Source organism: Roseovarius litoreus (assembly GCF_900142765.1).
Lineage (GTDB): Bacteria > Pseudomonadota > Alphaproteobacteria > Rhodobacterales > Rhodobacteraceae > Roseovarius > Roseovarius litoreus.
The window spans coordinates 55,178-103,423 of record NZ_FRCB01000011.1; the positions used below are offsets into that span (position 1 = coordinate 55,178).

The following is a 48,246-nucleotide window of genomic DNA, read 5'->3' on the forward strand; positions in this document are numbered from 1 at the left end:
TTCGAGGCGCTCACCAGGGAAGATAGCTACCTGCAGGCCTATACGGTCCGCCAGGCGCTCAAATCCCGCGGCGTGCAGGTCAGCGACGATATCGGGGCCTTCGTGCGCGAGGACTATGAGGCCCGGGGCGGCGCTGTCGCAGCCGATCTGCTGGAAGAGCATTCGGTGCTCGAGGATGCGGCGCTGGTCGAGACCATCCTGCTCGAGAAGCTCGGTGCCGCCGCCGAGGAGGCCCGTATGAGGCTGGGCTTTGCCTGGGCCGATGCGATGGTCCGCTATGATTACGCGACCATGGCCGACTACGGCCGCGTCTATCCCGGCCCGATCGAGCCGGATGAGGCTGCCCAGAAGCGCATCGATGAGATCACCGCCGAGCTTGAGCAACTGCAACTCGAGATGGAAGATGAGGGGCTCGACGACGGTGCCTACAACGCCCTTTACGACCGCGTCGACGCTCTGGAAGAGGAAGCCCGCGACCTGCAGGAGGCCTATAGCGCCGAGGACCTCGCCCGTGCAGGCGTGATCGCGTCCTGGTCCAACGGGCAGGTGACGCTCCATGTGGGCCTCTTGCGCCCGGAGGACATCGTGAAAGAAGAGGGCGCGCGCGCCGCCTCAGCCAATACGAACGGGGAGGAAGCCCCGGACGCTGGCGAGATCAGCTACCCTGCCTCGCTGGCCGAGGACCTCAAGACCGAGCGGGCCATGGCGCTCGGGGCCGCGATGGCGCTGCATCCCGAGGCCACGCTCGATCTGACGCTTTTCAAGCTGGTCAGTGATGTTCTGGCCAGCGGCATGAGTGTCACGCAGGCCATCAAGGTCGAGGCCCGCAAGGAATACCGCAGCCATGCCAAGATGGACGAGATCGACGAGACCTCGCTCGATCAGGTGGCGGCGGCGCATGATGCGCTGGACCTCTCCTGGCTCGATGACGCGCGTTCGCCTGCCGATCAGTTCGCGGCGTTTCGCGCGCTGAAGCCGGGCGAGAAGGCCAAGCTCGTCGCCTATGCGACCGCCAGCACGACGCAGTCCTGCTTCGCACGGGACCGCCAGCGCGACAGCCTGATGCATGCGTTCGAGATCGAGATCATGCCCGATATCCGCGCCCACTGGACGCCGAACGCGGCGCTGTTCAATCGCTTCAAGAAGGCCTGGCTCCTCAAAATCCTAGGTGAGGATCTGGGTCTCGCCCAGGAGGCTGTGACGCTAGCCTCGTCGAGCAAGAAGGAGATCGTCGCCTTCTGCGACAAGCTTTTCGCCGAGCCCTTCGCCACGCTCACGGACGCGCAGCGCGCTGCCGTGGCCGCCTGGTGCCCGCCGATGATGCAGACCGCCGGTGTCGCCTTTGACGAGGCGGAGTCCGCTTCGGAAACCCCCGAGCCTGACGGCGAGGTCGCGCAAGCGGCCTGAGCCATCACGCGACCCGCGTGTGGATCTTGCACCCGCGCGGGTCGATCCTCTCATACCCAACGGAAAGACATCCCCATGGCTATTCTCAAGTTCTCTGCCTCAGCCGTTGCGGCGCAGATCGCCCATGCGCGCGCCTGCAAAACCTTCCTGCCCAACTGGAACGGGCCCGTGGACAGGCCGGCCCTGATCCTGATCGTCGGCAATGGTGTGCATCTGCGCTCAAACGGCATCGATGGCACGACCACCCGTATCGTCACCACCGAACAGGCCGATCCCTCCTTCGCCTTCGCCGACGGCATGAACCCGTTTCGGGATACCGACTGGATGGCGCAGCGCCGCATGGCGTTTCGCGATCTGACCGGCCAGTTCTATACCGACATCCTGGATGACGTGCAGGTTCTCATCGACCGGGGGCGGGGGGCGATCCGGCTCGCCACCGATGGCCACAGCATCCGCGTCTTCGTGCGCCGGGCCTCGGATTATCTCATCGGCGGGACCTACGAGGTGCCGTCAGGCCTCGGCGGCACCTTCCGGGTCATCCTCAAGGATGCCTGCGACACCTTCGCGATCGTGCAGAACTGCGGCAATTGCGAGGATTTCGACGCCATGCAGCCCTACCGCGTGCCGCTCGATGCGCTGATGGAAATCGATGACCGGAGGGTGGCGTAACCCGCCCTTTCTCAAACAAGCATCGCCAATACCCTGCCGGGCCTGCGGCCCTCTCGGGACATTGGCGACAACAATTTTCCCAAACGAGAGAAAGGACTCTGAAATGGGTTGGCTTTTCTACACCGACGGCCGCGTCCAGACCTACGCGGATGAGAAAGCGGAGATTGCCCGGCTGTGCACCTTCGAGGGCGAAAGGCGCAAGACGGAACTGGTCAAAGCCTGCAAGGTGGGTTCGACTTGGTACGCGGCGGCAAAGGTCACAAATATCGATGGCTCGCCGGTCGAGGACACGACCTATGTGACCGATGCGGATGGCTCCATCACGTTCGGGGCTGTCTTCCTCACCCGATACGATGACGGCTGCTGGGGCTACAAGGATATGGAGGAAAGCGCGGGCCCGAACGAGTCTCGTGCTCCCCTTGGGCTGATCGAGCTCCTCTCCGACCTGAAAGACCCGGACAGCTACGCCCAGGACTGGCGTCAGCGCTGCCGGGACTGGGCGTCGATCCCGGACTACGAGGAAGGCGACAAGATCAGGCTCGCGGCCCCTGTGACGCTCACCGATGGCAGCACCTGCCAGATTGTCACCGCGACGCACTACAAGCGGGGGCGGCAAAAACGCCGCTGCTACCGCATCGAGGAAACCGGTGGGCTCGTACGCCTGTCGAAGGCCTCGCTTGCGGGCTCGGAGCTGCTCAGCTCCGCAAAAGGCGAGGCCAGTCCTGTGCTGGCGGAGTTCCTGGCGGGGCAGGGTGGTTGAGTTGCCCGCTGAGACAACACCACGGGACCACGCGCGCACATACTGCCGACTTGAAATCGTATCTCAAATGAGATACATGAATCCCATCAACTGGAGGATCATCCATGCCTGCCCAAACATCCATGCTTCATGTTCGTGTTGACGACCAGCTGAAAGCACAGGCTTCGGACGCACTTGCGGGCGTCGGTCTGACGCTCTCCGACGCGGTGCGTATTCTTCTGACCCGCGTGGCCGCAGAAGGCGGCTTGCCTGCCGGATTGACCGCTGATCCGGATGCCTATGACGCCTGGTTCCGGGCGAAGGTACAGGAAGCGCTGGACGATCCAAGACCCACAACGCCCCATGCCAAGGCGATGCAAGACGCCCAGTCATTGATTGACGGCAAGCGCCTTGCCAAATCTTGAATGGAAAGCCACGGCCATCGCCGACTTGTTGGCAATCATTGACTACATCTCTGACGACAACCCGGATGCCGCCCAAGTTCTCAAAGACGAGATTGAACACAAGACGTCCCTCCTTCCAGAACACCCTCAAATGTACCGCACGGGCCGTGTTGATGGGACCCGGGAGATGGTTGTTCGGCCAAACTACATCGTGGTTTATACTGAAAGCCCTGAGATGGTGACCATTTTGCGCGTACTTCATGCTGCGCAGCAGTGGCCATGATCGGCGTACAGGCCCTCCGCTAAGAAGTTGCCCGCTCTACGCCTTCAAAGTGTAGAGCGGGCTTTTTGTCCTTTGGAACTCAGACCCTGATCCAAAGGAAAATCCCCATGTCCAGGCCCAAACCGGCAAATCCGGCTCTCTCAATCTCCCACCCTGACCTCGCCTCTGCCCTCGCGCAGATCGGCGCGGAGGTCGACCTCCAACCCCTGCGCAGCTCAGCGCTCGCGCGCATCATGCGCGAGACGTTTCATGGCAGCGATGCCGGCGGTGCCTGGGACTGGCGCATGGCCTATGACCTGATGCAAGCCGCTGCCGTCCAAATGCTGCTGCGTGGGGACGGCGCGGCAGGTGACATCGCCGCTGCAAGGCTGCTTGCCTCGCGGCTCCTGACGGAAACCCGCCGCTCCGAGCAGCAGATCCGGCTGCAGCAGTTTTCCACGCCGCTGCCATTTGCGGCGCTGGTCTTGCAGGCCACGGCGATCCGCAAGGGCGAGACCGTTCTGGAGCCCTCGGCTGGCACCGGTGCACTGGCCGCTTTCGCCGCCCGGGCTGGTGCCACGCTTTTGCTCAACGAGATCGACCCCTTTCGCCAGCGCCTCCTGCGCGCGGTTTTCGGCGGCGAGGTCACAGGCCATGACGGCGAGCATATCGATGATCTGCTGCAAACGCCGGTTCTACCCGACGTCGTGGTGATGAATCCGCCCTTCGCCTCCTCGGTCGACCGCTCCCGGGACAAACACATCGCCGCCAAGCATCTCATCGCGGCTGCAAAGCGTCTGGCACCCGGCGGGCGGCTTGTGGCGATCATGCCGCCGGGATTCACGCCCGAACGCGATGCCGCGCATTGGTCCCGCGCCTGCGGTCTCCTGACGCCGCGCTTGGCGTTGACGATGCCGGGGCAGGTCTACCGCAAGCTCGGCACCTCTGTCGAAACCCAGCTGATGGTCTTCGACAAGGTGCAGGAGGACGGCGAAATGATCCGCGTCCCTGTGCGGGATCTGGATGAAGCCCTTCCTTTTGTCGACGCCGTGGCCGCAACCCGGCCCGAGATGCGCCCCGCCCAACGGGCTGAAGCGACCCCTCATGCTCGGCCGACCGTTCCATCATCTGCCCCGCGCAAGACCGCGGCTGCGCCTGTCGCCGCCTCCAAACCACGGGCCAATGCCGTCCGCCCGCTCAGCTTCACAAGCTTCGATGTCCCGCGCGACAACACGCCCATCTCGGACATCTATGCGCGCTACTGGCCGCAGCGGATCGAGATCGCGGGTGCGCAGGAACATCCCACGCCGCTCGTTGAAAGCATCGCCATGGCCTCGGTTGCCCCGCCCATGCCCTCAAACACGGGCAGTGATGACTTGCGGCTGCCCGCACGGCTGATCGAGGAGGGAGATCTCTCCGAGGCGCAGCTGGAAACCATCATCATGGCGCATGATGCCCATGGGCGCGACCTGCCCGGTCGGTTTAGCATCGATGACGACCCGGATGCACGGGCCTATCGCCTCGGCTATTTCCTCGGCGACGGCACCGGTTGCGGCAAGGGGCGCGAATGCGCGGGGCTCATCCTTGTGAACTGGCTGGCCGGACGCAGAAAGGCCATCTGGGTCTCCAAATCCGCCACGCTCATTGAGGACGCCATCCGCGACTGGACCGATCTCGGCGGGTCACCAGCCGACATTCAGCCGCTGTCGAAATGGAAACCAGACCAGCCCGTCCCGATGGGCGACGGTATCCTCTTCGTCACCTACGCCACGCTGCGGTCCGCGGGCAAATGCGGCACCACGCGACTGAGCCAGATCCTCGCTTGGATGGGTGAAGACTTTGACGGCGTTCTTGCCTTCGATGAGGCCCATGCCATGCAGAACGCGGCAGGGTCTGAGCAGGGCAGGGGGGTCAAACCCTCCCAGCAGGGCCTTGCTGGCCTACGGCTGCAACTGGCAGCACCCCGCGCCCGCGTCTTCTACATCTCGGCCACGGGTGCTACGAGCGTGCACAACCTGGCCTATGCCGCGCGGCTTGGGCTCTGGGGGCAAGGCCCCGAATACCCCTTCCCGAGCCGCGAGAGCTTCGTTTCTGCGATGGAAGCCGGCGGTGTCGCCGCCATGGAGGTGGTTGCCCGCGATCTCAAGACGCTCGGGCTCTACACGGCCCGCGCCCTCAGCTTTGATGGGGTGGAGTATGATGTGCTCGAACACGCGCTCACTCCGGCCCAGATCGAGATCTACGATGCCTATGCGGGAGCCTTCCGCACGATCCACCACAATCTCGAGGCTGCACTGACCGCGACTGGCGTCAATGACGCCTCTGGGGAGACCAATGCCTCGGCCGCACGCGCCTCGGCCAAGTCCCGCTTCGAGAGCACGAAGCAGCGCTTCTTCAACCATCTCCTGATGGGCATGAAAGCCCCGACCATCATCCGCGCGATCAAGGACGATCTGGCAGCGGGCAAGGCTTGCGTCATCCAGGTTGTCTCTACAGGCGAAAGCCTGTTGAAGCGTCGGCTTGAGACGATGGACCCGGAGGATGAACTCGTCGAGGGTACCTTGACGCCGCGCGACTACGTGCTGGGCTACCTCGAACAGGCCTTCCCAATCCATGCTCAAAAGCTCGTGGAGATCGACGGCAATATGGTGGTGGAACCTTTACGGGATGAGACCGGGGCGCTCGTTGTCTCGCGCGAGGCGCTCGCCCTGCGCGATGCGGCCATGATGGAGTTGATGACGCTCGCCCCGATCCCCTCGGCGCTGGATCAGATCCTCTGGGCCTTTGGCGACGAGGCCGTGGCAGAAGTCACAGGGCGGTCCATCCGGCCCCTCAAGGCCGAGGATGGTCATCTCTTCATCGAAAAGCGCGCCGCCAGCAGCAATTCATCCGAAACCCAAGCCTTCATGGACGGTGAGAAGGATATCCTTATCTTCTCCGATGCGGGCGGTACGGGCCGGTCCTATCATGCGGCGCAAACGGCGAAGAACCAGAAACGGCGGCGGCACTACCTGCTGGAGCCCGGCTGGCGCGCCGATGCGGCCATCCAGGGGCTCGGCCGCACGCATCGCTCTGCCCAGGTCAGCGCGCCCTTCTTCCGGGTCTGCACCTCGGATGTGCATGGCGAAAAGCGTTTCACCTCGACTATAGCCAAGCGCCTCGACCAGCTGGGGGCCTTGACCAAGGGTCAGCGCGAGACCGGCTCGCAAGGCATGTTCCGCGAGGAGGACAATCTCGAAAGCCCGATCGCGCGAGCGGCGCTGCGTGGGTATTTCGCCGATCTTGCCACCGGGCGCGCCGAGGCGATGAGCTACGAGAGCTTCACCGACTGGACGGCCCTGCGGCTGATCGACAAGGACGGGGTGCTCCTTGAGGAGCTGCCGCCGATCCAGCGGTTTCTCAACCGGGTGCTTGCCCTTCCCATCCACATGCAGAACGCGCTCTTTGCCGAGTTCATGCGCCGGATCGCTGATCAGACCGAACGGGCGCGCGCGGCGGGCACGCTCGATCTCGGCGTGGAAACCCTACGTGGCGAAAAGATCGAGCAGGTCTCCACCGAGGATCTCTGGACCTGCCCGAAATCCGGCGCCGTGACGCGGATTATCGGACTTGAGGTGACGGACCCAGTGTATGTCCTGGGCGCCGAAGAGGCCATATCGCGCAATCCCGACAAGCTGCCGATGGTGAATCGCGCCTCCGGTCGCGCGGCGCTCATCTCGGCGCGGCCCATGCAGATGTATGACGAGGACATTGTCACGCTGATGCGCAAGGCGGTGCGGCCAAACGGGTCGAGCTATCTCGAAGAGGCACGGTTTGAGTCCTCGGCTTGGGAAGAGATCGACAGGCCCGAATTTGCGCAGATTTGGGATGCCGAGGCTGCGTCCCTGCCAAAAACCACCACGACCAAGCTCTACCTGCTGACCGGGCTGCTGCTGCCGATCTGGAAGGACATTCCGACCACCAATGAGCGGATCTACCGTGTCACGCCAGACGGGGCGACGGCCATGATCGGGCGGACGCTGAGTGAGGAAGGGGCGGCCTCGCTGCGCGCCCGCTTCCTCGTCTCCAATCCGCAAACGCCACAGGAGATGTTGACCGCCGCCCTCGGCACCACCGCACCTGTCGATCTGGGCCGGGGTCTGACCCTGACCCGTCGCCGGGTCGCAGGCGAGATGCGCCTTGAGTTGGGCGGTGCGGATCGGGGCATGATCGATGGCCTCAAGGCGCTCGGCTGCTTCACCGAGATCATCGCCTTCCAGTTGCGTGTGTTCCTGCCGCATGGGGACGGGATCGACACGGGAAGCATTCTGGCCCGGATCGTGGGGCAGCGAGTCGCCAAGGTGGCAGAACAAGCCGCCTGAAAAGTCAAAGCGGGCTTTGGGTCGGGCGTCGCGGATCGGGGTTTGCCCGGGCTGCGCTTTCCGGGCGCGCGCTGACCAATGCCACACCCGGCCCCCCAATTTCAGACAAGAGGACAGACCCATGACCAATCCCCAGATCGACTATGCCGCAATGGCGGCTCAGTGGCGTGCAGAGCGCGAAACCACCTTGAAGGCATCCCGAACGGAGCTGCTCGCGCAATTGCGCACGCTTGGCATCAGCGAGGTCACTGCCGAATACGAGGGCTACGGCGACTCCGGCAATGTCGAGGATGTGACGGTGCAGCCTGCAGAGATCCAACTGCCGGCGGCGCTTGCCGCTGAGGTTGGCGACTTCGCCTGGTCGCTCGCCTATCACCATCACCCGGGGTTCGAAAATAACGAAGGCGGCTACGGCACGCTGACCTGGGACATCGCAGCCGACAGGATCACCCTCGATCACGCGGACCGCTATGTCGAATGCTCGCACAGCTATGTCGAGGGTCTTTGAGATGGCCCATCCGCTTCATCATGCCGAAAGCTCTGCCCGGAAATTCGGCGGGGTGCCGTCTGACTATCAGGCTGTGCACGATTGGTTTGACGCCTCGAAAGAGCACCTCGCGCTCTTCACGCACCGAGCTATGCGCCATCATGCCCAAGGCCTGTTCGAGGCCGAACGTGTCTTCGGCTTGACCCTGACCAATAGCGCAGGTCGGGACATTCCCGTGCGCTGGATCGGGGAGCAGCATGTCCGCGAAGACTGTCAGGGCCGGATCCCGAGCATGGCGGACTGGCTGCGACGGATCCAGCCCGAGCCATGGATGGCCAATGGCCATATCGACTCGCACGCCGGCTCCGAGCCCTGCGGCGACCCAAGGGTTGCCTGGGCCTCCGAGGTCGCCGCCGGAAGAACGGTTCTTGGTCTGAAGGATTGGATGGCGGCGCACGCGACGCAAGCCACGCAAGGTGCCTGACAGCACTCGGCCGTTTGCCAACAAATGCTGCATGGAAGCCCGGTTGGAAGATCGGGCTTCTTGCGTCGTTTCCCCACCACTCTTCTCGAGGAGGACCCCATGACACTCGAAGACATCAAGGCCGCCGTCGATGCCGGCCAGACCGTGCATTGGGCCAATACCGGCTACGTTGTCCACAAGGACCTGCTCGGTCAGTACCTCGTCACCTATGTGCCGAATGGTAGCTGCATCGGCCTGACCGACCGGAGCGGGCAACGGTTGAACGGAAAAGAAACGGATTTCTTCGTCGCGCAATCGAAGGACGCCGCAGAAAATCCGGGCAACCAATCAAGACCAGACGGGCAGGGGAGGGGCGTAGCACCCGGAGGCGCGGGGGCATTCCCACTCGGACAGCAGCTCTGACCCGTGGGCGGGGCTGAAAGGAAAGCAGGCTTTCTGATTTGTGATCCCTCAAGGGGTCGAGAAAGCAATCCCGGATGCGTTGGCAAGAACGTCAGGCACCGGCCAATCCAAAAGGAACCATCCCATGTTCGCAGGAACCCTCACCCGCAATGTCGAGACCGCAGCCGTTCAGTACACCGGCATGATCCACTCGACGCGCTTTGACATCGCCATCCAGTTGGAGGCGCGGGCCAAGATGTCTGAACGCAGCCCGGATTTTGACGTGACGGCAGTCAACAAATCAGGCCGCAAGGTGCGCATCGGCACAGCCTGGAACGAGACCGGCAATACCAGCGGCAACCCCTACATCTCGATGCAGATCGATGTCGGCTTGGGTCCGTTCCGGGTCAACGCGGTGCAGACGAAAGAGGCGCGCGCGGCCCAGAGCGGCGCGTTCGAGATCATCCCGCTGGTCTCAAACGGCCTGATGAAATCCGGCTCGATCTCGGGCGAGCTCACCGCCATGGACGCTGACAACGCCTTCACCGGCTACATCGCCAACATGATGTTCGATCTGGAGTTCATGCTGATCGAGAACAGCTATAAATCCGAGGAGACCCACCCCGATTACCGCATCGAGGTCAGCTCGCCCCGGGGTACACCGATCCGCGTCGGTTCGGCGTGGATGGCCAAAAGCAGCCGGACGGGCAATGACTACCTGTCGCTGCTGATCAACACGCCCGATGGCGACCTGCGCGTGAACGCCGTGCAGAACGAAGAACAGCGCGGCGGGCAGACCTTCTCGATCATCCCGTTCATCGACAGCGGTGAGCAGCCGCAGGACGCAGGCGCGGGGCTCTCCTTAGTCGCCTAATCGGCGCGCGGGGGGAGACGATCTGAACCGAAAGGGGAGCCGTGGGATCACGGTTCCCCTTTTTCTGTACTGGTGTGGTTGAATGAACCCGGCCTACATTGCAGACGTTCGTGTCGCCCGCAGCTAATGCTACCGAAGAGCCCAGAGTGACCAATGCTGCGCGTTCCACCAATGTCAGTTTCGGCGGTGATCGGCGAAACTGTGCATTTTTAGAGGCACCGCGAGAAACTCTATAAAACGTTCGCGATGCGCGGCATCACGGAAACCCCGCGCGCATGTAAGCGATTATTTTCCAGATCTCTTCTTCGCTCAGCGTTTCCCTGAAGGCTGGCATGTCTGTACCGAAGCGCTCACCGCCCTCGGAAATCGTCCAAAGAAGGTATTCATCGCCAGACATCGGCATCTGGACAAACTGGCGCAGCAGTGCCGGAGAAGGTACAAGAGAACGACCCGCTTTGCCGTCTCCCAACCCTTCGGCGCCATGACAACTTGCACAATTGTTCGAATAGAGCGTCCGGCCTGCTGCGATCACCTGAGGTGTCGCGCGAACGTCACTGCGTGCGCCTCGATATGCGCCGGGGACACCTTGGTTCATATATGTCCAGTGGCGCTGCATCCGCTGCTGTTGTCCAGGGTTCATTTGTCCCCAACCCCAACCGTGCATAACTCCAGAGCCCATGTGACCAGATCCCATATGACCGTTGCCCCACCAGTCACCTCGCTGCTGCTGCGCGAAGGCCACAGTGGCAGTGATGACACACACCGCGGCCACACCCAAATAGCGTAATCTATGCTGCTTCATCGTCTTCTCCCTATTGTTTCTGATCGTTGATTTTCACCTCAGGCGGCGTCGTAACTCGTGAACACTTCAGTGCTACCGTCGCGCCGGATCAGGAATACGTTGTAGGCTTCACGCTTATCTTCTGGCCCCATTCCGGGTGATCCATAGGGCATGCCTGGAACGGCGAGACCGACCGCGTCTGGGCGTTCGTCCAGAAGGCGACGGATGTCTGCAGTCGGCACATGGCCCTCGATCATGTAGCCATCGATCTCGCCCGTGTGGCACGACATCATCTCTTGAGGGATACCATTATCCAATTTGTGTCGGACAAGCAGTGTACCAAAGCTGCGCTCCTCAGTTACACGAAAGCCTTCCGCTCGAAGAATATCAACCCAAACCCGGCAACAGCCGCAATTCGGGTCCTTGAGAACGTGGATGGACGGAGTCCCCTGCGCAATCGCGGCGAAGGGTGCAATGCTCGTAAGACTAACAGCGGCGGTGATGATTTGACGGCGGGTTAATTGCATATCAGTCATCCTTTTGTTCTGTACTGACCATGTCACCCTTTGGTGGCCGTATCCGAACCAATTTGTCGTGATCTTGCTCAAGCATGCTGATGATCAACGACCTCGCGGCGCTCGGCGAGCGCCTGGCGGATGATCTGGAACGAGGACGACAAAAACAGGCTCGCCATGATAGCGGCGACTATGAGGTCAGGCCAACCTGACGCCATGCCCCAGACGCCCAAAGCGGCGATCATGACCGCCACATTGCCGATAGCATCATTGCGAGAGCAAAGCCAGACCGAGCGGACGTTGGCATCGCCGTCCTTGTAGCTCACTATAAGGAAGACGCTTGCAAGGTTCGTTGCCAAAGCCAGAGCACCAATAATGCCCATGATCTCGGCTTCCGGCACACCGACGTAGAACACGCGGTATACAGTTGAACCGAACACCCAAGCGCCCATCAAGAAAAGGCTGATCCCCTTCGCCAAGGCCGCGTTTGTACGGGCGCGGATCGAAGCGCCAATCACGGCGAGTGAGATGCCGTAGGTCAATGCATCCCCTAGGAAGTCAAGAGCGTCCGCCTTCAGAGCTTCCGACTTAGCCAATTGACCCGCCGTCATTTCAACGGCGAACATGGTGGCGTTCAGGGCAATGACGATCCAAAGCCGCCGTTTGTAGACGTCTGACATACCGTCAAACTTTGCGTCATTTCCGCAGCAACCTGGCATGGGTAAACCTCTTTGATCTCACGTTTCCCATAGTCTAGTGTCTCTAGTGACTAGAGGTTCAAGGGGTTTCTTCATGTTTTCTATAGGTGAGCTGTCGAAACGCACAAAGGTCAAGGTTCCGACGATCCGTTACTACGAAGAAATGGGTCTGCTCTCTGCACCGGAGCGCACAGAAGGAAACCAACGGCGCTACACCAATGAGGGTTTAGAGCGGCTAAGCTTCATCCGTCACGCACGTGATCTAGGTTTTTCGATAGAAGCGATTTCTTCCCTGATCAAACTTCAGCAGCACCCCGACAGGTCTTGTGAAGCGGCTACTGATATCGCGTCGTCTCAGCTGGCGGAGGTGCGCGCAAAGATCAAGCGGCTTCGAGCGCTTGAAAAGGAACTGGCTCGTATCTCCAAGGGATGCGACGGACGCGGAATGGTCGAGGATTGCTATGTTTTAGCATCTCTCGCTGATCATAGCCGGTGTGATCGGGAGCACTGATCGCCCAAGAGCGAACATTCAACCGAACGGCGCAAACGACAGCAAAGTCCGCATCCTACCAGTTCACCAACCGCGCGGTGAAGGTCAGCTATCGCAGTTTTGCGCCGAGGTCTGTGGGCCCGCTTCGGCTGACTGCGGTCATTCATCATTGAAGCGGCGATGACCGCAAAGTCCCGCATCTTGTCCGTTCAGCTCGAGCGCAGCGAAGGTCCGGTCTACAACTTCCCCGCCACTCCATGGCTTTAAGGCTAGTCAGCGAACACCTGTCTTGCTGACGCCAGTCGCATCCAATCGCGGCTGCCGAACGCGACGAGAGCGAGATAAATATGCCCCGCATCTAAATCAGGTTTGAATACGATGGTCAGTCGGTGACCGGCGCCGCCATGGCGCACGAGCCATCCGTCCAGCTTGCCGCTGAGGCGAGCACCGGATTTTGGGTTTTCGGCAATCTTCTGGATAAGGGTATCGATTTCATCGAGCCTGCGACTTGCTGCAGCAACGTCACCGTCAGTCACCTCGACAATATGATCAACGATACCGATGAGGTCCCGTTCGAAGAACGGATGCCGAATAAATCGCATCAGGTCTTTTTGGCCATCGCGGCAAGATGGGCCCGGGCGCCTTTAGTGACGTCGGCGGCATCGCCGACGGGTTCCCATTGGTCGAGTGGCAGGGATAGTCGGCGTTCCAATTCTGCTTCGAGCAGAGACCGTTCACGATCTCGCTCTGCCTTGGCCTTCGCCAATTCACCCGAAACAGCCGCGCTCACATTCGGATACTCGCCAGCTTCGACCAGTTCTTTTGCAAATGTATATGCCGTGTCGGTGAAACTGACAGATTGCTTTTGAACGCTCATTGCGGACTCCTTGGTGCTCCAACAGACTACCGAATTTTGCCGCTTCTGGCAAGTAAGTCAGGCCGACCGAGCGAAATGCGTCAACAGCCTTGCGGCCTCCCCAGCTCGGCTTCGCGTGTCGCAGGGGAGAACGGCCCTTCGGTCCGTCGCGCATTCGGCCATGCGGCCTCACCGCGGCGCAGCACCCGGCATCCCGGTTTGCCCGCCTCGCGAGTACGTCCCTCCCCGGCCGCTCCGCCGGATTGCGCTCTGGTCTGTTTTGCGGGGCAAAACGATCCCGCCGCTCCATCCGTCTCCCGCGTCCGGTCGGGCCGTTTGCCTGCTCGGGTCGGGCAAACCTACCGTCAAAACACACACACATGAGTGCGGAAGCATATCCTCCGGATGGCCCCCAAATCAGCCCGCGTCAAGGATCGCAAAACTTTTCGGCGAGGACGGGGCCTGTGGCTTGGGGCGGTCCCGTGCGTGAGGGCGCGCATGTGTCAGTTGCTGCACAGGAAAACTTTTGCGCCCGGCAAGCCGGCGGCTGCGCCGTCCCTGACCCGGGCAGATTCGGAAACCAGGCATTCGGCCATGCCCCCACACTCACGTGGTGGCCTTGCAACTGAATACTGGAGACCAGACATGGCTTACGACACCGCAAACACCTACGAGACCATCGAACTTTTCGGACTGACCGAGAAGAACGCACAACTTCCGATCCCGGAAGATCACGTTCTGACCGACCGCATCATTCGCGAGAGCTTCGAGGCTCTGCTCGGTCAATTGCGAGGGACCGGGCTTGAAGCCGAAATCGAACCGCTGGCCCATGGGCTCGCGACGATCCTGCAGCGCCGCAAGGTGGCACTTGGCAAGGAGGTCGACCGCACCGCCGACAAGATCGGTGCGCTGGCAAAATCTCACGACGGATCGGAGATCGCCGAGACCGCGCTCGAAGAGGCGCAGGCCCGCTTTCTGCAGCTGCGCGAGATTGTCAGCGCCATCGAGGTGATGAGCGAGGCGGCGGCGGAATGCTACGAGATCGAGACGGGGCACGCCTTCATTCCGGCGGCCGGGTCGCGGGCAAGCGTCCAGGCGAAAGAGACCGGGGCGGTCTTCGAGGCGCGGCAGCTCCTGGAGCAGCACGACCGCGAAACCGCCGAGAAGTCGAAAGTCGAGGGGGTGCCCCTGATCGTCTCAGGCGCCACCGACTGGACCGATGTCGATGTGATCTTCAACACGCTCGACAAGGTTCGCGAGCGGATCAAGCAGAACCGCAATCAGGAGATTTTCCTCTGCCATAAGGGTGGCAAGCACGGGGCGGAGATGATTGCGGCTCGGTGGGCCCGGGCACGCGGGGTCGCGCAGGCGCGCTTCGATCCGCGCTGGTCCGCGCACGGGCGGGCGGCACCGTTCAAGTGCAACGACGAAATGCTGGACGACAAGTTCGCCGCGACGGGGGTTGTCCTCTTCGGCGGCAACGGGGTCGCGCTGAACCTCGGGCAGAAGGCGGAAGCGAAAGGCCTGACGGTCATGCGGGTTGCTGACCCGGCGAAGAAGACTGCGCAGGATTGAAGAGAGGGGGTCGCGCTTGGCGCGGCCCTTTCGTCATGTCTCATGGCGCGTGCGGTCGGTTACGCAAGATCGACAGGCTGCGGCGGCCGGCACCGTTATCCCTCTACCAAGTCCGTCAGAGTGCGGCCCATCCGCATCGGTACGGGTTGGGGATGGTGCGCACTTCACGCACATCGTCAGCATCGCAACACACGAAGGCTCGAAACGTCGCACTTGAGGCTGAAGACTTGCACGTCCTTCGGGGCGTGTTTCGGAACATCGCATCCACGCGGGCGGGCTCCGTCAGCACCCCTGCCAGGCTCGGCGGGACGCGAACGCGGATGGTGGCGTCGGTGTGATGGCAAGGGCCATCCGGATCACTCCTTTTTGCTCATAGATGTGGATCGCACGGGGTCGGCCCAATCGTGCCATGCGCTTCGCTCCGGCAAGCACAAATACGGCTTCCACGGCGGGCCGCGGACCCTCCGCATTTGCGCTTGCGACCGGGCCTCTTGCCCCCGTGCCGGGTGATCCCCATCGCAACAAGGAGTAACCCAAATGACCAACCACTACGTCGCCACCGTCCCCGTCAAGTTCACCGACACCGATGGCCAGGAGCGCACCCGTTTTCAGCGCGTGGGTGCGATGTTCCGCAACACCCGCAACGGGGATGGCTCGGAGTTCTTCAGCCTCAAGCTCGACTTCCCGGTCGCGGTCTCGGAGCTGGTGATGTTCCCGCCGAGCGCGAAAGACCCCCAGGACTAAATCCTCTGACGAGGATGGGCCGCCCCAGGACGATCTTGGGGCGGCCCGATCCCTGTTCCAGGGATGCCGTCACCGGCGCGGGTGATCGCCGGCAGCGACCCTTCTTGGTGCCGTTCGCGGCGCGTTCAACGGACGCACTCCCCCCGGAATGATCAGGCCGCGACAGACCGGCCAGTCAGCCTCAAGGGGGCCATCCGCAAAAACCTATCGGCCAGGGCCTCCCGGTTTTTGCGGCAGAGATTTGGCAAGCCAAATCTGGCCCTCCTTGACCCTGCCTGTCCGCCCTGTCGGTGGGGTTTGCGCCCGCCCGCGGTTCCGTCCGAACACATGCGTGTTCGGCCAGAGCCTCGGGCGGGGCTGGCGGACGAGACCCCTAGGGCAGGTTGGTTGCCCGGTGGTGAGGGCGGCAGAGCCGCGTCCCTGCGGGCCGCGGCGTGAAGCGGACACCAAGGCTGCGTGAGCCTGAATGCGACGTAAGTATATAATTGACAGTTCGGTATATTATCGTAAGGTAGGGGCAGCCTTGGTGGAAGGTGGCAGGAAATAGGGGGTCTTTCTTCGCATGTCTCGCTCAAAACGCCTCACAGATGCGGACCGCATGGAGATCGTTCGCGAAGCTGCGGAAGGCGTTTCCACTTCAGTGCTGGCGGAACGCTTTGGCGTGTCGGTGCGGGCGATCCAGTACACGCTCAAAGCCGATGCCGAGCGCCAGACGGATGCCGCGATCCCGGTCTCAGCAGTCAGTGTGAAGGTCACGGCCGCGGAGCTTGCGGCGCTCGACGAGGTGCTGGCGAAGGCCGGGATCGAGAGCCGGGCCGAAGGGCTGCGGCGGCTCATTCAGGCGGCAGGCGGGGTGTTCGTTCCGGACGCGCAGATGGCAGCAGAGATGGCGCGCTACCGCGCCTCGCTGCACGAGGTCGGGAATGGGGTCGGGCAAATCGCCAAGCAGATGACGCAGGCCAATCGGCGGGGGCAGGGGGCCGTGGGGGGCACGAGTGCCGAGTTCACCGAATTGCGCCTCGCGCAGATGCGCGGGCTGGCGCGGTTCATCCTGGATTCTGCTGACGAGATCGATCTGCTTCTGCGCTGCCGTCGGGACGCGATGCAGCTGCAGGCCACGGCCGCGCTGAGGGAGTTTGCCCATGCGGCTGAATGATGCCGTCCATGCCGTCACGGGCGAGGTCTTTCGGGATGGCTGGAGCCGCGTCCGGGGCTCAATGCAGGGGCTGCACGTGGCCAAGCAGACCCAGCTTGCGCGCGCGGCAGCAGGCCACCGGCCAGCGGTCTTCAAGGCGATCAGAGGCGGGGGTACGCATACCAAATCGCAGCTCGCAAACCAGCTCGATTACCTCACCACCAAGTCCACACATATCGTGGACAGTAGCGGGTTCCTGGATGGCAAAGCGAAGCTCGAGTCGGGTGACATCAAGGACCTCACCGAGCGCTTTGCCAAGCGGTGGGATGCGGGCTTCAAGCCCAAGCTCGGACAGACCACCCATATGCTCATGTCCTTTCCAATCGGCACGCGGGGCGAGGATGTGCGCGACATCGCGACGGCTGTGGCCGAGCGGTTCTTCCAGACTGATGAGGGGCATTTCGACTACATCATCGCGGTGCATGAGGACCGCGATCACCCGCATGCGCATCTGGTGCTGAACCGCCGCTCGCAGGAAGGCGAGTTTTTCTTCCTCGGGCGCAACCATCGCTTCAACTATGACGACTTCCGCCTCGCCATGGTCGAAGAGGCGGAGAAGTATGGTGTGCGCCTGGAGGCCACACGGCGGGTGGAGCGCGGCGTCGTGCATTACCCGGCCCGCACCAGCGAGGTTTATGCCGCGAAAGACGAGGGTCGCGCGCCCCGCGAGCGTGAACGCGTGGGGGCCGACCTGACGCGGACGCTGGCGGAGATCGCTAACACCAGAACCGTCTACCATTCGCTTGCCGTGGAGGCCTCCCGAGAGACCTCCGAGGTCCGCGGGGCCCGCGAAGACATTGCCGCAGCCCTCTTCCGCGCGGGCGAGGTGCTGGCGCGCGGCGGGCAGGTGGACCGAACAGGAGATGTGTATATGGCCGAGGATCAAAGCTTCGAGGATCTGAGAAGCCTCTATGCGGAAAAGCTCGCACGGGTGCAGGGCATGATCGCCGAGAAATCTGACGCGGAACGTCCCGTGCAGGAAAAGCGCCTCATCGAGATCCAGACGCAGGTCCAGCACATGCAGCCTCTCGGTTTGCGATCATCCACGCTGTCAGAGACCCCCTCGGAGGGCGGGATCTATTCCGAAGCCAATATCGACGCCAGCCAGCGCGAGCGTTTGGCAGAACCCGATCTGAGATCGCGCATTGACGCGGCACTACGGGGCACCGGGATCAGCACATCGGAAGTGGTGGCCCGGATCGAGACGGGCGCCTCAAATGCAGCGCTCGAGCATCAATGGATCGCCAATGATCTCTCCAAGGTGGCCGAGGCGCGCGATCTGAACCTCGAGCGCCGCGCCGATCTGGAACAAGCCCGCGACATTCTCAATGACGTGCATGTGGAACTTGGCACGCTGTTGGAGCGCGAGAACGTGCTGCGCCGGGATGGCGTCATGGAAGCGGAACCGATCAGCGAGCGGTTCCATTATCACCGGGACGCGGTCCGGGCGATGGAAGGGACAATCCGTCAGGAGATGCGCGCAGAGGGCCTGACCGCGCAGCAGATCGAGGACCGGGATTGGGAGGTTGTATCGCGAGCGGAGCGCCGGATCGAGACCGAGCAGCGCGCGTATCTCGAGGCACACCCGGAGCTGCTTCCACGCCCTGGCGATGTGATCGATCGGTCTGAGCCCTACAGGGAGACCGTCACCGATGCTGCCCGCGCCAGCGAGATCACCCGCGAGGTCGACCGGATCATGGAGGGACGCGACCTCCGCACGCCCGTTGCAGATGCTGTCGCAGATGACTTGCGCGCGCGCTATCCGGACATGCCGTCCCACCTTGCCCGCGGGCTTGGTGCGACCTACGCGGCCGTCGCCCGGATACGCGACACGGAGGTCATCAATCAGGTCCGCCGCGAAAACGAGTTGCGCGAGGGGCTTGGGGTTGGCACGCGCGACGACATCCTCCCAGCCCGCGATGAAACTGCGCCGCAGTCTGACCGTGCCGACCGCCTCGCAGACGAGATTGCGCGTGTTCTGGACCATGAGCGGGCGGGGGAGTTGTCAGCGCCCTTCGAGACCGAGGCGGAGCGGGACGCCTTCCGTGGCGAGATCGAGCGGGTGCTGGACGTTCGCCAACTCGAGCGGCTCACATCCGGCGATGCTGATGCGCTGGACAAGGTTCTCGAGGACCGCCTCGACCGGCTCTATGTCGCGAAGGTCTACTTGCAATCCGATGCCGCGACGGCCAACACGGAGGCCTTGCGCCAGGTGGTCGATGATCTTGCCGACACCGAATACGAAAAACACCGCGCGACGGACGTGGATGGCGAGGCCGAGCGGGGACAGGTCCATTGAGCGCCACCATGGGAAAACCGCGGATCGCAACAGGGGTCTTTTTGGTAACGCTGGTGACCGGGGCCATGGGCTATACCATCGCCTCGGCGGTGCTGACCTACCAGGATCTCGGCTTCGGGGCCGAGATCGACTTTGCTTATATCGCGCAGAACTACACGGCGATCCTCGACCGCCGCCCCGAGGACGCGCAACTTATTCACCTGATCATCGGCAGCTTTGCCGCCGCCGGCCTGATGCTGAGCCTCGCCCTCTCGGGGTCCGCCCTCACACGCTTTGGCCAGACCCATTGGCAGAGTGCGCGCGAGATGAAGGCCAACGGCTTCTTCGGGGCGCCAGGGACTGGGTTCATCCTCGGCAAGCTGGGGCCGCCGGGCTCCCGCGCCAATTACATATGCTCGAAGGTTTTCCCGCATGCGCTGATCGTGGCGCCCACGGGCCGCGGCAAGACCACGGGCTTCGTCATTCCGAACCTGCTGACCTGGCAGGGCTCCGCCGTGACGCTCGATGTGAAGGGCGAGTGTTTCGAGGCCACGGCCCGGCACCGCGCAGCCCAAGGCGACAAGGTCTATCGCTTTGCCCCCACCGATTGGGAGGGCAAGCGCACGCATCGCTACAACCCGCTCCTGCGCATCTATCAACTGAAAGATCCCGCGCGCCAGCAGATGGAATTGCAGCTTCTTGCGACGCTCTTCCTGCAAAGCGACAACGACCGGGTGCAGGGCCTCCTCAAAGGCGGGATCGATCTCTTCGTCGCGGCAGGGCTCTTGGCGTTCCAGCGCAAGCGCCCGACCTTGGGCGAAATCTACCGCATCGCGGCCTCGGGCGGGAACAAGCAGAAGGAGTATTCCGCGCGGGGGCATGAGGTCGATAACAGGGCCGCCAAGCTGATCTTCACGCGGCTCGCCTCGACCAACAACGACACGCTGACGTCCTACGTCTCGCTCCTGATGACCTCGGGGCTCGATCAATGGCAGAACCCGGCCATCGATGAGGCGACGGCGGTGTCGGACTTTGATTTCCGCACGATCCGCAAGAAACCCTTCTCGGTCTATCTTGTGGTCCAGCCGCTGACGGTGAAGCCGCTCGCGCCGCTGATCCGGCTGTTCTTTTCCGATCTCCTCTCCGCCATGCAGGAGAAAGACCCCGGACCTGACGAACCCTGGCCCGTGATGATCATGCTCGACGAGTTCAACCGCCTCGGCAAGATGCCCATTGTGGTCGAGAGTATCGAGACCTTGCGGACCTATCGCGGACATTTGGCCGTCGTCACCCAAACCATCCCCGCCCTCGATGAAATCTACGGCGAAAACACCCGCCGGGCGCTGCAGGGCAATGCCGGCGTGAAGCTCTACCTGACGCCTTCAGATGAAAAAACCGTCGAAGAGCTGAGCAAGGCGGTCGGCAAGACTACGAAGACCGTCATCACGCGCTCCCAGTCTATCGGCAAGAACCCCTTTGAAGGGCGCAGCCAATCTACACGGACAGAAGAAAGCTCTTTGTTGCCAGAAGATGAAGCGCGCCGTCTGCCGCTCGATGAAATCGTCATGGTGATCGATGCGCAAATGCCGGTCCGTGCAAAGCGGATCCAGTACTTCGATGACCGGCTGTTCAAGGCGATCCACGCGGCGCAGACGGGGGAGTTGCCGTTTCCGGAGCCGGGGGGAGGGGGGTCGCAGGGCACGCTGCCGCTGAGTGTTCAGGCGATGCCTTTGTTCCCGCGTTCGCACGGAGAAGCAGTAGATGAATCCCTATCTGAAAGCGCGGATCAGGTGCGAGGCGAGGCGCAACGGCCTCCGACGCGAGTTGACACCTCGCCAAAGAAGACTGCAGCCGTGGTTCAGGCGGTGACCGCGGAGGAGCAGCGGCAGATGGAGATGGATTTTGTGGGGCAGATCGTGGATGCGGAAGCTGCGAGCGTTGTTGATGAGGCGCAGATGCGCTCCGCCGTTGATGGCCTGGACGACATGGAAGAGATGCTGCGAGAGGAGGATGGTGAAAAGCTGGTTGCTCGATAGGGTGGTAGGCATCGCCTGTCTGTCAGGGAGGGCGGAAAGAGGTCATTCGCCGCACTCGGTCCCAATGTCCGCTTTTTGACTTTCATGCGATTGTAGAGGATCGAGCGCGCCCAACTTCTTCGGGAGAGGGCGCGCTCTGCATGGCGGGCCCGGCTTACTCTTTCGGCGAAAGCGCGCGGATGGCGTACATGCCGTCCTCGCCCTTCTCCAACATCATCATGACCTCGTCGCCGGCCTCGACGCCCTCAATCTCGGCGCCCTCCATCATGGGCAGGTCCATCGTCATCGCGGGCCAGCCGATCTCGGCGATGGGACCGTGGCTGATATTGGCCATGCCGTCACCGATGCTGTTCACCGTGGCGGCGGCATGAACGCCGGCCATGCCTTCGTGCCCGTCCATGCCCTCGTGAGAGGACATATCGCCGTGCGAAGACATATCGTGGCCCATGGTGTCATCGCTGGCCGAGGCAAACACCGGAACAGCCGTGGCAATGGTCAGGGAAAGCAGGAATTTACGCATGTTCAGTCTCCTTTATTGCGTAAGTTCAGACCGGTCATTCGCCGGGCTGGGGGGAGTGAAAGGGGCGGACGGGTTGCAGCATCTGCCGGTTGACCCGCCCGAGTGAAAATCGTTTCCAGATGACGAAGATCGAGGGGATCACGAAGAGCGTCAGGATGGTCGCCGTGGCCATCCCGCCGATCATCGGGGCCGCGATGCGCTGCATCACCTCTGACCCGGTAGCGTCGCCGTACATGATCGGGATGAGCCCGGCAAAGATCGTGGCCACGGTCATCAGCTTGGGTCGAAGCCGCAGAAGCGCCCCCTCGAAAACCGCGGTTTCGATGTCATCGCGGTTCACCTCGCGGTTCTGCTCTTTGGCGACCAACACGCGCCGGTCCCAGGCCAGGTTGAGGTAGAGCAGCATCACGATGGCTGTCTCGACCGCCACGCCCGCCAAGGCGATGAAGCCCACCAACACGGCAACCGATACGGCATACCCCAACGTGAAGATCAGCCACACGCCCCCGGCAAGCGCCACCGGTAGCGCCAGCAGGATGATCGCCACCTCGGTGACGCGGTTGAAGGCCAGAAACAGCATCAGCGTGATGATAAGCAAGGTCGCCGGCGCCACGAGGCCCAGCCTTTCCTGCACGCGCTCAATGTACTCGTACTGGCCCGACCAGGCGATGGAATAGCCCGGCGGAAGTTCGACCGTGTCCGCCACCACCTGCCGGGCCTCGGCCAAGTAGCTGCCCAGATCGCGCCCTGCGATGTCGATGAAGACGAAGCCCGTGCGCCGGGCATTTTCCGAGCGGATCATGCCGGGGCCATCCACGAGCTTGACCTCGGCCACGGCGCCCAGCGGGATATGCGCGCCCGAGGGCGTGACCATCGGCAGATCGGCCAGCCTGTCCGAGCTGTCGCGCCAGTCGCGCGGATAGCGCAGGTTGATCGGGAAGCGCTCCAACCCCTCGACCGATTCCGCGATGGTCTGTCCGCCGATGGCGGTCTGCACCACCTGCTGGACATCCTCGATCGACAGCGCGTAGCGCGCCGCCGCGGCGCGGTTGATGTCGATCTCGATGAACCGCCCGCCCACGGGCCGCTCAGCATAGGCCGACGCCGTGCCGGGGATATCGCCCACGGCCTTCTCGACCGCCACGGCGATCTCCTCGATCACGGTCAGATCCGCGCCGGACACCTTCACACCCACAGGGGTCTTGATGCCGGTCGCCAGCATGTCGATGCGGTTCTTGATGGGCTGGATCCACACATTCGTGACGCCGGGCACCTGCACGCGCGCATCAAGCTCGTTGCGGATGTCGTCCATCGTGACGCCCGGGCGCCAATCCTCGCGATCCTTCAACTGGATGGTTGTCTCGATCATCGTTAGCGGCGCGGGGTCCGTTGCCGTATCGGCGCGGCCCAGCTTGCCGTGCACAGTCTCGACCTCTGGCACCTGCGCGATCATGCGGTTCGTTTGCTGCAAGACCTCGCGCGCCTTGCCAATGGACACGCCCGGGTAAAGTGACGGCATGTAAAGGAAATCGCCCTCGTTCAGTTCCGGCATGAACTCGGTGCCCAAGCGTTGCAGCGGGTGCGCCATCGAGACCACCAGCGCCGCAGCCAGCAGGACCGTAGCCCAGGGCCAGGCGACGGCGGCATCGAGGAAGGGCCGATAGATCCACTGACACAGGACATTCAGCGGATTGCGCCGCTCGGCCACGATGCGGCCCCTTACAAAATAGCCCATCAGCACCGGCACCAGCGTGATCGACAGGATCGCTGCGGCAGCCATGGCGTAGGTCTTGGTGAAGGCCAGGGGCTTGAACAGCCGCCCCTCCTGCGCCTCCAGCACGAAGACGGGTAGAAAGCTGACCGTGATGATCGCCAGAGAGTAGAACAGCGCCGGGCCGACTTCTGCGGCGGCGTCGCGCGCGGCTTGCCATCGCTCCTCGGCGGACAGGCGTTTGCCTTCCATCTTGCGGTGCATCGCCTCGATCATCACCACGGCGGCGTCGACCATCGCGCCGATGGCGATGGCGATGCCCCCCAGCGACATGATGTTGGCATTCACCCCCTGCAGGCGCATCACGGCAAAGGCCGCCAGCACGCCCAACGGCAGGAAAAGCACGATCACCAGCGACGAGCGCAGATGCAGCAGGAACGCGCCGCAGACCAGCACGACGACGATGAACTCCTCGGTCAGCTTTTTCTGCAGGTTGTCGATGGCCCGCTCGATCACGCCGGACCGGTCATAGGTGGTCACGATCTCCACCCCCTCGGGCAGTGAGCCGCGCAGCTCGTCAATCTTCTCCTCGACCGCGTTGATGGTGGCGAGTGCGTTCTCGCCCCAGCGCATGACGATCACGGCGCCCACCGCGTCGCCCTCGCCATTGAACTCGCCCACGCCGCGCCGCATCTGGGGCCCGAGCCGGATTTCGGCCACATCCCCAAGGGTCAGAGCCGCACCCCGGTCGTTCACCATGAGCGGGATCTCGGCCAGATCCTCAATACTGTCCACATAGCCCGTGGCGCGGACCATGTACTCGGCCTCGGCCATCTCGATCACGCTTCCGCCGGTTTCCCGGTTGGCCGCGCCGATGGCGACCCGAACCTTGGACAGCGGAATGTCAAAGGCGCGCAGCTTGTTGGGGTCGACGACGACCTGATACTGCTTGACCATACCGCCGATGGTTGCGACCTCGGACACGCCCTCGATGGTCTGAAGCTCGAACTTGAGGAACCAGTCCTGCAGCGTGCGCAGCTGCGACAGGTCATGCCCGCCGGTGCGGTCGATCAGCACGTATTGATAGATCCAGCCAACGCCGGTGGCGTCCGGGCCAAGCTCCGGGTTCACGCCGGCAGGCAGGCGGGATTGCACCTGGGCCAGGTATTCCAGTACCCGCGAGCGCGCCCAGTAGAGATCGGTGCCATCCTCGAAGACAACATAGACGTAGCTGTCGCCGAAAAAGGAAAAGCCGCGCACATCGACCGCGCCGGGCACCGACAGCATGGCGGTGGTGATCGGATAGGTCACCTGATCCTCGACCACCTGCGGGGCCTGTCCTGCATAGGGCGTCTTGATGATGACCTGCACGTCCGACAGATCGGGGATCGCATCAACCGGCGTGGTGCGCAGCGACCAGACGCCAGCGGCCCCGAGGAAGAGCGCGAGCACAAGAACGATAAAGCGATTGGCGATGGACCAGCGGATGATGGCGGGGATCATTGGCCTAACTCCACCGTACCGGCGAGCGACAAGGACATGTCCTCGCCCTGCATCAGAAGCAGCCCGGTTTCCCGGCCGACCGGCAGGCTGGTGGGGTCAAGATCCCCAGCCAGCGTGAAATCCATCGTCATGCCAGGCATCCCGATGGCCTGAATGGGGCCATGGGTGATATTGGCGGTCCCCGCCTCGGCGTCGACGCTGTTGATCGTACCGGTGACGGTCATCGGCTCAGGCTTTGTCTCTATGCCGTCCAGGACCATGGTCATGCCGTCGGGACGCAGGAAGGTCAGCGTCAGGTCTTCACCCGTGGGCAGCGCCGACACCTCAACCGCGTCGGACAGTGCGAAGTCCATCGTCATCCCCGGCATCCCGATCTCCTTGATCGGGCCATGCGCGATGGTGGCGGTGCGCGCCTCGGCATCGACGGCCTCGATCCGGCCCTCGACGGTAATCGGCGGCGCGCTGGGGCTGTCGTCCTCCGCGGTCTTTGCCATGTCCATCTCGCCCTCGGCCCGGACGGCGACGATGGCGAACATGCCGTTCTCGTCAGAGGCCAGATCAAAGGTCACGGGCGTGTCGAGCGGGACCGAGGCCGTGTCCACCCCGGCCACATCCAGGTCCATCTTCATCGCGGGCCAGCCCAACGCCGGGATCGGCTCGTGACTGACTGTGAGCTTGCCCTCGGGCGTGACCGCGTGAACCATGCCGGTCCCCGTGGCATCGACGCCGTCATCGCGGCCAAGCTCGGTCAGCGCCAGCAAACCGTCCGCGCCGCGCACGGCGGTGAACTCCACCTCGTCCCCCTCGGTCAGCCCGTCCAGATACACATCCGAGCGAATGGCAAAGCGGGTCTGCATCGCCGGCCACCCCAGCGCCTCAATCGGCTCGTGGTCGATCCGCGCCTGCCGCGTCTCGGGGTCGAGCGAGACCAGAACACCCTTGCCCATCGCCGGCTCGGCTTCGGTGGGGGCAAAGCGCATCATGCCCGCATTGAGCGCGCTTTCGCTGTCGATCAGGAACTGGGCCGAGGCCACCACCTCTTCGCCCGGGGCCAAGCCTTGGACGATCTCGGTGCGCCCGCCCGCGCCGAACCCGCCGCGCAGGCCCGTTGTCACCAGCCGGGGGCGGAACGTGTCGTCGGCCTGCTTGAGGATCACCCGCTCGGCCCGTCCGGTGCGGATCACCGCCTCGGAGGGGACCGTCAGTGCCTGCCGTGCCCCGGACGGCACAAGCGCAACATTGGCGAACATGTTGGGCCGCAAGAGCCCGTCCTCGTTGTCGAACCGCAGCCGCACCCGAAGCGTGCGCGTCTCGGCGTCGAGCTCGGGGAAGATATAGTCGATCTCGCCGGTAAAGACCTGCCCGGGCAGATGATCGAACCGCGCCTCGGCGCGCATATCGGGGTCAATTCGCCCCATATCCCGCTCGAACACGTCGACGATCAGCCAGACCGAGGACGTGTCAGCGAGCGACATCGCCCGCGTCTGCGGATTGAGGAACATGCCGTCGGCGGCGGCAAGCGCAAAGACCACGCCGTCCTGCGGCGCGTAGAAGCGGATGCGCTGCGACGGGCTGTCGGCCTGCGCCATCTCCTCGATTTGCCGCGCATCGACGCCGAAATTCATCAGCTTCGTGCGGGCGATGGAGATATCCGTGGCATTGCCCGAACGCGTCGCGCGCTGCAGCTCGGAACTGGCGATGGTGATCTCGGGCGCGTAAAGATCAAAGAGCAGGTCGCCCTTGGCCACCTCATCGCCCACCGCGCGCACCTCCAGCCGCTCGATCCAGCCGTCGACGCGGGTGTGGATATGGCTGGTGGCGTGCTCGTCGTAATCGACAAAGCCCACCGTCTCGATCCGGTGAGAGATATCCTCGACGCGCGCCACGGCGCTGCGCACGCCGATGGTGTTCACCTCGGCGGGCGACAGCGTCACCTCCTCGGGATCGCCAGACGGCTCCTGCCCGTCATAGACCGGCACAAGGTCCATGCCCATCGGCGACTTGCCGGGGCCGTCCTTGCGGAAATTCGGGTCCATCGGCGCGACCCAGTAAAGGATCTCGGGCCCGTCGCTGCCCGCCTCCATGGACTGGGCAAGCCTGTCGCGTTCGTACCAGATGCCACCGGCGACACCGGCACCAAGCGCCATGATCGCCAGCGCGGCGTATCGTCCACGCATGAGAAAACCTGTCTTTCTGAGTGCCATAGTCGCGCCACGGCCTTGCACAAACCCGGGTCAGGAGACCCGGATCGAAGAAGAAAGATCAGGTGTGTTTCGGGGGTTTCTTGGCGCTCTCGGGCTCTGACTGCGTGAGCCGGCGCTCGGTGAGGGGCTGATAGAGGGTCGGCATGACCTCGAAGTCCGGCGATAGCGCGGAAAAATCGGGGCCTTCGGAAAAACAGCACACTGTCATCGCACAGGCCTCATGACCCTTTTGCCCATGCATCCCAGCCGCAGCCTCGGTCTGGCAGTCCTCGCCCATCTGCATCTCTGCATGAGCGGTCTCGTGCGCCATGTCGCCCGGCGTTGCAGTGCCGGATGCGCCCACGCCTATCGAAGCCGTGACGAACGTCGCCACGAGCCAGACCATAAGGAACCGTGAGAGGGCAGTCCGAAGCTGTCTCATGACAGGCGAAAATACCTGCCTTTTCACGACTGTCCAGCCAAACCATCGCGTCGGCGCGTGAACTCTCTCCCAACTTTTCGTGAACCCGCCGACGACACGGGGTTTCTTTCATCAAGAAAACAAGGCGTTGCGAGGCGAACAAAACGCCCTCGAGGGCTGAAAACCGGCGAGACTGCGCACGGCCTTGACCCTCCAGTGACTGGAAGCCCTACGTTAACACCCTAAAAGAAAGGAGCACGCGATGACCGGGCAGACGCAGCACCACCACCACCACCACGGCCACGGTGGCGACAACCCCGCCGGCGCGCCGACCGCGACCGATCCGGTTTGTGGCATGACGGTCGAGGTCACCGAGACAACCCGAACCGAAAGCTATGATGGGCAAAGTTTCCACTTCTGCTCTGAAGGCTGTCAGGAAAAGTTTCGCGACGATCCCTATTTCTATGCCTCCGGCAACGCCGAAAAGGCCAAGGGCAACGTGGCGCAAGGCACGCAATGGACCTGCCCGATGCATCCCGAGATCATCCGGGACGAACCCGGTGCCTGCCCGGTCTGCGGCATGGCGCTGGAGCCGATGGTGCCGAGCGACGAGCCGAGCGAGGAACTGACCGACTTTACCCGCCGCCTCTGGGTCAGCGCGGCGGCGGCGGTGCCCCTGATGGTGCTGACCATGGGCGAGATGGTCGGCCTCGACGTGCGGGGCTGGCTTGGGCATCAGTTGTCTGTCTACATCGAGTTCGCGCTGGCCACGCCGATCGTCTTCTGGGCCGCGCTGCCCTTCTTCAAGCGCGGGATCGACTCGGTCCGCAATCTCTCTCCCAACATGTGGACGCTGATCTCTCTCGGCGTGGGCGCGGCGTATCTCTACTCGCTCTTTGCCACCTTCGCGCCCGGGGTCTTCCCGGAGGATTACCGCATGGGCGAGGGTGTCGGCACCTATTACGAGGCCGCCGTGGTCATCGTCACGCTGATCTTCGTGGGCCAGGTGCTGGAGCTGCGCGCCCGTGAGCGCACCGGGGATGCCATCCGCGCGCTGATGGATCTCGCGCCGAAGACCGCACGGCGCATCTTGCAGGATGGCTCGGAATACGACGCGCCACTGGAGAATGTGGTCGAGGGCGATATGCTTCGCGTGCGTCCCGGCGACAGCGTGCCGGTCGATGCCGAGGTGGTCGAAGGGCACTCCTCGGTCGATGAAAGCATGATCACGGGTGAGCCGGTGCCGGTGGAAAAGACCGAGGGTGATCGCGTCACCGGCGGTACGACCAACAAAAACGGAACGCTTGCGATCCGTGCGACGCAGGTGGGCGCGGAAACAGTGCTGGCGCAGATCGTCGACATGGTCGCGGGCGCGCGCCGCTCCAAGGCGCCAATCCAGGGCCTCGCGGACAAGGTGTCGGAGATCTTCGTGCCTGCTGTGGTGGCCGTGGCCGTAATTGCCTTCGTTATCTGGCTGAGCATCGGGCCCGACCCCGCGCTGGCCTTCGCGATCGTCTCGGCCGTGTCGGTGCTCATCATAGCCTGCCCCTGTGCGCTTGGTCTCGCCACCCCGATCTCGATCACCACCGCCGCCGGGCGCGGCGCGCAGGCCGGCGTTCTCATCAAGGACGCCGAGGCGCTGGAACGCATGGCCAAGGTCGACACACTCGTCGTCGACAAGACCGGCACGCTGACCGAGGGCCGCCCGCGCCTGACCGACGTCGTCTCCCTGTCGGATCGGGACGAGACCGACGTGCTCGCGGTTGCCGCCGCGTTGGAGACGGGATCAGAGCACCCCTTGGCCGAGGCCATCGTCAGCGGCGCGCGTGAGAGGGGCCAAAAACCCGCGCGCGCCACGGAGTTCGAGGCGGTGACGGGCAAGGGCGTGAAGGGTCGCGTCGATGACGAGGACGTCGCGCTCGGCAATCCGGCGATGATGGAAAGCCTTGGCATCGACACGGGCAAGGCAGAGGACAGCGCGGATGCGCTGCGCACGGAGGGCAAAACCGCGATGTACATCGCCATCGGCGGCAAGCTCGCCGGGATCGTCGCCGTCGCCGACCCGATCAAGGACACGACCGAAGGCGCGATCCGTGACCTGCACGCCGAGGGGCTGCGGGTCATCATGGCCACGGGCGATAATCAGCGCACGGCCGAGGCCGTGGCCGCCAAGCTCGGCATCGACGATGTGCGCGCCGGGGTCCTGCCGGAGGACAAGAAGGCGCTGGTGGACGAGCTGCACGCCAAGGGCGCGCGCGTGGCCATGGCCGGCGACGGCGTGAACGACGCGCCTGCACTGGCGGCTGCGGATGTGGGCATCGCCATGGGCAGCGGCGCGGATGTGGCAGTGGAAAGCGCCGGCATCACGCTACTCAGCGGGGATCTGACGGGCATCGTGCGCGCCCGCAAGCTTGCCCTCGCCACCCTGCGCAACATCAAGCAGAACCTGTTCTTCGCCTTCGTCTACAACGCGGCCGGCGTGCCGGTCGCGGCGGGCATTCTTTATCCGGTTTTCGGCCTGCTGCTCTCGCCGATGATCGCGGCGGCGGCGATGTCTCTTTCGTCCGTCTCGGTGATCGGCAATGCGCTCCGATTGCGGTGCGTGAAGCTGTGAGACATGTAACAATAGGCCTGCCGCAGTCGTCTGCGGCAGATCTGGGTTTTCAGAGCGGCGGGCTTCAGTTGATCCCGTTGACCCGTTGCACTTCGCGCACATAGGCGATGATGCTCTCCACGTCGGCGCGCGTGAGCCCCTCCTGCGCGGGCATGTTGCCAAACCGCCAGTGATGCGCGCGCACCCCGTTCTGCACAGCCATGTGAAAGGCCATATCGCCGTGATGCGACGGCTCGTAGATCTTGTGAATGAGCGGCGGGCCGTTGCCCATCTTTCCCGCCGCGTTCTGTCCGTGGCAATCGGCGCAGACGGCGTTGAACGCCTTTTCGCCCACCTGCGCCCTTTGCGACAGCTCCTCGGGCAGCGTGACCTCGACCATCGCCGCGCCTTGCGCGGGCGCACCCGGGCCGCTCTCTCCGGTTTGCGTCACGTAATAGGCAACGCCAGCAAGTACGGCGGCCAGAACGCCGATCATCAGCGTCTTGTTCATGGGTTTCTCCAAGTGTTGCTGCGCCGGGACAGGGATCAGCCCCCGTCGCCGGTCTCGTCGGTGTCCAGAAGGAAGGCGGCCATCGCCCGGCGGTCTTCTTCGCTGAGCCACCCCGTGCCGTGCCGCACGACCTCTCCCATGCCGCTGCCGAAGGTGTCACCATCCGGCATGACCCCGGATTTCAGCCCGTAGGCCAGCGATGCCACGGTCCAGCCTGCTTGCGCCAGATACCCGGGCCGGATCGCCGGCACCTTGCCACCCCCCGCCAGATCATCGCTTCCGGCGAGGTATTGGCTCGCACGGCGCCCGCCCAAGAGGTTGCGGTCGGTGTGGCAGGCCCCGCAATGCGCGACGCCGTTGACCAGCCAGCGGCCCCGGTTCCACACCTCGGACCTTTCCGGGTCGGCCTCGGTCGGGGGGCCCTTCGCATAGGCCGCGCGCCAGAGCTTCAGCCCGAAGCGCAGGTTGAAAGGAAAGGCGATGTCATTCTCGCCGCCCGTCACCTCCTGCGCCGGTACGCCCTGAAAGGCCGCCCACATGTCAGCGATGTCCTTATCACTGAGATGCCCGTAAAACGCATAGGGAAAGGCCGGGTAGTAGGGCGCGCCGTCGGGGGCCACGCCCTGCCGCACGGCCCGGGCAAACGCGTCGATGGACCACGCGCCGATGCCCGATGTCTCGTGCGGGGTCAGGTTCGGTGGCACAAAACTGCCGAACCCGGTCTTGATCGGGGCCCCGCCGGTCAGCGCGGGCCGGCCCGAATCCGGGTCCGAATGGCAGGCGATGCAGCCCCCGGCCCGCGCCAGGTACGCGCCCCGCTGTGCATCGCCCTCAAGCTCCGCCAGCTTGGGCGGCTCGGCAATGGGCCAAACGGCAAGCGAGACGCCGCCCAATCCGGCCACCGCTGTGATGGCCAGGAAACCTGTCAAAATACGTCGCATGATCAGTCGTCGTCCTTGCGATAACGGTCATGGCAGGCCGAGCAAGTCTGCGTCAGCATCATGAAGGCCCCGTCCGCAGGCATCTGGCCGATCTGGCTTGCGGTCATTCCCTCCGGGAAATCACCGTTGCCCATCATCATGCCACCGCCCATCATGCCGGACTGGCCACCCATCATGCTTGACTGATCGCCCATCATGTGGCCGTCGCCATGCCGTCCGTTGCCCGCGGCTTGGGCCAGCCCGTTCGCGGCCACTTCGAGCTGCTCGGCCAATCCTGTGAACCGGCTCCACTCGTCCCAGGTGCGCTGCAGCACCTCTGACGGATGATCGGTCGACCCCTCCGGGAACTTTTCCGTCATCGCCGTGCCTGCCTCGTCGGCAATGGCCTGCGCGGCCGCGCGGACGGCGGCTTCGTCATAGGCGGCCTCGCCCGACATCATCGGCTTGATCCGTTTGACGGCGTCGCCCATGGATTTCATAGCGTCCATGCGCTCCTTGACCACGCCGGTGGCGCCCGAATGCGCGAAAGCCGCTGCGGAAAGCCCCGCAAGCGCGGCGCCGCAAAGTACCAGTTTCCTGAATGTCATTCCTGTTTTCCCTTGGTCCGATAGAGTCTGCCCTGCAGGGCGGCTGTCCATCGGTCAAAGTCGCGGCGGGGGCGGGTCCGTTGTCTGTGCGACGGAAGCATACCGCTTGGCAGCAAAGCTCCGCCGCGCAAGGCTCATTGCCGCATCCGAAGGCAAGCTGGCCGGAATGAACTGCAGGAATTGCACGACACAGGTACCAGCCTTGTGACAGCATGTGTCGGCGTCATGCTGTCTCTCAACCCCGGCAAGCTCCTCCGTGGGTGCCGCGACATCATGCGGATTCGCCGCATGCGCGGATGCTGGCGCGCTCGTCGCCGCGAGAACAACAACGACTACAACCGACAGGAATGCGGCCAATCCGGTAATGCGAAATGTAGCGACTAACATACCGCTGACGATGCATATGCAGTGCTGGAATTGTCAAGACGAAGGCGGGACGGTTTCGAAGTTTGGCAACGGTATGCCGATACATATCAGCAACTCCGCACGATGCCGTCCGGTCACCAGGTGGAACCGTGTGCATGGGCCGGAAGCCGACATTAGCCGGGACATACATTAGCGTCTGCTTCTCTAATTGGGCGTTTGGGTCAAGCTCGTTTTCCTTGTTGCTTGGGATCGTTGTCGCTCATCCGGGTCACGCTTCTCTTCGCAGTCTGGTTGATGCCACGTGGGGCATCGCTGCACGCATGTGTCGGATTGGCAGTGGAGAGCCTCGCTTTGAGACGCGCTTGATGGCGCAGCAGACATTTTCGGCTTCATCCACGGACCTCGTCCGGTGAGGACGATCCCGTCCAGATTGGTGTTGGGCAGTCAGATCATGCCATGCCCTCCACTTTCTCTGAACGGAACTCCGTGCCATCCGCCCACATACGGTGAAGCAGTACGGCTAATTTGCGCGCAACAGCCACAACGGCGCGGCGACGCCCTTTGGTACGCATCAATCGCATGCCCCATGACTTGATCTGCGATCCTGCCATGGTTCGCATCAACAAGGCATTGGCGGCGGCATAGAGCGTTGCCCTCACATCTCGATCTCCGGCCTTCGATATCCGGCCAGGGTTGTCGCGTTCTCCGGATTGGTATCGCCGGGGCGTCAGGCCGAAGTGGGCTGCCACGGTGCGAGACCTTTTGAACCGCGCGGGATCATCGACGGCAGCCTTGAAGGTCAAAGCCGCAATCGGGCCAACGCCGGGGACTGTCATCATGCGCATGCAGACCTCATCCTGACTGGCGGCGCGTTTGACCCGTCGGTCGAGCTCCAGGAAGTGCTGATACAGAACCAGCCGGGCATCGAGCAGCGGCAGCATGGCATCGGCAAGAACCTCATCCATCTCGATCATCGGCCGGACGACGCCGTCGAAGCTGCCATGCTTCACCGTCTTCGGCAGGCGAATGCCAAATATCTTCAGCAACCCACGTACCTCATTGGCCAGATCAATGGTTTTGCTCAGCAGCGCCTTGCGCGTGCTCAGCAGGGCTCGAACCCCGTGCGCCTCGCGGCTTTTCATATGAACAGGGCTGAACCAACCCGTCCGCAAGATTTGAGCAATGCCGCGTGCATCGTTGCGATCTGTCTTGTTGCGCATCGCCGACAGCGCAGCGCTCACTTGGCGCGCCTCCATGCAGACGACGTCGAACCCTTCGGCCTTCAATCCGTAGAACAAATGCTGGCTCAAGGTGCCGGACTCAAAGCCAATGCGTTCGATTGGAAAGGAAAGTGCGGTCAGGTAGCCCGCAATCTCTTCGATCTCGCACGGCAGGTCTCGCTCATGCAGAACCGCGCCATTGCCGTCGACAACACAAACCGCGCAGGATCGCAGCGATACATCCAAGCCAGCATAATATACCATTCGAAATCTCCCTTGTTCACAGTTTCCCTGTGATCCTACCGGGAGCTCGACCTCTGTTCAGGGTCAGCCCAATTACGCATGCTATGGGCCGCTCGCAACGAGTCGGCAGATAGGGCGGAAAAAGATCCTTTGCTGCGCTAGGCGTCAATAGCCACTATGCGAAAACTAAGCTGGCCTTCGATGCAATTGCGCCAATGTTGGCTATGTTTAGCGCACCCCACTTCAGGGATGCGCTAAACATTCAATTACTCGTCGCGAACGATGCCGCTGTAATCGCCGCGCAACAGAAGAGTAACGGTCACGTCTGTGTCATCGCGATTCCGCCAGAACCAGCCGTGATCACCTGCGAAAGGTGTCTCGAAGCTGCCTTCGCCTGACGTTTCACCTCTTCCTTTTTCGTAAGTTACCGCGTCATCTCCCGAGTGAGCGTGAAGATCGAAATTGATCCGGCCCCCGCTGGATCTCCACTCGTAGAACAGGGTTGCGCCCGCTTCCATCGTCGCCTTGATCTCGGTGTATTCTCCAGGCGCGAGGGTAAAGGTAATCTCGTCCCGCCAAGCTTCCTGGGCATGGGCCGTGCCGACGAAGAGATCGAAAACGTCGTTAATCAGTGAAGAGGAGGCCTCTCCGTGTGTTTCTGCATCCGCGGCGGCTTCTGCGGCAAGCTGCTGCTTGATTTCGCCCATCTTAGTCAGCCCGAGAAAGCTGCCAACCCCAGTAGGGTCTTTCCCGAGTTCTGCGGGCATGTAGACCATGACGCCAAGGGCCACCGCCCCGAGACCGGCGATGATCGACGAACGGCGAAGCTGTGCCTTGGCCGGCAGGTCTTCCAGCTTGGGTTTAGGTGTGTTGTGCATGAGGTTTCTCCGACGTTTATGTGCTGGCGATGTATCCGGCGATTTGCTGATAGGTCAGCAACACGCCCAGACCGGCCATGATGATGTTTGCGTAGGTGGCCTGACGCATGAAGTTCGGACTGCGCCGCCAATAGCCCATGACGATCAGGATCACGAAGAGTGCCAGAAGCTGACCCACCTCGACCCCGACATTGAAGGCAAGCAGGTTGGCCAAAAGCCCATCGTCAGCGATATTGTATTCGAGGATTTTCGAAGCAAGGCCGGTGCCGTGGAAAAGGCCGAATATCAACGTCGCGGCCTTGGTGTCGGGCTGGAACCCCAACCATTTCTGAAACGCGCCGAGATTATCGAGCGCCTTATACACCACAGACAAACCAATGATGGCGTCAATGATATAGGCGTTAATGCCCCAGCCGAACCACACACCTAAGAGCATGGTAACGGAATGGCCGACCGCGAAGAGGCTGACGTAAATTGCTACGTCCTTCATGTGATAGAGGAAGAAGACGACGCCCAGTAGAAACAGGATGTGGTCGTATCCCGTTATCATGTGCTTGGCCCCCAGGTAGAGGAAGGGGATGATATGAACGCCCCATATTTCTTGGATGTGTCCGTCTTCAGGGATTTTGGGACAGATGGCGGTCTGATGTAAGAGAGGGTTTGGCTCATCTGGTTGGATTGATTATGCGGCGGATTTGCGGTGAAGCAAGCGTCGCGTTTCGATGGTCTTTCGTTTGATCCTTTCTCGTTGTTTTAGAATGGCGTGTCCGCGCCCGAAGTAGACGTCGGCGGGTGTGAGGTTCTGCAAGCTCTCGTGGTAGCGCTGGTGGTTGTAGTGATCGACGAAGGCAGCGATCTGCTGCTGGAGGTCTCCCGGAAGGTAGTAGTTTTCCAGCAGGATGCGGTTCTTCAGCGTCTGATGCCAACGTTCGATCTTGCCCTGGGTTTGCGGGTGATAAGGTGCGCCACGGACGTGATCCATTTGCTGATCTTCCAGCCAATTGGCCAAATCGCCGGAGATGTAACTGGCGCCATTGTCCGATAGCAAACGTGGCTTGTGCAGAACGGTTGCCTGATCACAGCCTGAAGCTTGCAGCGCCAGGTCCAGAGTGTCGGTCACGTCGCTCGCCTTCATCGTGGTGCAGAGCTTCCATGCGATGATGTATCGACTGTGGTCGTCCAGGATCGTGGACAGATAGAACCAGCCCCAACCGATGACCTTGAGATAGGTAAAGTCAGTCTGCCACAGCTGGTTTGGCCGTGTTGTCTTGTCCTTGAACTCGTCTGCCGCCGATAGAACCACGTAGGCCGGGCTGGTGATGAGGTCGTAGGACTTGAGGATGCGATAGACCGAAGCCTCTGACACAAAATACTTTTCCGTGTCGGTGAACTGCACGGCCAGTTCGCGCGGTGACAGATCGCTTTCTTTCAGAGCCAGGTCCTTGATTTTCTCGCGAATGGGCTCGGGAATGCGGTTCCAGACCCGTGATGGCTTGGGGTGCCGATCCTCCAGGGCCTCAGGGCCACCGGCCAGATAACGGTCATACCAGCGATAGAACGTGGTCCGGGGAATGCCCAGCTTGTCCAGCGTACGCTTGGTCGGCAGATGCGACTGCTCGACCAACTTGATGATCTCAAGTTTCTCGGATGCGGGGTATCTCATTCGTCGTCGTCCCCATCCGCGATCATGCTTTTTTTGAGCAGTCGAAGTTCCAGGGCCTGCTCAGCGACGACCTCTTTTAAATCGCGGGATTCCCGACGAAGGTCTTTCACCTCGGTTGAGGTCGCTGCGCGGGCCGTATCGCCCGCCAAGCGCTTCTTCCCGGCTTCGAGGAACTCCTTGGACCAGCTGTAATAAAGGCTCTGAGCGATGCCTTCGCGGCGGCACAGCTCCGCAATGCTGTCCTCGCCCTTCAGGCCATCCAGCACGATCCGGATCTTCTCTTCAGCTGAATACTGTTTGCGCGTCGCTCGACGGATGTCCTTGACGACCTTTTCGCCGTGGCTCTGCTTGGTTCCGGGTTTCTGTCTCATCTCCACTCCTTGGTGGTTAAGATGTGCCAGAAACCCTCTCTTATCAAATCACTCTAAACTGTCCCATTGGCGCTGACGCCAGACATTCTTGGATGTAGCCCGCGTCACCAGGAGTGACGTCATGGGCCAAGGCCGTGCTCGGGATCAGAACCAACGTGAATAAAGCGAGGATTGCAAATAGCATAATATTGCCCTTGTAATCCCGTGAGAGAGTTTTCATGGATAGTCTCCGCAGTTTCTTTGAATTGATCGGTGACGCGCGAGGCTCGCGCGGTGACGATCAAGCGCGCGGAGGCCGGTCTATACGGAACTTTCGGTACGGTCCGTTCTCCGATACGGAAGGACGCCAAACCTTGCTTGTTTCGGGTGCCGGTTCAGTGCTTCGGCCTGCCAGTATGAAAGCCGTGTTGTGGTCGTGATCTGTCGTTTCGTGGCTATGGCCGTGCATGGCCCAATAGAGGGCTTCCTCGAATCCATGCGAATGGCCATGATTCTCGACAATCTCTAGGTGATCCTTGATCGTTTCAAAGACGGACGGTGTATGCGTGAAAGACGGAAGTGCCGACCAGAAGACTAACGCGATGCACAACAGTGCTACAAAAAGGCTTTTGATCTGTGCCCGCGTAATCAGCATATGTGGTAGGTGCCTGTAGCTATCGTTTTCCGACATTTTTAAATACTGTCGACGAACGAAAACAACAAGCTGGCTTTCGCGAACGGCAGGCATCTGCCGATAAGGCGATACCAAATGCGCAGGATCATCTAGTCTGGGCTTATTTTGTTGAAAAACTCGCTCTTGATCGGGGTGCCCTTGGCTGATTCAATTCCCGCATAAGATGGGAGGATCGGCGATGATGGGACCGCGGCAGGAGGCGCAACCGGCGCTGTTTTACGAGTTCTCGCTTGAGGATCATGTCCCGCAGAACCACCTGCTTCGCTCCATCGACCGGTTTGTGGATCTGTCCGGCATCCGTACCTTCCTCGACGATTTCTACAGCCATACAGGCCGCCCGTCCGTCGACCCCGAGCTCCTGATCCGCATGCTGCTGGTCGGGTATTGCTTCGGTATCCGGTCCGAGCGGCGACTTTGTGAAGAGGTGCATCTGAACCTCGCGTATCGCTGGTTCTGCCGCCTCGACCTGAGCGACCGTGTGCCGGATCACTCGACGTTTTCCAAGAACCGTCACGGTCGGTTCCGCGACAGCGAACTACTGCGCCACCTGTTCGAGACAACCGTCGCACGCTGCCTCGAAGAAGGCTTGGTCAGCGGCCAACGCATGGCCATCGATGCCAGCCTCATTGAAGCGGACGCGAACAAGCAGAACTCTACGCCGAAGGACGACTGGGACGCAGCGAGCATCGACCCGGCGGATGCACCCCGCGCCGTGCGCGAGTATCTCCACACGCTGGACAAGGCAGCATTCGGTGCGGCCAGCGAGGTCCAGCCCAAGTTCACCTCGCATTCGGACCCGGCCAGCCAGTGGACCGCCGCGCGCAAGGGGCCCGCTTTCTTCAGCTATTCCGACAACTACCTGATCGACACGGATCATGGCGTGATTGTCGATGTGGAAGCCACGAGGTCGATCCGGCAGGCCGAGGTAGGATCGACCAAGACCATGCTGAAGCGGGTGAAGGGCAGGTTCGGTCTGCATCCTGAACGGCTGATTGCGGACACTGCCTATGGCACCGGGCCACTACTGGGTTGGCTGGTTGATCGCAAGATCGCGCCCCACATCCCGGTCATAGACAAGTCCGGGCGCAACGACGGCACCTGGACGCGGGCGGACTTCGAGTGGGACGCCGATAACGACCAATACATCTGCCCAGAGGGTCACGAGCTGAAGCAGTTCCGCCGGAATTATTCCGACCCGAACCGAGGGCCGACCGGCAAGGGCGTCGCCAAATACCGCGGCCTGAAGCTTACCTGCCAAGCCTGCCCCTCGAAGTCACGCTGCTGCCCGAACATGGACTTCCGGTCCATCACCCGCGAGGAACATGAAGATGCCCGCCAAGTCGCTCGAGACATTGCGAAGACCCGCCAATATGACATCTCGATGAAACTTCGGAAGAAGGTCGAGATGCTCTTCGCCCACCTCAAACGCATCCTCGGCCTCGGAAGGCTCCGATTACGTGGCCCATGCGGTGCAAATGACGAATTCCTCCTCGCCGCCACCGCCCAGAACCTCCGGAAATTGGCCAAGGTCTTTCCCGCACCGCAGCAAACGCGAAAAGCCTGATAGGAAAGGCGCTCGCACCGCATTTGGAACAGCCATTTCTGCGCTCGCAAACGTTAGTTTTTCCACAGAATCGGCTCAGAACGGTCGTTAGCTGCGCACAGGCTGAAGGTCGGCTCGCATCCGGCCGCGGTCATTGATCTACGCTTCAGTCAGCGGCAGCAACGCGGACTTGTCGGGTGTAGGTTGTGATCGATGAGATTTACATCGGCGAGCTTTTGGCCGCAGCCGTCGAAATGCCGGGCTTTCAACTCGTGGCGTGCAATTTTTAGTGAAATCCAAGCATTCCTCGTACGAAAACATGCGAGATTGCTTTGAGCCTCCAAAACCAGCACAATTCGATCGAGCAATCATGCGTTTGACGATTTTTGTTTTGACGCAAATCCTGCTCGAAAGGAGCGCGAGATGCTTCGAACTCTTAAGAGATTTTCTTTACTGACAGTGCTTGCAATCGGCTCAGCCACAATCTCCGGCTGCGACCAGGAGCGCGTTCGTCACTCTTCTGACTGGTGGGGAGGCGGCCACATGGGACCCGGACCCATGTGGCACCATGGCTGGCAATGGCAAGAGATGCATGGAAGCCAACGGCAGCGCGCCATTCGCCATTGGACCTACATGAACCAAGGTGTTCCGAGTGCCTACCAAAGTGCGCGGAACCCATTTCAGGCAACTGAGAGCACCGTACGATCGGGCGCGGCGCTATATCGTCAGAACTGCGCTTCCTGCCATGGGCCGCGCGGCCTTGGAAATGGCATGGCGGCCCGCAGTTTGGAACCGTCGCCGGCAATCCTGACCTACTTCGTGCAGTCGCCAATGGCGGCTGACGCATATCTTCTGTGGGCCATCTCCGAAGGAGGGGCGAACTTCGGCACGGACATGCCGGCGTTCAAGCATGCCCTGTCACGGTCAGAAATTTGGAAAATCATTACCTACATGCGGGCCGGCTTCCCAGAGCCCAGATAGCCCTGGGAAAGCGCGGCACAAAATCAGACTTCGTTCACGACCTGTGAGAGCATGTCTCGCACCTGGCCCGCTACATGCTTAAGGTCATCGTTGTCGATTGCCTGCATCGAGGCAACTGGGTCGATAGCGCTGACCTCCACACCATCGTCAACCTCGCGCAGGATTACGTTACAGGGCAGCATTGCCCCGACTTGCGGTTCGACCTGCAGTGCTTCATGGGCCATGTTCGGGTTGCAAGCGCCAAGAATACGGTAGCCATCAATTTCGGCTCCGATTTTCTTCTTCAAAGTGCTCTGGACGTCGATCTCTGTCAGCACCCCGAAGCCGTGGTCAGATAGCGCCGACCGGGTCCGCGTATCAACATCTTCGAGCGTGGCTCCGGTGATGGTGCGGTTTATCGTGTAGCTCATATTGGTTCTCCTTAAAGGAAAACGGACCGCGCAGAGGCGGTCCGTTATCGTGTTTCGTTTGGGAAGGCTTAGTCGTCGTTCATCATGCGACCATTGCCCATGCCGCGAGGCTGACCACCCTGCATGTGATTGTCACGCCAGCGTTGTTGCATGTTCTGGAAGCGTTCCATCCGGTCCGCTGGCGCACTCATCTCATCGCTGGTGATCCGGCCGTCACCATTTTCATCGAGTGCCTGGAAATGATCCACGACCATGTTGCGGATCATTGCAGCGTGGAAGGCCTCGAACTCTTCGAGAGTCATGCTGCCGTCGCCATCGCTGTCGAACTCTTCCATACGTGCCGCAAACCCTTCACGCATCTCACCCGGCGACATTCTTCCATCGCCGTCATTGTCAAAGCGGCTGAACATGCCACCCATCATACCTGGGTGGCCCATCATGCCTCCGCCGCTCATCATGCCGTAGCCGTGCATCATGGGCCCGCCATGATAACCGCCACCTTGACCAGGCATCATACCAGGCCCGCCCATCATGCCAGGATGACCCATCATGCCGGGACCGCCCATCATACCGTAGCCTTGCATCATGCCGGACCCATGCATGTAGCCTTGGCCATGCTCCCATCCGTGGGCATCACCCATGCCCATGCCATGCATTGGCATTGTGGCGACAGATCCCTGCCGGCCAGTGTCATGGGACATCGCGGACCCCGCTGAAAAGCCCATAGCCAAAAGCGCGGCCAGGGCAAGCGTCGGTGTGGTGATCCGTTTCATAGCAGCTCCTCCTTTTTTGTGTTCTCAGCTTATCACGTATGAAACGCATCTGGGCGACCCAACCCCTCGCATTCAAAAAATGCGATCTGTGCGCTTCGCTCCGATAGCCGCAGGTCCATCAAAGATATGATCGTGGAGAACTTAAGTGGCGTGACGTTTTCGCACACGATTATGTGAGCTGTCTTGCAAGCCAAGCGCAGAGCCTGCCTGCTGTATGAGATTTTGCGCGAAGGATTGCGCTTAGTGTCAGACACTAAGTGAATCCTTTTCTGAAAAACAAAAGGAATCCCGCAATGAAACTCTTCGCATTCACAACAGCAGCCCTTGTCGCCAGTCTGCCCGCTTATGCCTCACCGGGAGATGGCCGAGAGTATTATGGCCATATGTGGGGTGGTGGCGGTTACGGTCACAGTTTTTTTGGAGGAATGTTCATGCTGCTCTTCTGGGGCGCCTTGATCGTAATCACGATACTGGCTGTAAAGTGGTTCATCGATCGCGACAATGGGAGCTCTACAGGCGGTCAAGGTAACAGTTCAGCGGAGCAGATTTTGCAGGACAGGCTTGCGAAAGGTGAAATCGAGCCGGAGGAATACCGGGAGCGGATGAAAACCCTACGCGAAGAGAGCTGAATTACTCGCGACCTGGTGACCCGTGCTTGGAACGGGTATTTTTCGAGGGATGCCACGGACGCGGTTTACCCGCAGCAGCTATCGCCTTGTTGGATCGGTGGGCACGGCACCGTACCATATGAGCAGAAAACACAACAATCACCTGGGAGCGGCTTCACGATCCGTCCGCAGGATTTGCACTCGTAAAACCACTGACAGCTGTCGGTCGGCATAGTCTCGATCGAAGAAATACTGCAGTACGGGCAGGTGATAGTGCTTTCAAAGACAATTGTTCGATCCGACATAACAGAACCATAACATTATCTGGATAGACAGTATACTTTCCACGGAGCCCAACGTGTTCTCTGGGCTAATTCCCGTCATTCTCGGCGTAAGTCACGAACGGCGGCTCCGGGCCGTGGTTGCGGTTCTAAGGAGCCGTGATTGGCGGTGGTTTTCTTCGCTTGCCCGAAAGCGCATTGCCCGCAATGGCCGCGAGCAGAACAGCACCTCCGATCAGAGTGTTCGCAGTCGCGGTTTCCCCGAGAAACAGCCAGACCCAGAGTGGTCCGAGTAGCACTTCGGCTAAGGACAAAAGGGCGAGTTCTGCGGCGGGTAGGCTACGCGATCCTAATGTGTAGAGGATCAGACCTGCGCCGACCTGGAATACCCCCATGCCCATTGCAATGCCGCCATCACTGGGGCTCAGCACGAAGGAGAGCCCGAGGCCCAAGCATATGGCCGAAGTGATGACGATCGCGAAGAGGCCAGACAGGAACACCGCGGGCAGCATTTCTCCTGTGCGCCCCCATCGCAGCGCCACGGTGAAGACAGCAAAACCGAAGGCTGATCCAAGCGCGGCGAGGCTGCCCTTTAGGGCGACGCCTCCGGACTTGTCGGCGACCATGATCCCGATCCCGCCGATTGCGACGGCGATCGCTATCCAGGTTGCGGCGCGGACAGGTTCTCGCAGCACTATCCATCCGAGCACCGCAGCCATAAACGGTGCTGTCGCAAACAGAAGCATGGCATTTGCGACCGAGGTGTTCTGGATCGCGTAGATACCGCCGGAATAGGCTGCGACCAGTGAAAGCCCTGCGATGATGGCAGGGGCGCCGATGCGGCGGATCTGAACAAACGGGCTTTCGCCAGACCGCACGCAGATAAGCACGTAGAGAAACAGCGACATGCTGACCGACCGATAGAGCAGTATCTGCCACACGACAGCATCTTCGATCAGGCGAATGCCAAGGCCGACCGTTGACCAAAGAACCCCCGCCGCAAAGACGAACAGGACACCGTACTTGTGGGCATCCGTAGTGGAAGGGGCTGTGGTGATTGATGTCATGTCCGGCCGATAAAAGATGTCACTTCGTTAAGATTAACCTCCAGGCCAGTGTGCCGATCACCCATTTGCGACATTGCCGGCGGTTGCTGCCGAGTTCTCGCTGGACCAAAATCGCCAGTAATTTCACGATCGGTTAAAATGGTGCCGTGGTACCAACGCACGTCATCTCATTGGAGACGGCCCAATTGGGCCCTTTCAGGCATAGTCGCTATCGTCATCGCCCCAAAATTTCTGTAGCATTCGTATGAGTTTACCGACGGACCTTACATGAACCCTACGGAAATCGCAGACGCCCTGGAAGAAATCGCTGCTCGCCCGTTCGACGGCGGCGAGTTCCCGTTTGCGTTCGCCGCGGCCATGGGAAGTCCGCAGGCCACGGTCTCAAAGCTCCGCAGTGGGACGATCAACAAATCGAAAGTGCCCTGCGCGGTCCTGATGAACCGCAAGTTTTATGCCATTGTGACTGACCCGGGAGCGGTGGACCAAGGCCTGTCGATGATCCGGTCGGACAAGAAGACCACCACCCACAAACCGGCGATCCTGCTGGCCACCGACGGTGTCGACTTGTCCGCCGAACATGTCGCTTCGGGTGACAGCCTGCACATAAAGTTCGCCGACCTGCATCATCACTTCGGGTTCTTCCTGCCAGCGGCTGGCATGTCCCGCTACAAGGCGGCGGAAGAGAACGAGGTCGACGTCAAGGCGGCGGGGCGACTGGCCAAGCTCTATGATGCGCTTCTCAAGAAGAACCCGGACTGGAAGACACCGGAACGGCGGCATGACCTGAACCAACTGATGACGCGGCTAATCTTCTGCATGTTTGCAGAGGACGTGGGCATCTTTGAAAACAACCTGTTCTCGCGCCTGATCTTCACCCATGCGGGCGACAAAGGGGAGGAGGCGCAGGCGTGTATCGCCTCGGCCTTTGCCGCGATGAACCTACCCAATGGCCGGCGTCAGGACCTGCCAGCCTGGGCTGATGCCTTTCCCTACGTGAACGGCGGGCTTTTCGCCGATGCACTGGACGTGCCGAAATTCGACCGCGGCGCCTATCGCTACCTTCAGGACGCCTGCCAGCTCGATTGGCAAGAGATCAACCCGGATATCTTCGGGTCAATGATTCAGTCAGTCGCCGATCCGGACAAACGGTCCGAACTGGGGATGCACTACACTTCGGTGCCGAACATCCTCAAGGTGCTGGGGCCGCTCTTCCTTGATGATCTGGATGAGCAGATCGAGAAGGCTGGCGATAGCCGCAAGGCGCTGGCAAGGGTGCTGAAACGGATCGAGGGGATACGGGTGTTCGACCCGGCCTGCGGATCGGGCAACTTCCTTGTCGTCGCCTATCGCGAGCTTCGTGCGCGGGAGATACGTGTGCTGGAGCGTCTGGCGCAGCTGGATGGCGGGGCCTCGGCGCAGATGTTCTCTGGCGTGCGGCTGGCGAATTTCTACGGGATCGAGATCACGGATTTCGCCGCGGAGACGGCGAAACTGGCACTTTTCATCGCGGAGTATCAGGCCAATGCGCGGTTCGGTGAGATGTTCGGGAATACAGCCCCGGCCCTACCCCTGCGAGATGGTGGGAACATCGTTTGCGAAAACTCGCTAAGATTGGACTGGAACCGCGTTTGCCCACCCCCAAGCGACGACGAAGAGGTCTTCATCGCTGGCAATCCACCGTTCTTGGGCAAAGCGCAACAAGAGGCATCTCATAAGGCCGACAAGGATCTTCTCTTTGGTGATTTGGGGGTGAACTATAAGGCGTTCGACTACGTGGTCGGCTGGTTCTACAAGGCAGGGCAGTATATTAAAGATCGCCCTGCACAGGCAGCGCTCGTGGCTACAAACTCGATTGCGCAAGGCGATGCTGCCTCAACAATATGGCCTTTGATTCTAGGAGGCGGGCGCGAAATCGGTTTTGCACATCGCACTTTCAAATGGCGTAACAACGCATCAGCCAATGCAGCCGTGATGTGCGTTATTGTTGGAATCAGAAACCGCTCGAATGCGCCGAAGACCCTGTTTGATGGCGATCTGAAGACACCCGCTTCGCACATCAATTCCTACCTATTGAATATGAGTGACATGGTCGTCAGGCGCTTAAACACTTCACTGTTTGGGCTGCCCGAAATGCAATTCGGAAACATGCCCTACGACGCTGGTAAGCTCTTGATGAAACCATCTGAAAGGGATCAGCTCTTGGACCATCATCCAGAAGCTGCCGAATTTGTCCGCCGCTTTATGGGTTCACAGGAAGTGGTAAAGGGAATCGAAAGATACTGCCTGTGGATCGATGATGAGAAACTCGAAGAAGCAACGAAAATCGTAGGCGTCCGGAAAATGATCGAGGCAACGCGCGCCGCGCGCCTCGATATGAAGGATAAGGCGGGTAGAGACTTGGCAGAACGCCCCCATCAATTTCGAGAGCACTACGCCCCAAGAAGCTCGGCAATTCTGGTTCCGGGTGTCACTTCCGAACGGCGCCCCTACCTGCCCGTCGAGCGTGTTGGCGCAGACGTTATTGCTTCCAACCTCAATTTTGCCCTCTACGACGCACCCGAATGGTGCCTCGCCCTCATCGCCTCGCGCCTTCATCTGGTCTGGATCGGTACGGTCTGCGGCAAGCTCAAATCGGATTTCCGCTATTCCAACACGCTTGGCTGGAACACCTTCCCCGTGCCTCGCTTCACCGACGATCAACTGGAGGCACTAAACGCCTCAGCCCGCTCGATCCTCAAGACGCGCTACATGCACCACCCCAAGACCATCGCGCAGCTGTACGACCCCGACGACATGCCAGACGACCTGCGCGAGGTGCACCGCCAGAATGACGAATTGCTCGAGACGATGTATATCGGGCGTCCGTTCCGCAACGATACCGAGCGGCTGGAGCGGCTGTTCAAGCTTTATGCCGCGCGGATCGAAAAGCTGAAAAAGGAAGAGGCTGCATAAATGGTTGATCTTGTGCGTATGACCTATGGCCATTCCGGGGCGGATGCCAAGACGAACAGCCTTGGCCAGCGCCCGATGCAGGCCCGCGTCTATGAGGCGCGCGCCGCGCAGTTCCTGCTGCTGAAGGCGCCCCCGGCGGCGGGCAAGTCCCGTGCCTTGATGTTCCTCGCGCTCGACAAGCTGGAAAACCAGGGCGTGAAAAAGGTGATCGTCGCGGTGCCCGAAACCTCAATCGGCAGTTCCTTCCGCTCAACCAACCTGACCTCCTACGGTTTCTGGGCCGATTGGGAGGTGGAGCCGCAATGGAACCTCTGCCTGTCGGGCGAGGACGGCATGGCGAAATCGCAAAAAGTGAAGGCGTTTGAGGCCTTCATAGACAGCGACGCCAGCGTCATCGTCTGCACCCATGCCACGTTCCGCTTTGCCTTCGACGCCATCGAAAAAGCGCGCGGCGTAGAGGCCTTTGACGATTGCATGATCGCTATCGACGAGTTCCACCACGTTGCGGCGGCCGATGACAACCGCCTTGGGGAGATCCTTCGCAAGCTGCTGGCCCGCGAGAAAGCCCACGTGATGGCAATGACCGGCTCCTATTTCCGTGGCGACAGCGTACCGGTTCTGCGCCCCGAGGATGAGGCGCGGTTCAAGTCTATCACCTACAGCTACTATGAGCAGCTTGAAGGCTATGAGCACCTGAAGTCGCTGGGGATTTCCTACTCGTTCTACCGGGGGCGATATATCTCGGCGATCCCAGACGTGCTCGACACGGACCGCAAGACGATCATCCATATCCCGCACCGTGGATCGGCGGAAGCCTTTGGCGAGAAGCATGACGAGGTCGGTTTGATCATGGGCGCGATTGGCGAGCATGTGGGCCGTGATCCGGACACTGGGTTCGATTTGGTGAAACGCGCCTCGGACGGCAAGGTTCTGAAGATCGCTGACCTCGTGGATGACGGCGACGGGCGCTCGCGCGTCAAGGCCGCGTTGCAGGCGGAGGCAAAGGGCTCGGATGGTAAGCGAGACGACGAAGCGGATCGGGCCAAAGTGGACATCATCATTGCCCTCGGCATGGCCAAGGAGGGGTTTGACTGGCCATGGTGCGAGCATGCGCTGACCATCGGCTATCGGAATTCCCTGACGGAGATCGTCCAGATCATCGGTCGGGCCACCCGCGATGCACCCGGCAAGCCCCACGCCCAGTTCACCAACCTCGTCGCCGAGCCTGGCGTGGAAACCACGGTCGTGGCGGACGCGGTCAACGACATGCTCAAGGCGATTTCGGGTGCGATGCTGATGGAGCAGGTGCTCGCGCCCAACTTCAAGTTCTATCGACGTGAAGACGGCGATATCCGCGCGCCTGTGGAGACGACGAAGGACGGCACGGTGCATATCGGTATAAGGGGCTTGATGGAACCGCCGACGCCTCGCGCCCGTGCTATCGTTGAGAACGATATGAACGAGCTGGTGGCCAAGGCTTGTCAAGCTATGGACCGGCGCGTTGTCGCGGATGACGTGGCACCCGAGGTGGCCACACAAATGGTGCTGACGGACATCATAGAGACGACCTACGAGAACCTGTCAGACGACGAAACAGAATCCGTGCGCCAGGACCTTGCCGCGCGGATGAACCTGATCGGCATGGCGAAACGCGCATCGCAAGAAGGCGGGTTTGCTGAAGAGGGCGAGGAGTACGACGCTGAGCCGTCGGAGAACCTGTCCCTGATGAACATGGTGAAGCGGTTCGTGAATGTCCGTGAACTGGATATCGACCTGATCGACAGCGTGAACCCGTTCAAGGAAGGCTTCGACGTCGCGTCGCGCGCCTTCGACACGCCACTCTTGAAGACCATCCAGGACGCGATGATCTCTCAGCGCATCCAGATGACTGAAAAAGAAGCGCTGACACTGTGGCCGCGCATCAAGCGGTTTCGGGCGCAGGAAGGCCGCGAACCCAACCCTCATTCGGCCGATCCGTTGGAGAAGCGCCTTGCGGAAGCCCATGCCTATA

42 protein-coding genes (1 of these 42 running past the window's edge) are annotated in these 48,246 nt (G+C 61.5%); 22 read left to right on the forward strand and 20 right to left on the reverse strand.

The window, feature by feature from the left end:
- From F3H35_RS16885 to F3H35_RS16930, 10 genes are all read left to right on the forward strand, one after another.
- Positions 1-1,407, forward strand: the 3' portion of a protein-coding gene (locus F3H35_RS16885) for a ParB/RepB/Spo0J family partition protein (RefSeq protein WP_149780710.1). The gene continues 576 nt to the left of window position 1, outside the view; only the last 1,407 of its 1,983 coding nucleotides appear in the window; its start codon lies off the left edge, out of view; its stop codon occupies positions 1,405-1,407.
- A 75-nt stretch (positions 1,408-1,482) separates the two neighbouring features.
- The gene (locus F3H35_RS16890) at positions 1,483-2,076 is read left to right on the forward strand and encodes a hypothetical protein (protein WP_037911611.1); all 594 of its coding nucleotides are present in this window, start codon (positions 1,483-1,485) and stop codon (positions 2,074-2,076) included.
- A 103-nt stretch (positions 2,077-2,179) separates the two neighbouring features.
- Complete coding sequence (locus F3H35_RS16895) at positions 2,180-2,836, forward strand: DUF6927 domain-containing protein (RefSeq protein WP_149780711.1); 657 nt, start codon at positions 2,180-2,182, stop codon at positions 2,834-2,836.
- Between the two features lie 104 nt (positions 2,837-2,940).
- Entirely contained in the window at positions 2,941-3,240 is a 300-nt protein-coding gene (locus tag F3H35_RS16900) for a type II toxin-antitoxin system RelB/DinJ family antitoxin (RefSeq protein WP_149780712.1), read from the forward strand.
- Positions 3,212-3,502 (forward strand): type II toxin-antitoxin system RelE/ParE family toxin, encoded by a 291-nt coding sequence (locus tag F3H35_RS16905; RefSeq protein WP_394852321.1) that lies wholly within the window; start codon positions 3,212-3,214, stop codon positions 3,500-3,502. The genes F3H35_RS16900 and F3H35_RS16905 overlap by 29 nt, the downstream gene beginning before the upstream one ends.
- A gap of 107 nt (positions 3,503-3,609) precedes the next feature.
- Positions 3,610-7,842 carry a strawberry notch family protein gene (locus tag F3H35_RS16910; protein ID WP_149780714.1) on the forward strand — a complete coding sequence of 1,411 codons (4,233 nt, stop codon included), beginning with the start codon at positions 3,610-3,612 and terminating at the stop codon, positions 7,840-7,842.
- 121 nt (positions 7,843-7,963) lie between these two features.
- The gene (locus F3H35_RS16915) at positions 7,964-8,350 is read left to right on the forward strand and encodes a DUF6878 family protein (protein WP_149780715.1); all 387 of its coding nucleotides are present in this window, start codon (positions 7,964-7,966) and stop codon (positions 8,348-8,350) included.
- 1 nt (position 8,351) lies between these two features.
- Positions 8,352-8,813, forward strand: coding sequence for a DUF6915 family protein (locus tag F3H35_RS16920; protein ID WP_149780716.1), 462 nt, complete (start codon positions 8,352-8,354; stop codon positions 8,811-8,813).
- A gap of 99 nt (positions 8,814-8,912) precedes the next feature.
- A complete protein-coding gene (locus tag F3H35_RS16925) occupies positions 8,913-9,215 on the forward strand; it encodes a hypothetical protein (RefSeq protein WP_149780717.1) in 303 nt (100 codons plus the stop codon).
- Positions 9,216-9,339: 124 nt separating this feature from the next.
- Positions 9,340-10,068 (forward strand): DUF736 family protein, encoded by a 729-nt coding sequence (locus F3H35_RS16930; RefSeq protein ID WP_149780718.1) that lies wholly within the window; start codon positions 9,340-9,342, stop codon positions 10,066-10,068.
- 256 nt (positions 10,069-10,324) lie between these two features.
- Here the strand turns inward: F3H35_RS16930 and F3H35_RS16935 are convergent, their stop codons facing one another.
- From F3H35_RS16935 to F3H35_RS16945, 3 genes are all read right to left on the reverse strand, one after another.
- Positions 10,325-10,870: a c-type cytochrome gene (locus tag F3H35_RS16935; RefSeq protein WP_149780719.1), complete on the reverse strand. Its 546-nt coding sequence runs from the start codon at positions 10,868-10,870 to the stop codon at positions 10,325-10,327.
- A gap of 38 nt (positions 10,871-10,908) precedes the next feature.
- Positions 10,909-11,376, reverse strand: a complete 468-nt coding sequence (locus F3H35_RS16940; protein WP_149780720.1) for a DUF411 domain-containing protein — start codon at positions 11,374-11,376, stop codon at positions 10,909-10,911.
- Between the two features lie 77 nt (positions 11,377-11,453).
- Positions 11,454-12,083 carry a cation transporter gene (locus F3H35_RS16945; RefSeq protein WP_149780721.1) on the reverse strand — a complete coding sequence of 210 codons (630 nt, stop codon included), beginning with the start codon at positions 12,081-12,083 and terminating at the stop codon, positions 11,454-11,456.
- A 73-nt stretch (positions 12,084-12,156) separates the two neighbouring features.
- On the opposite strand from F3H35_RS16945, the gene F3H35_RS16950 reads away from it, so the two are divergent.
- Complete coding sequence (locus F3H35_RS16950; RefSeq protein ID WP_149780722.1) at positions 12,157-12,573, forward strand: MerR family transcriptional regulator; 417 nt, start codon at positions 12,157-12,159, stop codon at positions 12,571-12,573.
- A gap of 248 nt (positions 12,574-12,821) precedes the next feature.
- On the opposite strand, the gene F3H35_RS16955 is transcribed toward F3H35_RS16950, so the two are convergent.
- Together F3H35_RS16955 and F3H35_RS16960 are read right to left on the reverse strand one after the other, a co-directional pair.
- Complete coding sequence (locus F3H35_RS16955; RefSeq protein ID WP_149780723.1) at positions 12,822-13,154, reverse strand: type II toxin-antitoxin system RelE/ParE family toxin; 333 nt, start codon at positions 13,152-13,154, stop codon at positions 12,822-12,824.
- Positions 13,154-13,429, reverse strand: coding sequence for a hypothetical protein (locus tag F3H35_RS16960; protein ID WP_149780724.1), 276 nt, complete (start codon positions 13,427-13,429; stop codon positions 13,154-13,156). The genes F3H35_RS16955 and F3H35_RS16960 overlap by 1 nt, the downstream gene beginning before the upstream one ends.
- Positions 13,430-14,053: 624 nt before the next feature.
- Between F3H35_RS16960 and F3H35_RS16965 the strand changes: the two genes are divergently transcribed.
- The 5 genes from F3H35_RS16965 (at position 14,054) to F3H35_RS16990 (ending at position 21,236) form a co-directional block, all read left to right on the forward strand.
- On the forward strand, positions 14,054-14,983 hold the full coding sequence (locus F3H35_RS16965) for a DUF2493 domain-containing protein (protein ID WP_149780725.1): 930 nt from the start codon (positions 14,054-14,056) through the stop codon (positions 14,981-14,983).
- Positions 14,984-15,520: 537 nt separating this feature from the next.
- Positions 15,521-15,727 carry a hypothetical protein gene (locus F3H35_RS16975; RefSeq protein WP_007120662.1) on the forward strand — a complete coding sequence of 69 codons (207 nt, stop codon included), beginning with the start codon at positions 15,521-15,523 and terminating at the stop codon, positions 15,725-15,727.
- A 562-nt stretch (positions 15,728-16,289) separates the two neighbouring features.
- Complete coding sequence (locus F3H35_RS16980) at positions 16,290-16,883, forward strand: helix-turn-helix domain-containing protein (protein WP_149780727.1); 594 nt, start codon at positions 16,290-16,292, stop codon at positions 16,881-16,883.
- Entirely contained in the window at positions 16,870-19,221 is a 2,352-nt protein-coding gene (locus tag F3H35_RS16985; RefSeq protein ID WP_149780728.1) for a relaxase/mobilization nuclease domain-containing protein, read from the forward strand. The genes F3H35_RS16980 and F3H35_RS16985 overlap by 14 nt, the downstream gene beginning before the upstream one ends.
- 8 nt (positions 19,222-19,229) lie before the next feature.
- The gene (locus F3H35_RS16990; RefSeq protein ID WP_149780755.1) at positions 19,230-21,236 is read left to right on the forward strand and encodes a type IV secretory system conjugative DNA transfer family protein; all 2,007 of its coding nucleotides are present in this window, start codon (positions 19,230-19,232) and stop codon (positions 21,234-21,236) included.
- A gap of 154 nt (positions 21,237-21,390) precedes the next feature.
- Here F3H35_RS16990 and F3H35_RS16995 read toward each other — a convergent pair whose 3' ends face one another.
- From F3H35_RS16995 to F3H35_RS17010, 4 genes are all read right to left on the reverse strand, one after another.
- Positions 21,391-21,756 carry a copper-binding protein gene (locus F3H35_RS16995; protein WP_149780729.1) on the reverse strand — a complete coding sequence of 122 codons (366 nt, stop codon included), beginning with the start codon at positions 21,754-21,756 and terminating at the stop codon, positions 21,391-21,393.
- 34 nt (positions 21,757-21,790) lie between these two features.
- Positions 21,791-24,970 carry an efflux RND transporter permease subunit gene (locus F3H35_RS17000; protein ID WP_149780730.1) on the reverse strand — a complete coding sequence of 1,060 codons (3,180 nt, stop codon included), beginning with the start codon at positions 24,968-24,970 and terminating at the stop codon, positions 21,791-21,793.
- Positions 24,967-27,147, reverse strand: coding sequence for an efflux RND transporter periplasmic adaptor subunit (locus F3H35_RS17005; protein WP_149780731.1), 2,181 nt, complete (start codon positions 27,145-27,147; stop codon positions 24,967-24,969). The genes F3H35_RS17000 and F3H35_RS17005 overlap by 4 nt, the downstream gene beginning before the upstream one ends.
- A gap of 85 nt (positions 27,148-27,232) precedes the next feature.
- A complete protein-coding gene (locus F3H35_RS17010; protein ID WP_149780732.1) occupies positions 27,233-27,595 on the reverse strand; it encodes a hypothetical protein in 363 nt (120 codons plus the stop codon).
- Between the two features lie 241 nt (positions 27,596-27,836).
- Here F3H35_RS17010 and F3H35_RS17015 point away from each other — a divergent pair, with 241 nt between their 5' ends.
- Positions 27,837-30,188 carry a heavy metal translocating P-type ATPase gene (locus F3H35_RS17015; protein WP_149780733.1) on the forward strand — a complete coding sequence of 784 codons (2,352 nt, stop codon included), beginning with the start codon at positions 27,837-27,839 and terminating at the stop codon, positions 30,186-30,188.
- Positions 30,189-30,252: 64 nt separating this feature from the next.
- Here F3H35_RS17015 and F3H35_RS17020 read toward each other — a convergent pair whose 3' ends face one another.
- The 7 genes from F3H35_RS17020 to F3H35_RS17050 all read right to left on the reverse strand — a co-directional run bounded on the left by F3H35_RS17020 (position 30,253) and on the right by F3H35_RS17050 (position 36,947).
- Entirely contained in the window at positions 30,253-30,678 is a 426-nt protein-coding gene (locus F3H35_RS17020; RefSeq protein ID WP_149780734.1) for a c-type cytochrome, read from the reverse strand.
- A 35-nt stretch (positions 30,679-30,713) separates the two neighbouring features.
- A complete protein-coding gene (locus F3H35_RS17025; RefSeq protein WP_149780735.1) occupies positions 30,714-31,619 on the reverse strand; it encodes a c-type cytochrome in 906 nt (301 codons plus the stop codon).
- Positions 31,620-31,621: 2 nt separating this feature from the next.
- Positions 31,622-32,206: a c-type cytochrome gene (locus F3H35_RS17030; RefSeq protein WP_149780736.1), complete on the reverse strand. Its 585-nt coding sequence runs from the start codon at positions 32,204-32,206 to the stop codon at positions 31,622-31,624.
- An 815-nt stretch (positions 32,207-33,021) separates the two neighbouring features.
- The gene (locus F3H35_RS17035; RefSeq protein ID WP_149780737.1) at positions 33,022-34,056 is read right to left on the reverse strand and encodes an IS110 family RNA-guided transposase; all 1,035 of its coding nucleotides are present in this window, start codon (positions 34,054-34,056) and stop codon (positions 33,022-33,024) included.
- 245 nt (positions 34,057-34,301) lie between these two features.
- Entirely contained in the window at positions 34,302-34,913 is a 612-nt protein-coding gene (locus tag F3H35_RS17040) for a transmembrane anchor protein (RefSeq protein ID WP_149780738.1), read from the reverse strand.
- A 16-nt stretch (positions 34,914-34,929) separates the two neighbouring features.
- Complete coding sequence (locus tag F3H35_RS17045; protein ID WP_149780739.1) at positions 34,930-35,550, reverse strand: HupE/UreJ family protein; 621 nt, start codon at positions 35,548-35,550, stop codon at positions 34,930-34,932.
- A 45-nt stretch (positions 35,551-35,595) separates the two neighbouring features.
- A protein-coding gene (locus F3H35_RS17050) for an IS3 family transposase (RefSeq protein WP_149780740.1) occupies positions 35,596-36,947 on the reverse strand; the annotation gives its coding sequence in 2 pieces (ribosomal slippage) (positions 35,596-36,611 and positions 36,611-36,947; 1,353 coding nt in all).
- A gap of 851 nt (positions 36,948-37,798) precedes the next feature.
- Between F3H35_RS17050 and F3H35_RS17055 the strand changes: the two genes are divergently transcribed.
- Entirely contained in the window at positions 37,799-39,184 is a 1,386-nt protein-coding gene (locus F3H35_RS17055) for an IS1182 family transposase (RefSeq protein WP_149780741.1), read from the forward strand.
- 612 nt (positions 39,185-39,796) lie between these two features.
- Positions 39,797-40,144 (forward strand): c-type cytochrome, encoded by a 348-nt coding sequence (locus F3H35_RS17060; protein WP_223228458.1) that lies wholly within the window; start codon positions 39,797-39,799, stop codon positions 40,142-40,144.
- A 23-nt stretch (positions 40,145-40,167) separates the two neighbouring features.
- Here F3H35_RS17060 and F3H35_RS17065 read toward each other — a convergent pair whose 3' ends face one another.
- Together F3H35_RS17065 and F3H35_RS17070 are read right to left on the reverse strand one after the other, a co-directional pair.
- A complete protein-coding gene (locus tag F3H35_RS17065; RefSeq protein WP_149780743.1) occupies positions 40,168-40,554 on the reverse strand; it encodes a DUF302 domain-containing protein in 387 nt (128 codons plus the stop codon).
- Positions 40,555-40,622: 68 nt separating this feature from the next.
- Positions 40,623-41,327, reverse strand: a complete 705-nt coding sequence (locus tag F3H35_RS17070; protein ID WP_223228457.1) for an EF-hand domain-containing protein — start codon at positions 41,325-41,327, stop codon at positions 40,623-40,625.
- Positions 41,328-41,620: 293 nt separating this feature from the next.
- Between F3H35_RS17070 and F3H35_RS17075 the strand changes: the two genes are divergently transcribed.
- Positions 41,621-41,956 carry an SHOCT domain-containing protein gene (locus F3H35_RS17075; RefSeq protein WP_149780744.1) on the forward strand — a complete coding sequence of 112 codons (336 nt, stop codon included), beginning with the start codon at positions 41,621-41,623 and terminating at the stop codon, positions 41,954-41,956.
- 65 nt (positions 41,957-42,021) lie between these two features.
- Here the strand turns inward: F3H35_RS17075 and F3H35_RS19065 are convergent, their stop codons facing one another.
- Positions 42,022-42,240 (reverse strand): GDCCVxC domain-containing (seleno)protein, encoded by a 219-nt coding sequence (locus tag F3H35_RS19065; protein ID WP_149780745.1) that lies wholly within the window; start codon positions 42,238-42,240, stop codon positions 42,022-42,024.
- A gap of 125 nt (positions 42,241-42,365) precedes the next feature.
- The gene (locus tag F3H35_RS17085; protein WP_149780746.1) at positions 42,366-43,283 is read right to left on the reverse strand and encodes a DMT family transporter; all 918 of its coding nucleotides are present in this window, start codon (positions 43,281-43,283) and stop codon (positions 42,366-42,368) included.
- Positions 43,284-43,550: 267 nt separating this feature from the next.
- Here F3H35_RS17085 and F3H35_RS17090 point away from each other — a divergent pair, with 267 nt between their 5' ends.
- Together F3H35_RS17090 and F3H35_RS17095 are read left to right on the forward strand one after the other, a co-directional pair.
- Positions 43,551-46,235: a DNA methyltransferase gene (locus F3H35_RS17090; protein ID WP_149780747.1), complete on the forward strand. Its 2,685-nt coding sequence runs from the start codon at positions 43,551-43,553 to the stop codon at positions 46,233-46,235.
- Positions 46,236-48,246 (forward strand): DEAD/DEAH box helicase (locus F3H35_RS17095; protein ID WP_149780748.1); only part of this gene is annotated, 2,011 nt, incomplete at its 3' end.

Bases quoted from the DNA above. Each gene is read 5' to 3' on its own strand.
- F3H35_RS16900 (WP_149780712.1), top strand. From the start codon at position 2,941: ATGCCTGCCCAAACATCCATGCTTCATGTTCGTGTTGACGACCAGCTG.
- F3H35_RS16915 (WP_149780715.1), top strand. From the start codon at position 7,964: ATGACCAATCCCCAGATCGACTATGCCGCAATGGCGGCTCAGTGGCGT.
- F3H35_RS16940 (WP_149780720.1), bottom strand. From the start codon at position 11,376: ATGCAATTAACCCGCCGTCAAATCATCACCGCCGCTGTTAGTCTTACG.
- F3H35_RS16925 (WP_149780717.1), top strand. From the start codon at position 8,913: ATGACACTCGAAGACATCAAGGCCGCCGTCGATGCCGGCCAGACCGTG.
- F3H35_RS16995 (WP_149780729.1), bottom strand. From the start codon at position 21,756: ATGCGTAAATTCCTGCTTTCCCTGACCATTGCCACGGCTGTTCCGGTG.
- F3H35_RS16980 (WP_149780727.1), top strand. From the start codon at position 16,290: ATGTCTCGCTCAAAACGCCTCACAGATGCGGACCGCATGGAGATCGTT.
- F3H35_RS16920 (WP_149780716.1), top strand. From the start codon at position 8,352: ATGGCCCATCCGCTTCATCATGCCGAAAGCTCTGCCCGGAAATTCGGC.
- F3H35_RS17005 (WP_149780731.1), bottom strand. From the start codon at position 27,147: ATGCGTGGACGATACGCCGCGCTGGCGATCATGGCGCTTGGTGCCGGT.
- F3H35_RS16890 (WP_037911611.1), top strand. From the start codon at position 1,483: ATGGCTATTCTCAAGTTCTCTGCCTCAGCCGTTGCGGCGCAGATCGCC.
- F3H35_RS17035 (WP_149780737.1), bottom strand. From the start codon at position 34,056: ATGGTATATTATGCTGGCTTGGATGTATCGCTGCGATCCTGCGCGGTT.
- F3H35_RS17030 (WP_149780736.1), bottom strand. From the start codon at position 32,206: ATGACATTCAGGAAACTGGTACTTTGCGGCGCCGCGCTTGCGGGGCTT.
- F3H35_RS16965 (WP_149780725.1), top strand. From the start codon at position 14,054: ATGGCTTACGACACCGCAAACACCTACGAGACCATCGAACTTTTCGGA.
- F3H35_RS16985 (WP_149780728.1), top strand. From the start codon at position 16,870: ATGCGGCTGAATGATGCCGTCCATGCCGTCACGGGCGAGGTCTTTCGG.
- F3H35_RS17065 (WP_149780743.1), bottom strand. From the start codon at position 40,554: ATGAGCTACACGATAAACCGCACCATCACCGGAGCCACGCTCGAAGAT.
- F3H35_RS16960 (WP_149780724.1), bottom strand. From the start codon at position 13,429: ATGAGCGTTCAAAAGCAATCTGTCAGTTTCACCGACACGGCATATACA.
- F3H35_RS16990 (WP_149780755.1), top strand. From the start codon at position 19,230: ATGGGAAAACCGCGGATCGCAACAGGGGTCTTTTTGGTAACGCTGGTG.
- F3H35_RS17090 (WP_149780747.1), top strand. From the start codon at position 43,551: ATGAACCCTACGGAAATCGCAGACGCCCTGGAAGAAATCGCTGCTCGC.
- F3H35_RS17055 (WP_149780741.1), top strand. From the start codon at position 37,799: ATGATGGGACCGCGGCAGGAGGCGCAACCGGCGCTGTTTTACGAGTTC.
- F3H35_RS16895 (WP_149780711.1), top strand. From the start codon at position 2,180: ATGGGTTGGCTTTTCTACACCGACGGCCGCGTCCAGACCTACGCGGAT.
- F3H35_RS17060 (WP_223228458.1), top strand. From the start codon at position 39,797: ATGAACCAAGGTGTTCCGAGTGCCTACCAAAGTGCGCGGAACCCATTT.
- F3H35_RS19065 (WP_149780745.1), bottom strand. From the start codon at position 42,240: ATGTCGGATCGAACAATTGTCTTTGAAAGCACTATCACCTGCCCGTAC.
- F3H35_RS17020 (WP_149780734.1), bottom strand. From the start codon at position 30,678: ATGAACAAGACGCTGATGATCGGCGTTCTGGCCGCCGTACTTGCTGGC.
- F3H35_RS16950 (WP_149780722.1), top strand. From the start codon at position 12,157: ATGTTTTCTATAGGTGAGCTGTCGAAACGCACAAAGGTCAAGGTTCCG.
- F3H35_RS17075 (WP_149780744.1), top strand. From the start codon at position 41,621: ATGAAACTCTTCGCATTCACAACAGCAGCCCTTGTCGCCAGTCTGCCC.
- F3H35_RS17015 (WP_149780733.1), top strand. From the start codon at position 27,837: ATGACCGGGCAGACGCAGCACCACCACCACCACCACGGCCACGGTGGC.
- F3H35_RS17085 (WP_149780746.1), bottom strand. From the start codon at position 43,283: ATGACATCAATCACCACAGCCCCTTCCACTACGGATGCCCACAAGTAC.
- F3H35_RS17000 (WP_149780730.1), bottom strand. From the start codon at position 24,970: ATGATCCCCGCCATCATCCGCTGGTCCATCGCCAATCGCTTTATCGTT.
- F3H35_RS16910 (WP_149780714.1), top strand. From the start codon at position 3,610: ATGTCCAGGCCCAAACCGGCAAATCCGGCTCTCTCAATCTCCCACCCT.
- F3H35_RS16955 (WP_149780723.1), bottom strand. From the start codon at position 13,154: ATGCGATTTATTCGGCATCCGTTCTTCGAACGGGACCTCATCGGTATC.
- F3H35_RS17040 (WP_149780738.1), bottom strand. From the start codon at position 34,913: ATGCACAACACACCTAAACCCAAGCTGGAAGACCTGCCGGCCAAGGCA.
- F3H35_RS16975 (WP_007120662.1), top strand. From the start codon at position 15,521: ATGACCAACCACTACGTCGCCACCGTCCCCGTCAAGTTCACCGACACC.
- F3H35_RS16930 (WP_149780718.1), top strand. From the start codon at position 9,340: ATGTTCGCAGGAACCCTCACCCGCAATGTCGAGACCGCAGCCGTTCAG.
- F3H35_RS16945 (WP_149780721.1), bottom strand. From the start codon at position 12,083: ATGCCAGGTTGCTGCGGAAATGACGCAAAGTTTGACGGTATGTCAGAC.
- F3H35_RS17070 (WP_223228457.1), bottom strand. From the start codon at position 41,327: ATGAAACGGATCACCACACCGACGCTTGCCCTGGCCGCGCTTTTGGCT.
- F3H35_RS17025 (WP_149780735.1), bottom strand. From the start codon at position 31,619: ATGCGACGTATTTTGACAGGTTTCCTGGCCATCACAGCGGTGGCCGGA.
- F3H35_RS16935 (WP_149780719.1), bottom strand. From the start codon at position 10,870: ATGAAGCAGCATAGATTACGCTATTTGGGTGTGGCCGCGGTGTGTGTC.
- F3H35_RS17010 (WP_149780732.1), bottom strand. From the start codon at position 27,595: ATGAGACAGCTTCGGACTGCCCTCTCACGGTTCCTTATGGTCTGGCTC.